This is a genomic window from Enterobacter sp. ECC-019 (assembly GCF_043974075.1).
GTDB classification, from domain to species: domain Bacteria; phylum Pseudomonadota; class Gammaproteobacteria; order Enterobacterales; family Enterobacteriaceae; genus Enterobacter; species Enterobacter asburiae_D.
This window is the reverse complement of record NZ_CP143759.1, coordinates 1434991-1492661: the sequence shown is the minus strand read 5'-3', so window position 1 is coordinate 1492661 and position 57671 is coordinate 1434991. Positions and strand designations below refer to the sequence as shown.

The 57671-nt window shown below is 56.3% G+C and carries 48 protein-coding genes (1 of these 48 running past the window's edge); 26 read left to right on the top strand and 22 right to left on the bottom strand.

The genetic code is table 11. The features are described from left to right. Nucleotides 1–35: 35 nt before the first annotated feature. Nucleotides 36–1436: a H(+)/Cl(-) exchange transporter ClcA gene (gene clcA / locus V1566_RS06900; RefSeq protein ID WP_395305431.1), complete on the bottom strand. Its 1401-nt coding sequence runs from the start codon at nucleotides 1434–1436 to the stop codon at nucleotides 36–38. Nucleotides 1437–1613: 177 nt separating this feature from the next. On the opposite strand from clcA, the gene hemL reads away from it, so the two are divergent. Next, nucleotides 1614–2894, top strand: a complete 1281-nt coding sequence (hemL, locus tag V1566_RS06895; RefSeq protein ID WP_213329168.1) for a glutamate-1-semialdehyde 2,1-aminomutase — start codon at nucleotides 1614–1616, stop codon at nucleotides 2892–2894. Between the two features lie 85 nt (nucleotides 2895–2979). Here the strand turns inward: hemL and fhuB are convergent, their stop codons facing one another. The 6 genes from fhuB to hrpB all read right to left on the bottom strand — a co-directional run bounded on the left by fhuB (nucleotide 2980) and on the right by hrpB (nucleotide 14296). Next, nucleotides 2980–4962, bottom strand: coding sequence for a Fe(3+)-hydroxamate ABC transporter permease FhuB (gene fhuB, locus V1566_RS06890; RefSeq protein ID WP_395305430.1), 1983 nt, complete (start codon nucleotides 4960–4962; stop codon nucleotides 2980–2982). Next, on the bottom strand, nucleotides 4959–5849 hold the full coding sequence (fhuD, locus tag V1566_RS06885; protein ID WP_213329171.1) for a Fe(3+)-hydroxamate ABC transporter substrate-binding protein FhuD: 891 nt from the start codon (nucleotides 5847–5849) through the stop codon (nucleotides 4959–4961). Before fhuD ends, fhuB begins: the two co-directional genes overlap by 4 nt. Continuing rightward, nucleotides 5849–6646, bottom strand: coding sequence for a Fe3+-hydroxamate ABC transporter ATP-binding protein FhuC (gene fhuC / locus V1566_RS06880; protein WP_033144663.1), 798 nt, complete (start codon nucleotides 6644–6646; stop codon nucleotides 5849–5851). The genes fhuD and fhuC overlap by 1 nt, the downstream gene beginning before the upstream one ends. Nucleotides 6647–6696: 50 nt before the next feature. Next, a complete protein-coding gene (fhuA, locus tag V1566_RS06875) occupies nucleotides 6697–8952 on the bottom strand; it encodes a ferrichrome porin FhuA (RefSeq protein WP_395305429.1) in 2256 nt (751 codons plus the stop codon). A 233-nt stretch (nucleotides 8953–9185) separates the two neighbouring features. Continuing rightward, nucleotides 9186–11711 carry a bifunctional glycosyl transferase/transpeptidase gene (mrcB, locus tag V1566_RS06870; protein ID WP_248238547.1) on the bottom strand — a complete coding sequence of 842 codons (2526 nt, stop codon included), beginning with the start codon at nucleotides 11709–11711 and terminating at the stop codon, nucleotides 9186–9188. A gap of 155 nt (nucleotides 11712–11866) precedes the next feature. Further along, nucleotides 11867–14296 carry an ATP-dependent helicase HrpB gene (gene hrpB / locus V1566_RS06865; RefSeq protein WP_395305428.1) on the bottom strand — a complete coding sequence of 810 codons (2430 nt, stop codon included), beginning with the start codon at nucleotides 14294–14296 and terminating at the stop codon, nucleotides 11867–11869. A 73-nt stretch (nucleotides 14297–14369) separates the two neighbouring features. On the opposite strand from hrpB, the gene thpR reads away from it, so the two are divergent. From thpR to panD, 9 genes are all read left to right on the top strand, one after another. Next, nucleotides 14370–14924, top strand: a complete 555-nt coding sequence (gene thpR, locus V1566_RS06860) for an RNA 2',3'-cyclic phosphodiesterase (RefSeq protein ID WP_395305427.1) — start codon at nucleotides 14370–14372, stop codon at nucleotides 14922–14924. Further along, entirely contained in the window at nucleotides 14914–15618 is a 705-nt protein-coding gene (gene sfsA / locus V1566_RS06855; protein WP_395305426.1) for a DNA/RNA nuclease SfsA, read from the top strand. Before thpR ends, sfsA begins: the two co-directional genes overlap by 11 nt. 176 nt (nucleotides 15619–15794) lie before the next feature. Next, on the top strand, nucleotides 15795–16250 hold the full coding sequence (gene dksA / locus V1566_RS06850) for an RNA polymerase-binding protein DksA (RefSeq protein WP_001155232.1): 456 nt from the start codon (nucleotides 15795–15797) through the stop codon (nucleotides 16248–16250). Nucleotides 16251–16309: 59 nt separating this feature from the next. After that, complete coding sequence (gene gluQRS, locus V1566_RS06845; RefSeq protein ID WP_395305425.1) at nucleotides 16310–17200, top strand: tRNA glutamyl-Q(34) synthetase GluQRS; 891 nt, start codon at nucleotides 16310–16312, stop codon at nucleotides 17198–17200. 42 nt (nucleotides 17201–17242) lie between these two features. Further along, a complete protein-coding gene (gene pcnB / locus V1566_RS06840; RefSeq protein ID WP_071789389.1) occupies nucleotides 17243–18640 on the top strand; it encodes a polynucleotide adenylyltransferase PcnB in 1398 nt (465 codons plus the stop codon). Then, nucleotides 18637–19116: a 2-amino-4-hydroxy-6-hydroxymethyldihydropteridine diphosphokinase gene (folK, locus tag V1566_RS06835; protein ID WP_395305424.1), complete on the top strand. Its 480-nt coding sequence runs from the start codon at nucleotides 18637–18639 to the stop codon at nucleotides 19114–19116. The genes pcnB and folK overlap by 4 nt, the downstream gene beginning before the upstream one ends. Nucleotides 19117–19238: 122 nt before the next feature. After that, nucleotides 19239–20030, top strand: a complete 792-nt coding sequence (panB, locus tag V1566_RS06830; RefSeq protein ID WP_395305423.1) for a 3-methyl-2-oxobutanoate hydroxymethyltransferase — start codon at nucleotides 19239–19241, stop codon at nucleotides 20028–20030. Between the two features lie 11 nt (nucleotides 20031–20041). After that, nucleotides 20042–20893 (top strand): pantoate--beta-alanine ligase, encoded by an 852-nt coding sequence (panC, locus tag V1566_RS06825; protein ID WP_219324647.1) that lies wholly within the window; start codon nucleotides 20042–20044, stop codon nucleotides 20891–20893. A 31-nt stretch (nucleotides 20894–20924) separates the two neighbouring features. Then, complete coding sequence (gene panD / locus V1566_RS06820; protein ID WP_395305422.1) at nucleotides 20925–21305, top strand: aspartate 1-decarboxylase; 381 nt, start codon at nucleotides 20925–20927, stop codon at nucleotides 21303–21305. Nucleotides 21306–21308: 3 nt separating this feature from the next. Here panD and V1566_RS06815 read toward each other — a convergent pair whose 3' ends face one another. The 4 genes from V1566_RS06815 to V1566_RS06800 all read right to left on the bottom strand — a co-directional run bounded on the left by V1566_RS06815 (nucleotide 21309) and on the right by V1566_RS06800 (nucleotide 24857). Continuing rightward, nucleotides 21309–22556, bottom strand: a complete 1248-nt coding sequence (locus V1566_RS06815) for a polysaccharide deacetylase family protein (protein WP_395305421.1) — start codon at nucleotides 22554–22556, stop codon at nucleotides 21309–21311. A 62-nt stretch (nucleotides 22557–22618) separates the two neighbouring features. Next, nucleotides 22619–23059, bottom strand: coding sequence for a PTS sugar transporter subunit IIA (locus V1566_RS06810; protein ID WP_395305420.1), 441 nt, complete (start codon nucleotides 23057–23059; stop codon nucleotides 22619–22621). A gap of 104 nt (nucleotides 23060–23163) precedes the next feature. Further along, the gene (locus V1566_RS06805; RefSeq protein ID WP_023334536.1) at nucleotides 23164–23934 is read right to left on the bottom strand and encodes an ABC transporter permease; all 771 of its coding nucleotides are present in this window, start codon (nucleotides 23932–23934) and stop codon (nucleotides 23164–23166) included. Then, complete coding sequence (locus V1566_RS06800; protein WP_048974999.1) at nucleotides 23931–24857, bottom strand: ABC transporter ATP-binding protein; 927 nt, start codon at nucleotides 24855–24857, stop codon at nucleotides 23931–23933. Before V1566_RS06800 ends, V1566_RS06805 begins: the two co-directional genes overlap by 4 nt. A 107-nt stretch (nucleotides 24858–24964) precedes the next feature. Here V1566_RS06800 and can point away from each other — a divergent pair, with 107 nt between their 5' ends. Next, nucleotides 24965–25627: a carbonate dehydratase gene (gene can, locus V1566_RS06795; protein WP_395305419.1), complete on the top strand. Its 663-nt coding sequence runs from the start codon at nucleotides 24965–24967 to the stop codon at nucleotides 25625–25627. A gap of 100 nt (nucleotides 25628–25727) precedes the next feature. On the opposite strand, the gene hpt is transcribed toward can, so the two are convergent. Continuing rightward, a complete protein-coding gene (gene hpt, locus V1566_RS06790) occupies nucleotides 25728–26264 on the bottom strand; it encodes a hypoxanthine phosphoribosyltransferase (protein WP_008501948.1) in 537 nt (178 codons plus the stop codon). A gap of 208 nt (nucleotides 26265–26472) precedes the next feature. On the opposite strand from hpt, the gene V1566_RS06785 reads away from it, so the two are divergent. Next, nucleotides 26473–28863, top strand: a complete 2391-nt coding sequence (locus V1566_RS06785; RefSeq protein ID WP_395305418.1) for a glucose/quinate/shikimate family membrane-bound PQQ-dependent dehydrogenase — start codon at nucleotides 26473–26475, stop codon at nucleotides 28861–28863. Nucleotides 28864–28948: 85 nt separating this feature from the next. Here V1566_RS06785 and cueO read toward each other — a convergent pair whose 3' ends face one another. Beyond that, nucleotides 28949–30517: a multicopper oxidase CueO gene (cueO, locus tag V1566_RS06780; RefSeq protein ID WP_395305417.1), complete on the bottom strand. Its 1569-nt coding sequence runs from the start codon at nucleotides 30515–30517 to the stop codon at nucleotides 28949–28951. Between the two features lie 145 nt (nucleotides 30518–30662). On the opposite strand from cueO, the gene V1566_RS06775 reads away from it, so the two are divergent. The 3 genes from V1566_RS06775 to speD all read left to right on the top strand — a co-directional run bounded on the left by V1566_RS06775 (nucleotide 30663) and on the right by speD (nucleotide 32789). Beyond that, nucleotides 30663–31010, top strand: coding sequence for a YacC family pilotin-like protein (locus tag V1566_RS06775; protein ID WP_014882582.1), 348 nt, complete (start codon nucleotides 30663–30665; stop codon nucleotides 31008–31010). Between the two features lie 114 nt (nucleotides 31011–31124). Then, entirely contained in the window at nucleotides 31125–31994 is an 870-nt protein-coding gene (gene speE, locus V1566_RS06770) for a polyamine aminopropyltransferase (protein ID WP_395305416.1), read from the top strand. Then, nucleotides 31995–32789, top strand: a complete 795-nt coding sequence (gene speD, locus V1566_RS06765) for an adenosylmethionine decarboxylase (protein ID WP_023334531.1) — start codon at nucleotides 31995–31997, stop codon at nucleotides 32787–32789. A 31-nt stretch (nucleotides 32790–32820) separates the two neighbouring features. On the opposite strand, the gene yacL is transcribed toward speD, so the two are convergent. Then, nucleotides 32821–33183 carry a protein YacL gene (gene yacL / locus V1566_RS06760; RefSeq protein WP_023310423.1) on the bottom strand — a complete coding sequence of 121 codons (363 nt, stop codon included), beginning with the start codon at nucleotides 33181–33183 and terminating at the stop codon, nucleotides 32821–32823. A 190-nt stretch (nucleotides 33184–33373) separates the two neighbouring features. After that, nucleotides 33374–35971, bottom strand: coding sequence for a bifunctional aconitate hydratase 2/2-methylisocitrate dehydratase (gene acnB, locus V1566_RS06755; protein WP_395305415.1), 2598 nt, complete (start codon nucleotides 35969–35971; stop codon nucleotides 33374–33376). Nucleotides 35972–36369: 398 nt separating this feature from the next. Between acnB and V1566_RS06750 the strand changes: the two genes are divergently transcribed. Beyond that, nucleotides 36370–37899, top strand: a complete 1530-nt coding sequence (locus V1566_RS06750; RefSeq protein ID WP_395305414.1) for a DUF3300 domain-containing protein — start codon at nucleotides 36370–36372, stop codon at nucleotides 37897–37899. A gap of 10 nt (nucleotides 37900–37909) precedes the next feature. Further along, on the top strand, nucleotides 37910–38701 hold the full coding sequence (locus V1566_RS06745; RefSeq protein WP_395305413.1) for a DUF2950 family protein: 792 nt from the start codon (nucleotides 37910–37912) through the stop codon (nucleotides 38699–38701). A gap of 53 nt (nucleotides 38702–38754) precedes the next feature. On the opposite strand, the gene lpdA is transcribed toward V1566_RS06745, so the two are convergent. From lpdA to pdhR, 4 genes are all read right to left on the bottom strand, one after another. Continuing rightward, nucleotides 38755–40179 carry a dihydrolipoyl dehydrogenase gene (gene lpdA / locus V1566_RS06740; RefSeq protein WP_395305962.1) on the bottom strand — a complete coding sequence of 475 codons (1425 nt, stop codon included), beginning with the start codon at nucleotides 40177–40179 and terminating at the stop codon, nucleotides 38755–38757. A 175-nt stretch (nucleotides 40180–40354) separates the two neighbouring features. Beyond that, nucleotides 40355–42244: a pyruvate dehydrogenase complex dihydrolipoyllysine-residue acetyltransferase gene (gene aceF, locus V1566_RS06735; protein ID WP_395305412.1), complete on the bottom strand. Its 1890-nt coding sequence runs from the start codon at nucleotides 42242–42244 to the stop codon at nucleotides 40355–40357. A 14-nt stretch (nucleotides 42245–42258) separates the two neighbouring features. Further along, on the bottom strand, nucleotides 42259–44922 hold the full coding sequence (gene aceE / locus V1566_RS06730) for a pyruvate dehydrogenase (acetyl-transferring), homodimeric type (protein ID WP_257258722.1): 2664 nt from the start codon (nucleotides 44920–44922) through the stop codon (nucleotides 42259–42261). A gap of 123 nt (nucleotides 44923–45045) precedes the next feature. Then, entirely contained in the window at nucleotides 45046–45810 is a 765-nt protein-coding gene (gene pdhR / locus V1566_RS06725) for a pyruvate dehydrogenase complex transcriptional repressor PdhR (protein ID WP_008501960.1), read from the bottom strand. A 263-nt stretch (nucleotides 45811–46073) separates the two neighbouring features. Between pdhR and V1566_RS06720 the strand changes: the two genes are divergently transcribed. The 4 genes from V1566_RS06720 to V1566_RS06705 all read left to right on the top strand — a co-directional run bounded on the left by V1566_RS06720 (nucleotide 46074) and on the right by V1566_RS06705 (nucleotide 50241). Continuing rightward, complete coding sequence (locus V1566_RS06720) at nucleotides 46074–46301, top strand: hypothetical protein (protein ID WP_395305411.1); 228 nt, start codon at nucleotides 46074–46076, stop codon at nucleotides 46299–46301. 46 nt (nucleotides 46302–46347) lie between these two features. Then, entirely contained in the window at nucleotides 46348–47718 is a 1371-nt protein-coding gene (gene aroP / locus V1566_RS06715) for an aromatic amino acid transporter AroP (RefSeq protein WP_054829520.1), read from the top strand. 164 nt (nucleotides 47719–47882) lie between these two features. Next, the gene (locus tag V1566_RS06710; protein ID WP_320717359.1) at nucleotides 47883–49280 is read left to right on the top strand and encodes an MFS transporter; all 1398 of its coding nucleotides are present in this window, start codon (nucleotides 47883–47885) and stop codon (nucleotides 49278–49280) included. 10 nt (nucleotides 49281–49290) lie between these two features. Next, nucleotides 49291–50241 (top strand): family 43 glycosylhydrolase, encoded by a 951-nt coding sequence (locus V1566_RS06705; protein WP_395305410.1) that lies wholly within the window; start codon nucleotides 49291–49293, stop codon nucleotides 50239–50241. 18 nt (nucleotides 50242–50259) lie between these two features. Here the strand turns inward: V1566_RS06705 and ampE are convergent, their stop codons facing one another. Next, nucleotides 50260–51114 (bottom strand): beta-lactamase regulator AmpE, encoded by an 855-nt coding sequence (ampE, locus tag V1566_RS06700; RefSeq protein WP_213329226.1) that lies wholly within the window; start codon nucleotides 51112–51114, stop codon nucleotides 50260–50262. A gap of 9 nt (nucleotides 51115–51123) precedes the next feature. Continuing rightward, on the bottom strand, nucleotides 51124–51675 hold the full coding sequence (ampD, locus tag V1566_RS06695) for a 1,6-anhydro-N-acetylmuramyl-L-alanine amidase AmpD (RefSeq protein ID WP_395305409.1): 552 nt from the start codon (nucleotides 51673–51675) through the stop codon (nucleotides 51124–51126). An 87-nt stretch (nucleotides 51676–51762) separates the two neighbouring features. Between ampD and nadC the strand changes: the two genes are divergently transcribed. The 4 genes from nadC to hofC all read left to right on the top strand — a co-directional run bounded on the left by nadC (nucleotide 51763) and on the right by hofC (nucleotide 55835). Beyond that, the gene (gene nadC / locus V1566_RS06690) at nucleotides 51763–52656 is read left to right on the top strand and encodes a carboxylating nicotinate-nucleotide diphosphorylase (protein WP_032660661.1); all 894 of its coding nucleotides are present in this window, start codon (nucleotides 51763–51765) and stop codon (nucleotides 52654–52656) included. 174 nt (nucleotides 52657–52830) lie between these two features. Continuing rightward, nucleotides 52831–53268: a prepilin peptidase-dependent pilin gene (ppdD, locus tag V1566_RS06685; RefSeq protein WP_395305408.1), complete on the top strand. Its 438-nt coding sequence runs from the start codon at nucleotides 52831–52833 to the stop codon at nucleotides 53266–53268. 10 nt (nucleotides 53269–53278) lie between these two features. Further along, the gene (gene gspE / locus V1566_RS06680; RefSeq protein ID WP_395305407.1) at nucleotides 53279–54661 is read left to right on the top strand and encodes a type II secretion system protein GspE; all 1383 of its coding nucleotides are present in this window, start codon (nucleotides 53279–53281) and stop codon (nucleotides 54659–54661) included. Beyond that, complete coding sequence (hofC, locus tag V1566_RS06675) at nucleotides 54651–55835, top strand: protein transport protein HofC (RefSeq protein ID WP_395305406.1); 1185 nt, start codon at nucleotides 54651–54653, stop codon at nucleotides 55833–55835. Before gspE ends, hofC begins: the two co-directional genes overlap by 11 nt. Before the next feature lie 43 nt (nucleotides 55836–55878). Here hofC and V1566_RS06670 read toward each other — a convergent pair whose 3' ends face one another. Next, nucleotides 55879–56922 carry a GMP reductase gene (locus V1566_RS06670; RefSeq protein WP_395305405.1) on the bottom strand — a complete coding sequence of 348 codons (1044 nt, stop codon included), beginning with the start codon at nucleotides 56920–56922 and terminating at the stop codon, nucleotides 55879–55881. Between the two features lie 228 nt (nucleotides 56923–57150). Here V1566_RS06670 and coaE point away from each other — a divergent pair, with 228 nt between their 5' ends. Beyond that, nucleotides 57151–57671 carry the 5' portion of a dephospho-CoA kinase gene (gene coaE / locus V1566_RS06665; RefSeq protein WP_395305404.1) on the top strand. 100 nt of this gene lie beyond the right edge of the window, so 521 of the gene's 621 nt are visible here — the first part of the coding sequence; its start codon is at nucleotides 57151–57153; the stop codon falls past the right edge of the window.

Sequence of the window (57671 nt, the reverse complement as noted above, 5' to 3'; positions counted from 1 at the left end):
TCTTTGTGTCATTATCTAATACCCTGGTAATTCATTCAAGTATTCTGCGCTGCGGCCCGTTCAGCCTCTTGTTTTGCCAGGGTACGCGCCAGGATGGTGGAGTATAGCGGTTTTCCACCCAGGAACTGGGCTAATAGTGTCGCGCCGAGACAGGTAATGATCATTGGCAAAATGAGCTGGTAATTGTCCGTCATCTCCAGCACCAGCACGATCCCGGTCAACGGCGCACGCAGGGACGCGGCCAGCAGCGCCCCCATTCCGGCGATGGCAAAGGTCCCGGCGTCAAGATGATAGGCGGGAAACCCCGCTTCCGCCGCCATACCAAACGCGGTGCCGAGCAGCGTACCCAGCGCCAGCATCGGGGCGAAAATCCCGCCGGGCGCGCCGGAGGAGAAGCACAGCACCGTCGTGATGACTCTTGAAATAAACATAAACAGCAGCAGACCCACGCTGAAATTCCCCGCCGCCGCAATGGGAATCAGCCCGAACCCGCCGCCTGCGGCATTCGGCTCAATAAACCCGAGTACGCCACACATCCCGCCCAGCAGGCCGCCCATCAGCACCCATTTCGTGGTGTTGCCGCCGTGAATGCGCTGGAACATATCCTGAGCGCGCAGGATAAAGGCGTTAAACAGCGGTCCCACCACGCCAAAAATCATGCCGAGGATCAGATAAAGCCACAGGGTGTTGACCGGCGCGTTGGTCAGTTTACCCACCTCAATAACCGCGCCCTCGCCATTAAAGATGCGAAAGACGATGCTCGACATAATGACGCCGGTAAACACCGCTTTAATCGAGATCAGGTTGTAGCGAAACTGCGCGCGCATCTCTTCGATAATGAACAAAATGCCCGCCAGCGGCGCGTTAAACGCGGCGGAAAGCCCCGCCGCCGCGCCGGTTGCCAGCAGCGTATGGCGCGCTTCGGCGCTTCGCATCCGAAACAGATCGCCCACCATGCGGCCGACGTTTCCCCCCAGCTGTACCGTGGGCCCTTCCCGGCCAAGCACCATGCCCGCGCCCAGGGTCCCCATGCCGCCGATGAATTTAACCGGAATCACCCGCCACCAGCGCACCGGACGCAGCTCCTCCAGCGCACCTTCAATTTCCGGGATGCCCGACCCGCCCGCCTCCGGCGCGAATTTACGCACCAGAAAATATCCCACCATGGCAAACAGCGCAGACAGCCCGAATGCCCAAACCCAGACCAGCCATTCGCTATCGGCGAAACCGGCCACGGTGCCCACGCGCCAGTTGAGTACGGCATTAACCGCTTTTTCAAACGCCACGCCAATCAGCCCCGCGAGAGTCCCCACCACGGCAGCGGCCAGCAGGATCGCCAGCGGCGTTTTATCGCGATTGAGCAGCCGCCGAATACTGATTCGGTGCTGGGCGCGCGTAAACTGTTGTTCTTCAAAAGACGGAGAATCTGATTTCATGTCCTGTTCTTATTCGTCATACAAAAAGCCGCGAGGATTTTACCAGAGACTGCCCTACCGTCTCCTGAAAATTACTTAACAATTGTTTATGCATTAATGGGGCAAAAATTTCATAACCTTCCCCGAATCACTTAGAATAGTGGGCTTAATCATTTTATACGAACCAGGAACGACGCCATGAGCAAGTCTGAAAACCTCTACAGTGCAGCCCGCGAGCTTATTCCGGGTGGCGTGAACTCACCTGTGCGCGCCTTCACCGGCGTGGGCGGTACGCCGCTGTTTATCGAACGTGCTGACGGCGCGTATCTGTATGATGTCGATGGCAAAGCCTATATCGATTATGTAGGTTCCTGGGGTCCGATGGTGCTGGGCCACAACCACCCGGCGATTCGTAACGCGGTAATCGAAGCCGCCCAGCGCGGCCTGAGCTTCGGCGCGCCAACCGAAATGGAAGTGAAAATGGCGGAGCTGGTGACCGAACTGGTGCCCACCATGGACATGGTGCGTATGGTGAACTCCGGTACCGAAGCCACCATGAGCGCCATCCGCCTGGCGCGCGGTTTTACGGGTCGCGATAAAATCATCAAATTCGAAGGCTGTTACCACGGCCACGCCGACTGTCTGCTGGTAAAAGCCGGTTCCGGCGCGCTGACGCTCGGCCAGCCAAACTCACCTGGCGTACCGGCAGATTTCGCGAAGCACACCCTGACCTGCACCTACAACGACCTGGCTACCGTTCGCGCGGCGTTCGAGCAGTATCCGCAGGAGATCGCCTGCATCATCGTTGAGCCGGTTGCGGGCAACATGAACTGCATCCCACCGCAGCCTGAATTCCTGCCGGGCCTGCGCGCCCTGTGCGACGAGTTCGGCGCGCTGCTGATCATTGATGAAGTCATGACCGGCTTCCGCGTAGCGCTGGCGGGTGCCCAGTCTTACTACGGCGTTGAGCCGGACCTGACCTGCCTCGGTAAAATCATCGGCGGCGGCATGCCGGTCGGTGCATTCGGTGGGCGTAAGGACGTGATGGAAGCCCTGGCACCAACCGGTCCGGTTTACCAGGCGGGCACGCTCTCCGGTAACCCTATTGCCATGGCTGCGGGCTTTGCCTGCCTGACCGAAGTGGCTCAGCCCGGCATTCACGAAACCCTGACCGACCTGACCACGCAGCTGGCAAACGGTCTGCTGGAAGCCGCGGAAGAGACCGGTATCCCTCTGGTGGTTAACCACGTGGGCGGCATGTTCGGGATTTTCTTCACCGATGCGAAAACCGTGACCAGCTATCAGGACGTGGTGAAGTGCGACGTTGAACGCTTCAAGCGCTTCTTCCACCTGATGCTGGAAGAAGGCGTGTACCTGGCGCCGTCCGCGTTCGAAGCGGGCTTTATGTCCGTGGCGCACAGCGAAGAAGATATCAATAATACCATCGACGCGGCGCGTAAGGTCTTTGCGAAGCTCTAAGGGTATTGCCGGGTGGCGCTAACGCTTACCCGGCCTACGATGTTCTCCCTCTCCCCCATGGGAGAGGGCATCAGGCCGCACCTGACTACCGGCTCTGCTTTCTCAACAGATAAATAAAATACGGCGCACCGATAAAGGTCGACAGCAGCCCCGCCGGGATCTGATAAGGGAACAGCACCATTCTTCCGCACCAGTCCGCGAACACCAGCATCACCCCGCCCGTCAGAGCCGACATCACAATATGCGGCATCGTCCGGCGAAATCCCATCATTCTGGCAATGTGCGGGGCCATTAATCCGACAAAACTCAGCGGTCCAATCGTCAGGGTTGCCACAGCCGTCAGGCACGCCGCCAGCAGCAGCAAGGCCACGCGCGCTGGCGTCAGCGCCATTCCTACCGCACGCGCGGTTTCGCCACCGAGCGGCAGAATAGTCATCCAGCGGCGGCACAGCGGCACAAACGCCAGCAGCACGAGCATCACCAGTCCGGACCAGACTACCTGGCTGCCGGTGGCGTTGTACGTCGAGCCAGAAATCCAGGTCAGGATCTTCGCCATACGCGGATCGCCGCTGGCCTGCAGCATCATCAGCAGCATCGTAAATGCGGTGCTGAGCGCCATCCCGGCCAGCAGCATGCGATGCGGCGAAAACCCGCCGCGACCGGCGGCTATAAGGATAATCATCAGCGTGACTGCCGCGCCGATACTGCCGGCAGGCATCAGCCAGCCAAACGCATTGCCTGGCACAAAGAACAGCATCAGCACCACGCCAAAGGCGGCGCCAGAGCTGATCCCAAGCACTTCAGGGCTCGCCATCGGGTTGCCGGTCAGACGCTGAATTATGCACCCCGCCACCGCCAGCATTACCCCTGCGATCAGCGCAGCGAAGATACGTGGCCAGCGCCACTGCAGCAGTTCATTGAGTAAATCACCCGTTGCCCAGTGCCAGCCCGAGGCATCGCGTCCGAATGAGAGTGCCGCGAACGAGGCGATAATCAGCACCGCCAGACCGGCAAGGCTAAACCACAGCACCGACCGACGTTCAGCGTAGACTTTATCGCCCGCGTCCATCGCCGGTGCGCTCATGCTGCGCAGGCGCGGGAGCAGCCACAGCAGCAGCGGTGCCCCGATAAGCGCGGTCACAGAGCCGGTGGATACTTCCCTCCAGACCTGCGCCAGCCAGAGAATAAGCTGATCGGAAAGCCAGAGGATCAGCGCCCCAATCAGCGGCGCCAGCATCAGACGCGTCAGTAAACGACGCGCTCCGAGCATTTTCGCCAGCAGGGGCGCAAACAGGCCGATAAACCCGATGATGCCAACCGCGTTCACCAGCAGGGCACTTAATACAATCGCCAGCGTCAGCGCCGCCAGGCGAGCCAGCGACAGCGCCAGCCCCAGGTTACGCGCCACGCCATCATCCAGCCCCATGAGCGTCAGAGGACGCAGGAGCAGCAGCGTCAGCACAACACCGCCAGCCAGCTGCGGCCACAGGCGCTGCACAATGCTCCAGTCGGTCTGGGTGAGCGTGCCGGTACTCCACAGGAACATGCTTTGCAGCTGATCGTGGTGGAACAGCACCAGCAGCTGGTTAATCGCGCCACAGTAGAGGCTCACCACCAGCCCGGCCAGAATAAGCGTTACCGGAGAAAGGCGCTTGCCCCAGGCCACGCCAAAGACCAGCGCGCCCACCACGCACGCCCCCGCAAGTGCCGCAAACTGCGAGGTTAACGCTCCCGGCAGCGCCCACAGCGTGGTGACGGTGATCCCAAGCTGTGCGCCGGTCGCGACGCCGAGCGTGGTTGGCTCTGCCAGCGGATTACGCAAAACCTGCTGGAACAGCACACCCACCAGCCCTAAACCGGCGCCGACTAAAAGGGAGATCGCCAGACGCGGCAGCAGGCTGTAGTGGAACAGCATCTGCTGAATATTGTCGATATCCGGCGAGGCCAGAGCGGCCCCCCACTGCGCGCGGGGTAACGCCGTCGAGAGGTTGAACCCGGTTAATACCAGCGCAACCAGAAAAAGCAGGGATAGCAGCAGCGCCGGGAAGCGGGCAATACGCGTACTCATGCTTTACCTCCCAGGGCGTTATCCAGCACGCGGGCAAAATGCATGGCCGACAGCGTCGCGCCGTAGAACCAGACCGCCGGGGCGCGCTGGAAGCGCTGCTCACGCACAAACGGCATCGCCTGCCAGAGCGGAGTCGCCATCAGGGTTTGCATGGCGCGTTCGTTGCCGTGGTCGAAACACAGCACATCGACATCGCGAAACGCCGCCAGACGATCGATACCCACCGCGGTACTGCCCCAGAACGTCATCTCCCCTTCCCAGGCATTGCGAATGCCGAAGCTATCGAGCACCTCCTGGAACAGGCAGTTTTTACCGAAGACCAGCATATGGCGGGCATCCAGCAGCGTCACCATCAGCAGCGGACGATCGCCCCGGTTGGCAAAGCGCGGCTTCAGGGAGTCGATCAGGGCATCAAATTCATCGAGATGCTTTTTGGCCTCGACCTCGCGGTTGAGGAAACGCGCCATCTCGTTAATCGAGTTTTTCGCCATGGCCAGCGGTTTTTTACCGTCGCTGAAGGCGAATCCACGTCCTGGCGCAATGCGCGCCATGATCTCCTCTGACGGACCGTAGCCCGCTGACCAGAACATGAACGAGGGTTTCATCTGGGTGAGCAGTTCAAGGTTTGGCTCCGTACGCAGGCCGATGTCGATCACCGAGTCCGGCAGCTTCGGCTCGTTCACCCAGAGGTTATAGTTAGGAATGTCCGCCACGCCATAGGGCGTGACGCCAAGCGCCATCATCAGCTCGACCGGCAGCCACTCCAGGGCCACAATACGGTGCGGATCGACGGCAGCCGCACGCGCCGTATTCATTTTTAACAGCAGCGGTGAGAGCGCCATCGCCGTCAGCAGGCGACGGCGGCTAATGCGTGCGTTATCCAGCATCAGTAGACAAAGCTCACCGGTGCAGCCCCGGCAGGGTGAGGCAGAATACCCATCGGAATACCGTAAATATGTTCCAGCGTCTCGCTGCGCATCAGCTCTGCCGGTGTGCCCTGGGCAATCATCTCGCCCCCGCGCAGCGCGACGAGGTAGTCACAATAACGCGCGGCCATGTTGATATCGTGCAGGACCGCAATGACCGTCAGACCACGCTGCTGGCTCAAGCGATGCACCAGCGCCAGGACGTCGACCTGATGCGCGATATCCAGCGCAGAGGTCGGTTCATCCAGCAGCAGACAGCGGCTGTCCTGCGCCACCAGCATCGCAATCCACGCGCGCTGACGTTCGCCGCCGGACAGGCTATCCACCAGACGGTGCGCCAGCGGTTTTAGCCCGACCAGCGCAATCGCTTCTTCCACCTTCTCTCTGTCGGCGACGCCGAAGCGCCCAAGCGCCCCGTGCCACGGATAACGCCCAATCGCCACCAGCTCACGCACCGTCATTCCTTCCGCCTGTGGCAGCTGCTGCGGCAGATAGGCCACTTTCCGGGCAAAGGCTTTACTGCTCCAGCTCTCCAGCGGTTGGTCATCCAGCAGAATATCGCCTTCTGAAGGCGGCTGATGGCGCCCCAGCATCTTGAGCAGCGTGGATTTACCGGAGCCGTTGTGACCAATCAGGCCCGTCACTTTACCGGCAGGGAACGTCAGAGAGAGCGGATGCAGCAGCGTGCGCCCGGGTACGCGAAAGGAGAGATGGTTGAGCGTAAAGGTGGTGTCGGGTTGCGTTTGAATATCCTGCATATCAGCCAACTTAAATAAAAAGGGCACGGCGAACCGTGCCCGAAGAGAGATTAGAAGCGGAAGGTCGCGGTGGCAACAACCTGACGTTCAGCACCCCAGAAGCAGCCGTAGGTATTGAAGCAGCTGGCAACGTACTCACGATCGAACAGGTTGTTCACGTGCAGCGCCACGTTTGAGCCCGCCATGCCAACGCGTGCCAGATCGTATCTGACCAGCGCATCGACAACGGTGTAGCTGCCCACCTTGAAGGAGTTCGCCGGATCGCCATAGCTTGAGCCCGTGTAACGTACGCCGGTACCCAGCGTCAGGCCAGACAGTGGGCCATCAAACATCGTGTAATCACCCCATACGGATGCCATGTGTTTAGGCACCTGCGCAGGCGTGTTGCCTTTGTAGTTCGTATCGGTGGTGTATTCCGCATCAGTGTAGGTGTAGGAACCGACGACGTTCACGCTCGCAGACAGGGCCGCTTTCGCTTCCAGTTCTACGCCACGCGCGCGGATTTCACCGCCTTCAACGGAGAAGAACGAGCCCGCCGGATCCGCCATCAGGTTGTTGGTTTTGGTTAGCTGGTATACCGCGCCTGTAACAACGATCGGACGATCGCTCGGCACGTATTTCACGCCCGCTTCGTACTGCTTGCCTTTAGACGGTGCAAAGACGTTGCCGTTCGCTCCGGTCTGAGAAGCCGGCTCAAACGACTCGCTATAGCTAAAGTACGGGGTGACGCCGTTATCGAACAGGTAGTTAACGCCACCGCGCCAGGTGAACTGCGTGTCATTACGCTCCGAGGTGGTATTTGACACGCGGTTGTAGGATTCCTGATTGGCCCAGTCGTATCGGCCACCCAGCGTGACCAGCACTTTGTCCCACTCGATCTGATCCTGAGCGTAAACGCCGGTCTGCTTTTGCTTGTTCAACACCTGATAGGCACCTGACGGGCCAGGATGTGAGCCGAAATCGAAATCGCTACGATCGAGGTTATAGATATCAGATGGCGCAACGGAACCGGCATAGCCGAACCATGAGTCGATGTCATTACGCATGCGCATGAAATCCACACCCGTCAGCAGAGTATGATCGAGTGAACCCGTCGCGAACTTGCTCTGCAACTGCGTATCAACAGTGAAGTTTTCCAGCTTCTCGTTATCGATCACATACTGGCGAGTCAGCGTATGGCCCCACTGCGACTGAGGAACGCTCGCGCAAGGGCTGGATGCCGGATTGCTCGAATAGAGCGGATCGGAACACATACCGTAGCCGTAAACGCTGTTTTGCGAGGTCTTATTCTGCGCATAGCGCAGATTCTGACGCACGGTAAAGGTATCGTTAAACTCGTGGTCGAAGCTGTATCCCACCATTTTCTGGTTACGGGAATAGGTATTGTTCTTCGCACCTTCGTTGAAGTTCGTCGGCAGACGATCGCCGTTCGGCAGCGGATCAACCGTCCCCTCTTTTGGCAGCCAGCCGTAATAGCCCGTTTCCGGCTCGTTCTGGAAGTAGGAGAGGAACGTGAAGGTGGTTTTATCATCCGGACGCCAGGAGAAAGATGGCGCGATGGCGTAACGCTGCTCGCCCTTACCTTCCTGCTGGGAATTATTCGAACGCGCAACGCCCGTTAAGCGGTAAGAGTAAACGCCGTCATCGTCAATTGCATCGCTAAAGTCGAACCCGGTCTGGAACAGGCTATCCGTGCCGACTTTGAACTGGATCTCTTTCAGCGGCTCGGTGGTTGGGCGCTTGCTGACCATGTTCAGCAAGCCGCCAGGGCTGCTTTTGCCGTACAGAACGGAAACCGGACCGCGCATGATCTCGGCGCGCTCCAGCATATAAGGATCAATCACCGCGTCGTTATAGAAGTTCCCCTGCATTTTCATGCCGTCGAGGTAGTTATTCTGCGTCTGACCATCGGCCGCAAAGCCGCGAATAATCAAATAGTCATAGGTGTTAGACGCGCCGCGCGTGCCTACCGCAACGCCCGGCGTGTAGCTCAGGGCTTCTTTTACCGAGCGCGGCTGATGCAGCGCCATCTCTTCGGCCGTGACCACAGAAATAGACTGAGGAACCTTTTGAATCGGGGTATCCGTTTTGGTCCCGGTCGCGGATTGTCTTGCGGCGATGGTCGCAGCAGGCCCCCAGGCACTTTCCTGTGCCGCAGGGGCTGCGGTTACCGTAATGGTTTCTTCTTTTTTCGGGGCTTCGGCAGCATGTGCATAAGCCGACATGCCGGCAACCGCCGTGGCTACGACGACCGCGATTTTACGCAGCGACGTGTTAATTGGCTGAGCAGTATTGGAAAGCGCCATGTTGAATCTCTGATGTGAAAGTGAATGATAACGTAAACGAGAATTATTATTATGAGCGCCAGAATAATATGCGAAACGCTGGTTGCATAGCAAGCAGTAAGCACCCCTATGAGAATTAAGGGTTTAAGAAATAGACAAGAGAAAACGAAGGGTTAATCAGAGTTAAAGCGAGGGTTAACGAAATGAGTTTTACGGGTAAAAAGCCCCCTTCCGGGGAAGAGGGCTTTAAAAGGTTAGTTACCGCCAAACATGTCCTTAATCCAGCCCGCGACACCGTCGCTGTCTTTCTTCTCATTCTGCTGCTGCGGCTGTTGCTGCTGTTGCTGCTGCGGCTGAGAAGACTGATCGAACGGATTGCCCGTCGGCTGTTCAGGCTGGCTTTGCTGGCACAGCGAGTCCGGATTGGCCGTCCAGACTGGCAGGGTACGCATTCCGCCGCCGCAGACGAAGTTACCGGAACTGTCCACGCCCATATCGACAATGTCTTCCGGCGCAACCAGATTCAGCGGAACCGGGGACTGATTGGCCAGATAGCGCTGGTAAATCGACATCGCCCCGCTCGCCCCGTACAGTTTGGTCGGCTGGTTGTTGTCGCGGCCTACCCAGGTGATCACCACTTCACGACCATCAATACCTGCAAACCAGGTATCGACGTTGTTGTTGGTGGTCCCGGTTTTACCCGCCAGATGCAGACCCGGATACTTCGCACCCAGCTGACGCCCGGTACCGCGCTGCACAACCTGCTGCATCGTCCACAGCGTCATATAGGCGGCCTGAGCAGGAACGGCACGCTCCGCCTGCGGGAAGCTCTGATACAGCACGGAGCCATCTTCGGCAATCACCGAACGCAGAGCTGACAGCGGTGCGCGGTTGCCCCCGCTGGCAATGGTCTGGAATGCCTGGGCGACTTCGATCGGCGTCAGGTTAAGCGCGCCGAGGATCATCGCCGGCACCGGATGCAGCTGATCTTTCGACACGCCCAGTTTTTGCCAGGTATCGACAATCGCTGGCAGTCCCAGCGACATGCCCAGGTTCACCGTCGGTACGTTCATGGAGCGCGTTAACGCATCCACCAGCATCACCTGACCGCTGAACTGTTTATCATCGTTCTGCGGTGACCAGACCTGACCGTTAGGCTGGCGCAGGGAGATAGGCGCATCCGCAATCCAGGTATTCAGGCGATACTGATTTGGCTGACTCAGGGCAGTGAGGTAAGTTGCCGGTTTTGCCAGCGAGCCGATTGAGCGACGCGCCTGCATGGCGCGGTTGTAGCCCGCATACTGTGGCTCGGCACCACCCACCATTGCACGAACTTCGCCGGAATTACGGTCAACCACCACCATCGCGGTTTCAAGATCGGAGAGCTTACGCTGTTTCTTCAGCGCCGGAATGCCTTCCACCGCCGCTTTTTCTGCTGCATCCTGCGCCACGGAGTCAAAGGTGGTGAAGATCTTCACGCCGGAGAGATCTTTGACCTTATCGCCAAGCTTGCTTTGCAGCTCCTGACGCACCAGCTGCATAAACGCAGGCTGAGGCGAAATCACGCCGCCGCGCGGCTGCACGCCGAGAGGACGCGCGCTCAGCATGTCGTACAGCTCCTGGTCAATCACCTGCTGTTGTTGCAGCAGACGCAGCACCAGGTTACGACGTTCCAGGGCCAGTTTCGGGTTACGCCACGGGTTATAAATGGATGCCCCTTTCACCATACCCACCAGCAGCGCCTGCTGGTCCAGACTCAGCTCTTCCACCGGACGACCAAAGTAGTACAGACTCGCCAGCGGGAAGCCGCGGATTTCGTTATCCCCGCTCTGACCGAGGTAGACCTCGTTCATATACAGCTCAAGGATACGATCCTTGCTGTAGCGCGCATCCATCAGCACGGCCATGTAGGCTTCGTTCGCTTTACGCCAGTAAGAGCGTTCGCTGGAGAGGAACAGGTTCTTCACCAGCTGCTGAGTCAGCGTACTCGCCCCCTGCACGGTTCGACCGGCAGTCAGGTTAGCCAGCACCGCACGACCAATCGAGTAGAGGCTGATGCCATCGTGCTCGTAGAAGTGACGGTCTTCGGTTGCCAGCAGAGTATCGACCAGCAGATCCGGGAAGCCGTTACGCGCCACGAACAGGCGTTGCTCGCCGTTTGCCGACGAAAGCATGGTGATCAGACGCGGATCGAGGCGGAAGAAACCGAACTGACGGTTGTTATCCATGTTCTCGATGGTGTCGAGACGATCGCCGTCAAAGGTCAGACGCGCGCGCACCTGCCCCTCTTTGCTGTCCGGGAAATCAAACGGACGACGGATCATCTCAATGCTGTTGGACTGCACGGTAAATTCGCCAGGCCGCGTCATTTTTGACACCTGACGATACTGGGTGGCTTCCAGCAGTTTCACCATCTCGTTCTTCGTGATGGACATATCTGGCTCAAGGTTCACCATACGGCCATATACTGCCGCAGGTAGCTGCCAGACTTTACCGTCGATACGGCTGCGGATCTTCTGATCCAGATACACGCCGTAAATCGCCATCAGCACAACAAAAACAATAAACAGCTTCAGCAGCAGCCAGAACCAGCCGCGCTTGCCCCGAGGCTTACGCCCTTTGCCTTTTCCATTACGCGGCATCGGTTCTTCATCCTCATAATCGTCTTCATAGTCATCGTCATAGTCCTCATCTCTGAGGCGACGACGGCTTACCTTTTCTTTCGCCGGACGCGTGGGTTTTCCCTTACGTCCTATTGGCTCGCGGTCATTCCCCGCCATGCTTTTTCTCCGCAACTTTCAGGCGCAAAGGCCAGATTTTCTTTTCTTTCACAGGCCTGTGAAAGAAGAAATCTCTCAAAATTTGTTTTCTCCCTCTCCCCGTGGGAGAGGGCTGGGGTGAGGGCATCAGGCCGCACTCCCCCCTTTCATCTAACTTACGAATATTTCTTCGTTCGCCGCGTCGGCGCCGTATTCGCCGGATCGTCCGGCCAGACATGTTTGGGATATCGCCCCTTCATCTCTTTCTGCACTTCACGGTAGCTTCCCGCCCAGAACGCCCCCAGATCTCGGGTGATTTGTAATGGACGATGCGCAGGCGACAGCAGCTCAAGCACTAACGGCATACGCCCTTCCGCAATGGACGGCGTGGTGGCTTCACCAAACATCTCCTGTATCCGAACCGCCAGCGCCGGCGGATTATCCTCATGATAACGGATGGCAATCCGGCTTCCGGTCGGCACAGTGTAATGCCCTGGCAGTTCACTATCCAGACGTTGACGTAATGACCAGTCCAGTAAATTCTGTAACGCGGTCTTAACATCAAGCGCCTTAAGGGCTCGCAGAGAGTGTACGCCGCTCATTTGCGGCAGTAGCCAGCGCTCAAGCGTAGCGAGCAGCGTCTCGTCATCCATCGCAGGCCAACTATATTCCGGTAGCCACTTCGCGGCACAGTGCAGACGAATGCGGTACTGCTCCGCTTCCGGCGTCCAGTTCAGGGCGCTCAGCCCTTTTTCCCGAATGCCGTTCAGCATCGCCTGATGAAGCTCGTCTTCCGACGGCTTCGCCAGCGGCTTCGTTCCTAACGTCAACTTACCAATCTGGCTGCGACGAAAGGCCTTCAGCGTGCCCTGGGCGTCATCCCATTCCACGGTATCAGATTGCTGAAGCAGCTGCGGACAGGCACGCGTCAGGGCGTCAATCTCTACGGCAATCGCCTGCAGGATACGCGCATCCGGAGAATGGCTGCCCTGCAGCAACAGCGGGGCGATCAGCCATTCGTGACGCGTCAGCGCATCATCGCTGTCCAGCATCGCCCCCATGCCGTTTGCCAGCTGGTAGCGACCGTCCAGCCCGCGCCGACGCGCGATCCTGTCCGGGAAGGCCTGTGCCAGCAGGAAGGCAATCTTATCGCTGTCAGGCGATCCTCCCCGGCTATTCAGGCGTTTGCACAACTGCTGCGCCCGCTGCTGCCAGTTCCCCTGATTGCGCGAAAATGCCTGCCCCAGATCGCTGCTGCCACCGCGAGGCGGCTCCTCAAGAATAGCCGCCAGTTTTGCCGCCGTGGCAATTTCATCATCCCCTTGCGCGGCCACCAGCATCGCGGCCAGCCGCGGATCGTTGCCCAGCGCCGCCATTTTCTGGCCGCGCGCCGTCAGACGCTCGCCTTCCAGCGCGCCGAGCTGGGTCAGCAGGGTGCGCGCAGCGGTGAGGTTCACAACAGGCGGAGGATTAAGCCAGGTGAGCTGTTCAGGGTTCGGGCAGCCCCACTGGAGCAGATCCATCACCAGGCCAGACAAATCACTTTGTAAAATTTCCGGGGTGCTTTGCTGTGCAGCGCGTTCAGCCTGTTCCGCGCTGGTCAAATGCAGGCAGATACCCGGTTCAAGACGCCCCGCACGGCCCGCGCGCTGCACCATCGACGCCTGACTAATGCGCTGCGTCAGGAGTTTAGTCAGCCCGCTACGCGGGTCAAAGCTTGCCACTCTCTCCTGCGCGCTATCCACCACCAGACGAATGCCTTCAATGGTCAAACTGGTTTCAGCAATGTTGGTTGCCAGCACCACCTTGCGTTGCCCAACCGGGGCCGGAAGGATAGCTTTACGCTGATCCTGCAGCGACAACGCGCCGTAGAGCGGACAAAGCAACACATCGCCGGCTACACGGGTAGAAAGCTGCTCCTGCACGCGCTGGATTTCACCGACGCCCGGCAAAAACAGCAGCAGGGAACCGGGTTCCTGACGCAGCAGCTCAGCGGTGGCAATGGCGACGGCCTCGTCAAAACGCTGATGGGAAGGAAGCGGCTGATAGCGGCGATCAACCGGAAATGCCCGCCCCTCTGAGCTGATGACCGGCGCATCGGGTAATGCCTGTCGTAGCCGCTCGTTATCCAGCGTGGCCGACATAATAAGCAGCCGGAGATCGTCGCGCAGCCCCTGCTGCACATCCAGCAACAGGGCGAGAGCCAGATCCGCCTGCAGGCTGCGCTCGTGGAACTCATCCAGGATCACCAACCCGACGCCGTTCAGCTCCGGATCGTTTTGCAGCATGCGGGTGAGAATACCCTCAGTGACCACTTCAAGACGCGTGGTCGGGCCAACGCAGGTCTCGGCACGCATCCTGTAACCTACCGTTTCGCCCGGTTTTTCATTCAGCAGTTCCGCCAGACGCTGCGCCACGTTGCGCGCGGCCAGCCTGCGCGGCTCCAGCAGAATAATTTTCCCGCTGATGTTTCCGTCTTTCAGAATCTGCAGCGGCAGCCAGGTAGACTTGCCCGCGCCTGTAGGGGCATTCAGCAAAACCTGCGGGGCATGGTGTAAGGCAGCGAGAAGCTCAGGAAGAATGACGGCGACCGGCAATGAGGACACTAACAGCTCCAGAGGGTTAACATTAGTCGGCGTACATTGTAGCATCGGCGCATATCATTACCGAGTCCTCCGTATGTCTGAGTCGAAACGGCTGTTTTTTGCCATTGAATTGCCCACCACGATACAGCGTCAAATTGTTCGCTGGCGCGCCGATCGCTTCCCGCCGGAGGCAGGCCGCCCTGTCGCGGCCGCTAACCTGCACATGACGCTGGCCTTTTTGGGCGACGTGAGTGCCGAAAAGCAACGAGCGTTAGCCGCAATGGCCGGGCGTATTGCCCAGCCTGAATTTACGCTGCACCTCGACGACGCGGGTCAGTGGCTGCGTTCGCGCGTGGTCTGGCTCGGCACGCGCCAGCCACCGCGCGGATTATTGCAGCTGGCGAATATGCTGCGCGCGCAGGCCGCGCGCAGCGGGTGTTATCAGAGCCCGCAGCCGTTTCATCCACACATCACGCTGCTGCGCGATGCCGGTCAGGCCGTTGCCATCCCGCCGCCGGGTTTTCACTGGGCCTTTCCGGTCAACGGATTCGCGCTTTACGAATCCGTCTTTGCACAGGGACGCACCCGCTATACGCCGCTACAGCGCTGGACGCTGGGCAACACCGAAAGGAATTCTGATGAAGTTTAGTCCTCCTCTGCAGCACGCTACGCTTATCCAACGCTACAAACGCTTCCTCGCCGACGTGATCACCCCCGAAGGGGTACAGCTCACCCTGCACTGCCCCAATACCGGCGCCATGACGGGCTGTGCGACACCGGGTGACAGGGTCTGGTATTCCACTTCTGAAAATACTAAACGCAAATATGCCCATACGTGGGAAATGACCGAGACGCAAGACGGGGCATTTATTTGTGTGAATACCCTACGTGCCAATCAACTGGTTAAGGAAGCGCTGACCCATGGCACAATTCCTGAACTGGTAGGATATGGCACGCATAAAAGTGAAGTGAAATATGGCGATGAAGGCAGCAGAATTGACTTCATGTTACAGGCGGAAGACAGGCCGGAGTGCTATATTGAAGTGAAATCAGTGACGTTAGCGGAACAGGAAAATGGCTACTTCCCGGATGCGGTAACGCTACGTGGCCAGAAGCATCTGCGAGAGCTAATGAGTGTTGCGGCGGCGGGCAAACGCGCCGTATTGCTGTTTGCGGTGTTGCATTCAGCCATTGAACGTTTCTCCCCTGCCCGCCATATTGATCCTAAATACGCGCAATTGTTGAATGAGGCACAAAAGCAGGGGGTAGAGGTTTTCGCTTATAAAGCGGAACTTTCTGCCGATAATATGACTCTGATATCCTCTCTTCCCATTGTCTTATAAGGGATTAGACGATTGACGATTAAGTGTTCTGGCCGCGTGCGCAAATACGCTTTTCCTCACAGGCTTGTCAAGTGTTACGTTTAGATAATTGCCATCCGGAAAAGCATCTGCTATTTATAGCGACCTGATTTTTCCCCCAACACGGGGATCGATAGTGCGTGTTAAGGAGAAGCAACATGCAAGAAGGGCAAAACCGTAAAACATCGTCCCTGAGTATTCTCGCCATCGCTGGGGTGGAGCCGTATCAAGAGAAGCCGGGCGAAGAGTATATGAACGAAGCCCAGCTGTCGCACTTCAAGCGTATTCTTGAAGCATGGCGTAATCAACTCAGGGATGAAGTCGATCGCACCGTTACTCATATGCAGGATGAAGCTGCTAACTTCCCGGACCCGGTAGACCGTGCCGCTCAGGAAGAAGAGTTCAGCCTCGAACTGCGTAACCGTGACCGCGAACGCAAACTGATCAAAAAGATCGAGAAAACGCTGAAAAAAGTCGAAGACGAAGATTTTGGCTACTGCGAATCCTGCGGTGTTGAAATTGGCATTCGTCGCCTGGAAGCGCGTCCAACCGCCGATCTCTGCATCGACTGTAAAACGCTGGCCGAAATCCGCGAAAAACAGATGGCCGGTTAACACCAGCGCTGTTTACACACTTCAAAGGCGGGAGTCTCTCCCGCCTTGTTACTGTTGATATGTCTGAATCACACTATATTGGGCGCTTCGCGCCATCTCCTTCCGGTGAATTACACTTCGGCTCATTAATTGCCGCGCTCGGCAGCTACCTGCAGGCTCGCGCCCGCCAGGGAAAATGGCTCGTTCGCATTGAAGATATTGACCCTCCGCGTGAGGTTCCCGGTGCTGCAGAGACGATTCTGCGTCAGCTGGAACATTACGGTCTTCACTGGGATGACGAGGTGCTCTGGCAGTCAAAACGTCACGAGGCTTATCGGGAACGTCTGGCCTGGCTTCGCGCTCAGGGACTTTCCTATAACTGCACCTGTACCCGCGCGCGCATCCAGAGTGCAGGCGGCGTTTATGACGGCCACTGCCGTACGCTCAACCATCCTCCGGAAAATGCAGCCGTGCGCATCAAGCAGTGCTCCCCGGTGACGCGCTTTACCGATTTACTCTCCGGTGAAATTCATGCCGATGAACGTCTGGCGCGTGAGGATTTTATTATTCACCGTCGCGATGGTCTGTTTGCCTATAACCTGGCGGTGGTGGTGGACGATCATTTTCAGGGCGTGACGGAAATTGTGCGCGGAGCAGACCTGGTCGAACCGACCGTGCGACAAATATCGCTCTATCACCAGTTTGGCTGGGCGGCACCGGACTACATTCATCTGCCGCTGGCGGTCAATGCGCAGGGCTTTAAATTGTCAAAGCAGAACCACGCCCCGGCCCTGCCAGACGGCGATCCGCGTCCTGTTTTGATCGACGCGCTGCGATTTCTCAACCAGAATATAACCAACGAATGGCAGGATCTGCGTATTGACGAACTGCTGAATATGGCCATTGCCAACTGGACGCTCGCGGCAGTGCCAAAAATCCAGCATTCTCAAATGCGTTGCGCTGAGCTATGATTAGCCGCTTTTTTCATAACAAAACACACTACGAGGTGTACCATTTTTACCCGAGTCGCTAATTTTTGCCGTAAAGTGCTAAGCCGCGAAGAGAGCATGGCGAACGACGCTATTGCACAGCCACACATGTCGGTTATTCCGCGTGAGCAGCACACGATTTCCCGCAAAGATATCAGTGAAAATGCCCTCAAGGTGCTCTATCGTCTGAATAAAGCGGGCTACGAGGCCTACCTCGTGGGCGGTGGAGTGCGTGATTTACTGCTGGGCAAAAAACCGAAAGATTTCGACGTGACGACCAGCGCCACGCCTGAGCAGGTACGCAAATTATTCCGTAACTGTCGTCTCGTTGGCCGCCGTTTCCGTCTGGCTCACGTGATGTTTGGGCCGGAAATTATCGAAGTGGCGACCTTCCGCGGCCACCACGAAGCGGGCGTATCGGATCGCACGACGTCACAGCAGGGCCAGAACGGCATGCTGCTGCGTGATAACATCTTCGGTTCCATCGAAGAAGATGCCCAGCGCCGCGATTTCACCATCAACAGCCTTTATTACAGCGTGGCGGATTTCACCGTGCGCGATTACGTCGGCGGCATGCAGGACCTGAAAGAAGGTCTGATCCGTCTGATCGGCACGCCGGAAACGCGCTATCGTGAAGATCCCGTGCGTATGCTGCGCGCCGTGCGTTTTGCCGCCAAGCTGGATATGCGCATCAGCCCGGAAACGGCAGAGCCGATTCCGCGTCTGGCAACGCTGATTAACGACGTGCCGCCTGCTCGTCTGTTTGAAGAGGCGCTGAAGCTGCTGCAGGCCGGCCACGGCTTTGAAACCTATAACCTGCTGCGCGAATACAACCTGTTCCAGCCGCTGTTCCCGACCATTACCCGCTACTTCACTGAAAGCGGTGATAGCCCAATGGAGCGGATGATTGCGCAGGTGCTGAAAAATACCGATACCCGTATTCGCAACGACATGCGCGTCAATCCGGCGTTCCTGTTTGCGGCGATGTTCTGGTATCCGCTGCTGGAAACGGCCCAGCGCATCACTCAGGAGAGCGGGCTCGCCTACTATGATGCCTTCGCGCTGGCCGCAAACGACGTGCTGGACGAAGGCTGCCGTACGCTCGCTATTCCGAAACGTATTACCACGCTGGTGCGCGATATCTGGCAGCTTCAGTTGCGTATGTCTCGTCGTCAGGGCAAACGCGCCTGGAAGCTGATGGAGCATCCAAAATTCCGCGCCGCCTTCGATCTGCTGTCGCTGCGTGCTGAAATTGAACGCAATCAGGAGCTGCAACGCCTGTCCCAGTGGTGGGCCGAATTCCAGGTTTCCGCCCCGCCGGAGCAGAAAGATATGCTCACCGGGCTGGATGAAGAGCCGGAACCGCGTCGCCGCCATCGTCGTCCGCGCAAACGCGCGCCGCGTCGTGAAGGGACAGCATGACCCTCGCGTACATCGCCATCGGCAGTAATTTAGCCTCTCCGCTGGAGCAGGTTAACGCTGCCGTACAGGCGCTGGGCGAGATCCCACAGAGTCGGATCGTAGCGGTCTCCTCGTATTACCGCACTCCGCCGCTGGGTCCGCAGGATCAGCCTGATTATCTCAACGCCGCTGTAATGCTGGAAACAGCCCTTAATGCCGAAACGCTGCTGGACAATACTCAGCGCATCGAACTACAGCAGGGCCGCGTACGCAAAGAAGAACGCTGGGGACCGCGCACGCTGGACCTCGACATTATGCTGTTTGGTCACGAGACCATTAACACTGAACGTCTCACCGTTCCGCATTACGACATGAAAAATCGCGGGTTTATGCTCTGGCCGCTCTTTGAAGTCGCCCCCGCTCTCATCTTCCCGGACGGCACCCCACTTAAGTCCATTCTGGACGGCCTCAACGCGGAAAGACCCGCCCACTGGTGATCCGGTCCCCTGCCGATTAGCCTCAAAGTAATTGTGGCTAATCGGTTACCTAAAATCATTGTTCCCTCGAATGTTACTGTTAGAATGCGCAAAGATTCGCTTTTGGGCTATCAGGAAACAGTATGAAACCAACCACCATCTCCTTACTGCAGAAATGCAAACAGGACAAAAAACGCTTCGCCACCATCACCGCGTATGACTACAGCTTCGCCAAACTCTTTGCCGAAGAGGGTATCAACGTCATGCTGGTCGGAGATTCGTTAGGGATGACGGTACAAGGACATGATTCCACCCTGCCGGTCACGGTTGAGGATATCGCTTACCATACCCGCGCCGTGCGCCGCGGTGCCCCAGCCTGCCTGCTGCTCTCCGATCTGCCGTTTATGGCCTACGCCACGCCGGAGCAGGCATTCGAAAACGCGGCAGCGGTGATGCGCGCCGGGGCCAATATGGTCAAAATTGAAGGCGGCGCGTGGCTGGTGGAGACGGTGAAGATGCTCACCGAACGCGCCGTGCCGGTGTGCGGCCATTTGGGCCTGACGCCGCAGTCCGTCAACATCTTCGGTGGCTATAAGGTGCAGGGCCGCGGTGACGCCGCCCAGACGCTGTTTGATGATGCCCTGGCGCTGGAAGCCGCAGGCGCGCAGCTGCTGGTGCTGGAGTGCGTGCCGGTTGAGCTGGCGAAGCGTATTACTGAAGCCTTGTCGATTCCGGTGATCGGTATTGGCGCGGGCAACGTGACCGACGGTCAGATTCTGGTGATGCACGACGCCTTCGGCATTACCGGCGGGCATATTCCGAAGTTTGCCAAAAATTTCCTCACCGAAGCGGGCGACATGCGCGCCGCGGTCAGGCAGTATATTGCCGACGTTGAATCCGGTGTTTACCCGGGTGAAGAACACAGTTTCCATTAAGGAGTCTCGTTGTGCTAATCATTGAAACCCTGCCGCTGCTGCGCCAGCATATCCGTCGCGCGCGTCAGGAAGGTAAACGTATCGCACTGGTCCCGACCATGGGCAACCTGCATGACGGCCATATGAAGCTGGTCGATGAAGCAAGAGCCCGTGCAGATATCGTGGTGGTCAGTATCTTCGTTAACCCAATGCAGTTTGACCGCGCCGACGATCTGGCACGCTATCCGCGCACCCTGCAGGAAGATTGCGAGAAGCTGAAAAAACGCCATGCGGATATTGTCTTCTCTCCGGCACCGTCGGACGTGTATCCGCAGGGTACGGAAGAGGCCACTTACGTTGACGTACCGGGCATTTCCACCATGCTGGAAGGCGCAAGCCGCCCGGGTCATTTCCGCGGCGTGTCGACCATCGTCAGCAAGCTCTTTAACCTGGTGCAGCCGGACGTTGCCTGCTTCGGTGAGAAAGATTTCCAGCAGCTGGCGCTGATCCGCAAAATGGTCGCGGATATGGGTTACGATATTGAGATTGTCGGCGTGCCGATTGTACGCGCCAAAGACGGTCTGGCGCTCAGCTCGCGAAATGGCTATCTGACCGCCGAACAGCGTAAAATCGCGCCGGGCTTAAGCAAGGTCATGAACACCATGGCGGAGCAGGTTCTGGCAAAAGAGTTGACCGTGGAAGAGATCGTCGCCCTCGCCGAACAGGCGCTGAACGATAAAGGTCTTCGCGCTGACGACGTACAAATTCGTGATGCTGATACGCTGCTGGAATTTACTGAAACCAGCAAACGTGCGGTGATCCTGGTAGCGGCATGGCTTGGCCAGGCTCGTCTGATTGATAATAAAGTGGTTGAGCTGGCGTAGTTCTGGCCCTTGATAATGAAAGGTAAACGTAATGATTCGCAAAATGCTGCAAGGTAAGCTTCACCGTGTGAAAGTCACCCAGGCCGACCTGCACTATGAAGGCTCCTGCGCCATTGACCAGGATTTCCTTGATGCTGTGGGGATCCTTGAAAACGAAGCGATTGATATCTGGAACGTCAACAACGGCAAACGTTTCTCAACCTACGCCATTGCCGCCGAGCGCGGGTCTAAAATCATCTCCGTTAACGGCGCGGCAGCGCACTGCGCGGACGTGGGTGATATTGTGATTATCGCCAGCTTCGTGATGATGTCTGACGAAGAAGCGCGTCGCTGGCAGCCGAAAGTGGCCTACTTCGAAGGCGACAACGACATGAAACGCACGGCGAAGGCGATCCCGGTTCAGGTTGCATAAGCACTACCCCTGCGGCTGATTGCTAATCAGCCGCGACATGGTCTCCAGCGAATCCGTTCTTAATATGTACAACCGCTTCAGTAAGAACGGATTATCCCCAGGCTTCACCTTCCCTTTCACCGTTGTCACCGCAAGATGGAAACCGGCGTCATTCGCCGCCTTTATCGCTTTATTGTCGTAGCCGCCAAACGGATAGGAAAGATAAAGCACGCGTGGATTAAACTGCGCCAGCGCGCGACGCGAGCGTTCAAAATCAAACAAAATTACGTGATAGCTGCGGCTCAGTAAGATCGGGTGTTTGTATCCATCAACGCGATGCAGAAAATGGGTGTGAGACTGAATGTCGAACACATCCTGAATGCCCTTAATCTCCTGCACGCTCATAAACTGCAGTGATTTAGGGTCCCACTTCTGCGCATGGCCTTTGATGCGGGAAGAGATAATAAACGCGGTGGCCTTGAAGCCGTACTCTTTCAGCACCGGATAGGCATAGCGGCTGACCGATTTCAGGCCGTCGTCAAAGGTAATCACCACCGATTTTGCTGGCAGGTTCATTTTGTTACGCACGTACCCTTCCAGCTGATACATCGTCAGGGTGGTATAGCCCTGATCGCGTAACCAGGCCATCTGGTTGTTGAACGCGCGTACGCTGGTGGTCGTAGACGTATGTCGAAAACGGGTGTTTTCTTCATCACGCAGAATATGATGGTAGGTCAGAATCGGAAGTCCGTTATCTTCCTGCGCATCCAGGCTGCTGATCCACGCCAGTCGGTTGCCGATGCGGATCTGGAACCAGGTCTGATTCAGACGGTCTTTCAGTTTGTTCAGTATCGGATAGCGCAGATTGGCGCTTAATGTACCGAACGGTGCGCTACCGCCGGAAGGCGCGTTATACACCGGCGTATCTTTCCAGGTAATCAGGTTCTGGTTGCTCAGGGGTTTATTGAGATCCCCGAGGCTGTCCTCAACGCGCTGTTTCCCCTGAACCGGCTCAAGGTGCCCCTTGTCGATAAACCCCGTACCAAAACCGAAGCGAAATTCGTAGTAGTCCGCCGCCGCGGGCACAACGGCCAGGATCTGTCCGGCGCGCACGTTACCCACGTTGATGACGCTGTTCCCCACCTGCGCCCAGATCGCCGCGTCTTCGGTGGTTTGCATATACTGGGCAGGCAGCGTTTGCTGGCTGAGTAAACTGGCTGAGCTGACGCCGGAAATGAGCGTCAATAGCAAGAAAAGAATACGCGGTAGCATGGTGTCTTAATCGGTGCGGGAAACTGCCGCTATTGTAACAAATGAGACATCAATACCAACGTTTAATTCTTATACAGGTCATGGAGCAGGACGAAGGGTGGATTTTTTTGCTGCTGATGCCACAAGCTGCTGACGCCCGGAACGCCCTGCGCCACGATGGCATGGCGAAACTCAGCGCTGCTTAATAATTCACGCTGTGGATACATTAACGCCAGCAGGGCGAAGTTGATCCCCGAGATGACTTCACAGCACGCATGCTTATGGCTCAGCAACGCGGCTGTGCGGTAAGGCGCCGCGCCCGATTTATCGGTCAAAAAAATCACGCCATCACCGGTGTCCGTTTCATGCAGGGCATCGCACATCATGCGGCTGAGCATGTTGGTGCTCAGCCCGCGCCAGTAGTTTACCGCCCGGCACTGCGCCAGCGGGCCAAATTTGGCTTCAAGCTTATCCAGCATTTCCTGCGCCTGTTCATCGTGGCAGGTGATAACCCATCCCAGCATAACTCTCTCCTTAGCAGGCAAGTAGTTTAGCGGAGTGAAGGTTAGCTTTCGGTGATAACTGTCAAAGAAAGTGCCCGGCAAACAGAACGTCGCCGGGCAGAAGATTAGCTGCGCAGACCGCGTCCGCGCTGGATCAGATACCAGCACAGCAGGTAGAAGGCGATGATGAATACCACAAGCACCGCCACCGTGGTAAACAGCGGCACGTCAGTGATGCCGAGGAAACCAAAGCGGAAGCCGCTGATCATGTAGACAATCGGGTTCAGGTGCGACAGCGCCTGCCAGAACGGTGGCAGCAGCGTCAGGGAGTAGAACACCCCGCCGAGATAGGTCAGCGGCGTCAGCACGAAGGTCGGGATCAGGCTGATATCGTCAAACGTTTTGGCGAACACGGCATTCAGCAGACCGGCCAGTGAGAACAGGATCGCCGTCAGGAGCAGCGTCAGCGCGACAAAGAGCCACGAGTGGACCTGGAACGGCACGAAGAACAACGAAATCGCCGTGACCAGGATCCCCACGCACAGCCCGCGCGCCACGCCGCCGCCGACATAGCCCGCGATAATGACGTGCGTCGGCACCGGGGCCACCAGCAGCTCTTCAATATTGCGCTGAAACTTGGCGCTGAAGAATGACGACGCCACGTTGGCATAAGCGTTGGTGATCACCGCCATCATAATCAGGCCCGGCACGATAAACTGCATATAGGTAAAACCGTGCATCTCACCAATCCGGGAACCAATCAGGTTACCGAAGATGATGAAGTAGAGCGTCATCGTGATGACCGGCGGCACCAGGGTTTGCACCCAGATACGCATAAAGCGGTTAATCTCTTTCGCCCATATACTTTTCAGCGCGACCCAGTAAAGATGCGTCATGCCTTGTCTCCTTGTTTGTCATGTACCAGAGAGACAAACAGCTCTTCCAGTCGGTTCGCTTTGTTACGCATACTTAAAACCTGAATCCCCTGCGCGCTCAGCTGCGAGAACACGCTGTTAATCCCCTGCTCGCGCAGCACTTCCACTTCCAGCGTCGAGGTATCCACCAGACGATAGTTGTAACCTTCAAGTTTTGGCAGCGCGCTTTTAGCCGCCAGATCGAGAATGAAGGTTTCGGATTTCAGCTTGGAGAGCAGATTCTTCATCGAGGTGTTCTCCACCAACTCACCGTGCTGAATGATGCCGATGTTGCGGCACAGCATTTCAGCCTCTTCCAGGTAGTGGGTGGTCAGAATAATAGTGGTGCCTTTATCGTTGAGATCTTTCAGGAAGCCCCACATGGAACGGCGAAGTTCGATATCCACGCCCGCCGTCGGTTCATCGAGGATCAGCAGTTTTGGCTCGTGCATCAGCGCACGGGCAATCATCAGGCGGCGCTTCATCCCACCGGACAACATGCGCGCACGTTCGTTACGCTTTTCCCACAGGTCGAGCTGCTTGAGGTATTTTTCGCTACGCTCCAGGGCCTCTTTGCGCTCAACGCCGTAATACCCCGCCTGGTTAACAACAATCTGCTGCACCGTCTCGAACGGGTTAAAATTGAACTCCTGCGGTACCAGCCCCAGCTGGCGCTTGGCGTTCACCACATCTTTTTGCAGGTCGTACCCAAAGACGCTCACCCGGCCGGACGTTTTATTGACCAGCGAGCTGATAATCCCAATGGTGGTCGATTTCCCCGCCCCGTTCGGCCCCAGAAGCGCGTAAAAATCGCCGGCCTCTACTTTCAGATCTATTCCGCGTAGCGCCTGAACGCCACCCGAATAGGTTTTTTTAAGCTGCTCAAGCTCCAGTGCAATTGCCATGAAATTAACTTACCTTCAGTTCTTACACACGTTGTGTGGTTTCATAAAAAGTCGGGTTACCCTATAGTAGCGCAACGCAATAACTCGGTTACAGGTCGCTAACCTCCATGAACAACATAGATACACTCATCAGCAACAATGCACTATGGTCAAAAATGCTGGTGGAGGAAGACCCCGGATTTTTTGGAAAACTCGCGCAGGCTCAGAACCCACGCTTTCTCTGGATTGGATGTTCCGACAGCCGCGTACCGGCGGAGCGGCTGACCGGCCTTGAACCCGGCGAACTGTTTGTTCACCGCAATGTCGCCAATCTCGTGATTCACACCGATCTCAACTGTCTTTCTGTTGTTCAGTATGCCGTGGACGTTCTGCAAGTCGAGCACATCATCATTTGCGGCCATTATGGCTGCGGCGGCGTGCAGGCGGCGGTTGAAAACACGGAACTGGGGCTCATCGATAACTGGCTACTGCACATCCGCGATATATGGTTCAAACATAGCTCACTGCTGGGTGAAATGCCGCAGGAGCGTCGACTTGATACCCTTTGCGAGCTGAACGTGATGGAGCAGGTGTATAACCTGGGCCACTCAACAATCATGCAATCAGCGTGGAAACGCGGGCAGAAGGTTTCTGTCCACGGCTGGGCGTACGGTATTCACGATGGTCTGCTGCGCAATCTGGAAGTGACCGCCACCAACCGCGAAACGCTGGAGCAGCGTTACCGTTCGGGCATTGCCAACCTCAAGCTTAAGCATGTGAACCATAAATAAGTGCATGTTAAAAAGCCGGGTGGCGGCTGCGCCTTACCCGGCCTACATGTGCCCATTCGTAGGCCCGGTAAGCGTAGCGCCACCGGGCAACAAACCGCAACTACTCGTCCAGCAATACCACTTTCCCGACATACGGCAGATGACGATAACGCTGCGCGTAGTCAATGCCGTAACCGACGACGAATTCGTCCGGAATCGAGAAGCCCACGAACTCTACCGGCACCTGCACTTCACGACGGTCAGGTTTATCCAGCAGTGTACAAATCGCCAGAGATTTTGGCTCACGCAGGCTCAGGATCTCGCGCACTTTTGACAGCGTGTTGCCGGAGTCAATAATGTCTTCAACGATCAACACATCTTTGCCACGAATATCTTCATCCAGATCTTTCAGGATTTTCACATCACGGGTGGTGGACATGCCGCTGCCGTAGCTGGAGGCGGTCATAAAATCGACCTCATGGGGCACATGCACTTCACGGCACAGGTCTGCCATGAACATGAAAGAGCCGCGCAACAGACCGACCAGCACCATTTCGCTGCCGCTGTCCTTGTAATGTTCGGTGATTTGACGACCCAGTTCGGCGATACGCGCTTTGATCTCGGCTTCCGGGATCATCACTTCAACAGTATGTTTCATATTACTAACCAAATGATTTTAATGAAAATCTCTCAATACGGATGAGTTAATATCCAGCACTGATACGCAAGCCAGCCATTATATCAGCAAATGGATAACCCTGGCGTATGAGTTATAAAAAGCAAATATTGTGATTCCGATCACACTTGTTAATACCTATAATTAGTTGCTAGCAAATTATTAACAAAAACTGACGAGTACACTTTCTATGGCTGAAACAAACTCTAAACAGCCGCGTCTACTGGTGACATTAACAGCCGCATTCGCAGCCTTCTGCGCGCTGTATCTGTTAATCGGTGGCGTCTGGCTGGTCGCTTTAGGCGGCTCCTGGTACTACCCGATTGCGGGTCTGGTTATGGTTGCCGTAACCGTCCTGCTGTTGCGTAGAAAACAATCTGCACTGTGGCTGTATGCCGCCCTCCTTCTTGCCACCATGATCTGGGGCGTCTGGGAAGTCGGGTTCGACTTCTGGGCACTGACGCCGCGCAGCGACATCCTGGTCTTCTTTGGCATCTGGCTGATCCTGCCGTTCGTGTGGCGTCGCCTGATTGTGCCTTCCAGCGGTGCGGTTGCGGGCCTGGTTGTTGCCCTGCTGATTACCGGCGGCATCCTGACCTGGGCAGGTTTTAACGACCCACAGGAGATCAACGGTACGCTGAACGCGGAATCCACGCCTGCTGCGGCTATCTCTCAGGTGGCGGACGGCGACTGGCCTGCGTATGGTCGTAACCAGGAAGGTCAACGCTACTCTCCGCTGAAGCAGATCAACGCGGATAACGTTAAGAACCTGAAAGAAGCCTGGGTATTCCGTACCGGCGATGTGAAGATGCCGAACGATCCGGGCGAGCTGACCAACGAAGTGACGCCAATTAAGGTTGGCAACATGCTCTACCTGTGTACAGCGCACCAGCGTCTGTTCGCGCTCGACGCGGCCACCGGTAAAGAGAAATGGCACTTCGATCCACAGCTGAACTCCAACCCGTCCTTCCAGCACGTTACCTGCCGTGGCGTCTCTTACCACGAAGCGCGCGCCGAGAATGCGAGCCCGGAAGTCATTGCCGACTGTCCTCGCCGCATTATGCTGCCGGTGAACGATGGCCGTCTGTTCGCCATCAATGCCGAAACGGGCAAGCTGTGCGAAACCTTTGCCAACAAAGGTATCCTGAACCTGCAGACCAACATGCCGGACACCACGCCGGGTCTGTATGAGCCCACCTCACCGCCAATCATTACCGATAAGACCATCGTGATTGCCGGTTCGGTAACGGACAACTTCTCCACGCGTGAAACCTCCGGCGTCATCCGTGGTTTCGACGTGAACACCGGTAAACTGCTGTGGGCCTTCGACCCGGGCGCGAAAGATCCAAACGCGATCCCGTCGGACGAGCACACCTTTACCTTTAACTCGCCAAACTCCTGGGCACCAGCGGCGTATGACGCGAAGCTGGACCTGGTCTACCTGCCAATGGGTGTAACCACGCCAGATATCTGGGGCGGTAACCGCACGCCGGAGCAGGAGCGTTATGCGAGCGCTATCGTGGCGCTGAACGCGACCACCGGCAAGCTGGCGTGGAGCTACCAGACCGTTCACCACGATCTGTGGGATATGGATATGCCGTCCCAGCCGACGCTGGCGGACATTACCGTTGAAGGCAAAACCGTTCCGGTGATTTACGCTCCGGCAAAAACCGGCAACATCTTCGTCCTGGATCGCAGTAACGGTAAGCTGGTTGTGCCTGCCCCGGAAAAACCGGTTCCGCAGGGCGCAGCGAAAGGCGATTACGTCAGCAAAACCCAGCCGTTCTCTGACCTGAGCTTCCGTCCGAAGAAAGACCTTAGCGGGGCAGACATGTGGGGTGCCACCATGTTTGACCAGCTTGTGTGCCGCGTGATGTTCCACCAGCTGCGCTATGAGGGCATCTTCACGCCGCCGTCTGAGAAGGGCACGCTGGTCTTCCCGGGTAACCTGGGGATGTTCGAGTGGGGCGGTATCTCCGTTGACCCGAACCGTCAGGTGGCGATTGCCAACCCAATGGCGCTGCCGTTCGTTTCCCGCCTGATCCCACGCGGTCCGGGCAACCCAATGGAGCAGCCGAAAGACGCGAAAGGCAGCGGTACCGAAGCCGGCATTCAGCCACAGTATGGCGTACCGTTTGGCGTAACGCTGAACCCGTTCCTGTCTCCGTTTGGTCTGCCGTGTAAACAGCCTGCCTGGGGTTATATCTCCGGTCTGGATCTGAAAACCAACCAGATCGTGTGGAAAAAACGTATTGGTACGCCACAGGACAGCATGCCGTTCCCGATGCCGGTTCCGGTGCCGTTCAATATGGGTATGCCGATGCTGGGTGGCCCAATTTCCACAGCCGGTAACGTGCTGTTCATCGCGGCAACCGCAGATAACTACCTGCGCGCGTACAACATGACCAACGGTGAAAAACTGTGGCAAGGCCGTCTGCCAGCCGGTGGACAGGCCACGCCGATGACCTATGAAGTGAATGGCAAGCAGTACGTTGTCATCTCTGCCGGGGGTCACGGTTCGTTTGGCACGAAGATGGGCGACTATATTGTCGCGTATGCGCTGCCTGACGAAAACAAGTAACTGAAAAGCCCGGTGGCGCTACGCTTACCGGGCCTACGGGTGCCCTATGTAGGCCGGGTAAGGCGAAGTCGCCACCCGGCTTTTTTTATACGGTAAAGCCGAGCATCATCCCCGTATCCTCATGCTCCAGCAGGTGGCAGTGCGCCATATAGGCAAACTCCTTCGGCGCATCGTGGTCAAACTTCACCATCACCTCGCTGACGCTGCCTTCCACTCTCACCGTATCTTTCCAGCCTGCGCGATGCACATCCGGCGCTTTGCCGTTTTCTGAGAGAATGCGGAACTGGGTGCCGTGAATATGGAACGGGTGCAGCATCATGTCCCCTTCGCCTGAAATTACCCAGCGCTCAAACTGACCCTTTGTCGCAGCAAACATCGGCGTGTTCATGTCGAACGCTTTGCCGTTGATCATATTGGCGTTGTGGAAATCAAAGCCATGGTCGCCGTGATTCATGTTCCCCATGCCGCCCATTTTGCCGTGGTCCATATTCATATGGCCCATCATCTGCCCGTGGTGCATCCCCGCCATCGCCTTATCGCCATATTTCGCCATCAGCGCCTGCATGCCCATCATATCGAGCATCGGGTTCATGGAGAGCTGCAGCTTGCGCTGCGTAAGCCCGCCAAGCGACGGGAGTGCTGACAGCGCGGTTAACGTATCAGGCAGCGTGCCGGAAGCGGACACCAGTAATGGCTGAATACGCAGCACCGGATGCGGCTTATCAAATGGCGCGACCGCCATCCCCATCTGGCTAACCGGCAGGGTTACGAGGTCAAACGGCTTGCCGTCGCTGATATCCACCAGCACCTCAAAACGCTCGCCCATCAGCATCGGCAGCTCGCTCACTTTCACCGGTTCCGGCAGCAGGCCGCCGTCGCTCGCCACCACGTACAGCGGGCGTTTATCGCTGGTGGCGAAATTGAGCGAGCGAGCGTTACAGCCGTTGAGCAGGCGCAGGCGCAGCCAGCCTTTCGGCGCGGCATGCTGGGGATAAATGGCGCCGTTGGTCAGCAGCGTGTCGCCAAACCAGCCTACCGCAGCACTCATCACGTCCAGTTGATAGTCAATTTGCCCGTCAGCGTTGAATTTCTTGTCCTGCACAATCACCGGCACATCGTCGATGCCCCACTGTTTCGGCAGGCGCAGCAGGCGGCTTTCGTCGTCTTCAATCAGCACCAGCCCCGCCAGCCCCATCGCCACCTGATGGCCCGTTTTGCCATGCTGATGCGGATGGAACCAGCAGGTCGCCGCGCGCTGCTCGGGCGTAAAGGTGATGCTGCGCGTGCCGCCTGCTTTGATGACGCCCTGCGGCCCGCCGTCCACCTCGCCCGGCACTTCCAGCCCGTGCCAGTGCAGCGTCGTCTCTTCGGCGAGCGTGTTGTGGATATCCACCGTCACCGCTTTCCCTTTACGTAGCTGAAGCGCCGGACCGAGCAAATTGCCGTTATAGCCCCACGTCGTGGCGTTATGCTCGCCGAACGTCGTTTTACCGGCCTGAACCACAAGCTGGATACGGCTTCGCGCGTCAGCGGTCACTAAGTCTGGGATGGGTAAGGCAGGCCTGTCAGCCGCGAAAACCGCGCGACTCCAGAGTGGTAATGCGCTGGCAGCCCCCAGCACAGCGGAATATTTTAAAAAATCACGACGTTGCATGTTCATTTCCTTATTTCCAGCAGGCGATCTTTTGAGCATAAACCCTCCCCTTACCGGAAGGTCAAGTCAAGCGGCAATAATAAAGATCGTCGCACCGGCATCAAGTATGCTAACGTTAATTTTCCGTGAAGAAGTGGTAGAAGCAATGAAGACGTTTTTCAGGACAATTTTGTTCGGAAGCCTGATGGCAATGTGTGCGAACAGCTATGCGCTAAGTGAAAATGAAGCGGAAGATATGGCCGATTTAACGGCGGTTTTTGTATTCCTGAAAAATGATTGTGGCTACCAGAATTTACCCAACGGGCAAATTCGCCGCGCGCTGGTCTTTTTTGCCCAGCAAAACCAGTGGGATCTCAGCAACTACGACAGCTTCGACATGAAGGCGCTCGGCGAAGACAGCTACCGTGACCTAAGCGGTATTGGTATTCCCACTGCCAAAAAATGCAAAGCGCTGGCTCGTGATTCACTCAGCCTGCTCGCCTACGTGAAATAACCTTCCCGACGCCCCCTGTTGAACCTCTGGCCGTGCAACCACGGTTAGAGTTAGCTATCATGTTTCGCTCATTTTTTATGAGCGTAATGGATGTTTACACAGGAGGAGTTCGCTATGGCCGACCACACGTTGTGGCATGAAACACTGCATGACCAGTTTGGTCAGTACTTTGCCGTTGATAACGTGCTCTATCATGAGAAAACCGATCACCAGGATCTGATCATCTTCGAGAATGCCGCCTTTGGCCGCGTCATGGCGCTGGACGGCGTCGTGCAAACGACCGAGCGAGATGAGTTTATCTATCATGAGATGATGACCCACGTCCCGCTGCTGGCGCACGGTCACGCGAAGCATGTCCTGATTATCGGCGGTGGCGACGGCGCAATGCTGCGTGAAGTTTCCCGCCACCGTGCCATTGAAACCATCACCATGGTGGAAATCGATGCGGGCGTCGTCTCTTTCTGCCGCCAGTACCTGCCCAACCACAATGCCGGTAGCTATGACGATCCGCGCTTTAGCCTGGTGATTGACGACGGCGTTAACTTTGTTAACCAGACCTCGCAGACCTTTGACGTTATTATCTCCGACTGCACCGACCCTATCGGCCCTGGCGCGTCGCTGTTTACCTCCTCTTTCTACGAAGGCTGCAAGCGCTGCCTGAACCCGGGCGGGATCTTCGTCGCACAAAATGGCGTCTGCTTCCTGCAGCAGGATGAAGCGCTCGACAGCCATCGTAAGCTAAGCACCTATTTCGATGATGTCAGCTTCTATCAGGCGGCCATTCCGACGTACTACGGCGGGATCATGACCTTTGCCTGGGCGACGGATAACGACGTATTACGCCATCTCTCCACCGAAATTATTCAGGCCCGCTTCCATCAGGCCGGTCTTCAGTGCCGATACTACAATCCGGCAATTCACACCGCAGCGTTTGCTCTGCCGCAGTACCTGCAAGACGCATTATCCACTAAGGGGGTGAGCTAATTGAAAAAGCTTAAACTGCATGGCTTTAACAACCTGACGAAAAGCCTGAGTTTTTGTATTTACGATATCTGCTATGCCAAAACAGCGGAAGAACGCGATGGTTACATCGCCTATATCGACGAACTCTACAACGCCAACCGTCTGACCGAGATCCTGTCAGAAACCTGTTCCATTATCGGCGCAAACATCCTGAATATCGCCCGACAGGATTATGAACCTCAGGGCGCCAGCGTGACCATACTGGTCAGCGAAGAGCCGGTCGATCCTAAGCTTATCGACAAAACGGAACATCCGGGCCCGCTGCCGGAAGTGGTTGTAGCCCACCTTGATAAAAGCCATATCTGCGTACATACCTACCCGGAGAGTCACCCGGAAGGTGGGCTGTGTACGTTCCGCGCCGATATCGAAGTGTCGACCTGCGGCGTGATTTCCCCGCTGAACGCGCTGAACTATTTAATTCACCAGCTGGAATCGGACATCGTCACCATTGATTATCGCGTGCGTGGTTTTACCCGTGATATCAACGGTATGAAGCACTTTATCGACCACGAGATCAACTCCATCCAGAACTTTATGTCCGACGACATGAAATCGCTGTACGACATGATGGACGTGAACGTGTACCAGGAAAACATCTTCCATACCAAAATGTTACTGAAGGAATTCGACCTTAAGCACTATATGTTCCACACGAAGCCGGAAGATTTGAGCGAAGAAGAGCGTAAGGCGATTACTGACCTGCTCTGGAAAGAGATGCGCGAGATCTACTACGGCCGCAATATTCCGGCCGTGTAAAAGTAAACCGGAGCAGGGATGCTCCGGTTTGTTATTTCTGTTTCATGAAGTCGCGGTATGCGTTCACTACCTGAAGGAAGTCTTCCACGCCGCACATCGACAGGCTCTCTTCGTCGTAGTAGCTCATCCCCTCCTCCATCTCATCGCCTGAAAACTCGAGCTGGTTGGCACGCACCATCACCTCTTCACCGTCCATCCACAGCGTGTATTCATGCCCGGCGCGCTGCCAGGAGCGCTCGCTGCCTTTCACCGTATTTGCCGCCTGTTCAACCTCATCAAGAAGCGCGAGATTTTCCTTCACCTCTTCGTTAAACCAGTGTCCAACGGCTTCGTGGCCCATCGACATACGCACTTTCACCACTCCGGTGATGTCGCGCAGAAATTCGTAATCCATAGTATTTTCCTCTGCAAAGCCATTAGGGTAATTATCGCAGCAGCGAGGAAGAAAAAAAGCGTGAGAGGTGGGAGGAATGAAAATAAAAAGGTGAGAGCAAGACCCTGCGGCCTGATGCCCTCACCCCGTCCCTCTCCCACGGGAGAGGGTGCAAACACTAAAAACCGTCTCGTAGAGACGGTTTTGCTGTTTATACCGCCGTCTGGAAGATAACCCCGTCGGCCTTCTCGGTGTACTGAGAGAGCTGGTCGAAGTTCAGATAGCGATAGGTATCCACCGCGGTCTTATCCACCTGAGCCACAAAGGTCTGGTACTCTTCCGGCGTTGGCAGTTTGCCAATCAGCGCCGCAACCGCCGCCAGTTCCGCAGAGGCCAGGAAGACGTTCGCACCGGTACCTAAACGGTTCGGGAAGTTACGGGTAGAGGTGGAAACCACCGTCGCACCGTCGGCTACGCGCGCCTGGTTGCCCATACACAGGGAACATCCAGGGATTTCGATACGCGCACCGCTCTTACCAAACACGCTGTAGTAGCCCTCTTCGGTCAGCTGAGCCGCGTCCATACGGGTTGGCGGCGCCACCCACAGACGGGTTGGCAGCTGGCCTTTGTGGGTATCCAGAAGCTTACCGGCTGCACGGAAGTGACCGATGTTAGTCATGCAGGAACCGATAAACACTTCGTCGATCTTCTCGCCCTGAACCTCAGACAGCGGACGCGCGTCGTCCGGATCGTTCGGTGCACACAGGATTGGCTCTTTGATATCCGCCAGATCGATATCGATCACCGCCGCGTAGTCTGCGTCAGCATCGGCTTCCAGCAGCTGCGGGTCGGCCAGCCATTTTTCCATGCCCTGGATACGACGCTCCAGCGTACGACGGTCGCCGTAGCCTTCTGCAATCATCCACTTCAGCAGCACGATGTTAGAGTTCAGATACTCAATAATCGGCTCTTTGTTCAACTTGATGGTACAGCCCGCCGCAGAACGCTCGGCGGAGGCATCGGTCAGTTCGAACGCCTGCTCCACTTTCAGATCCGGCAGACCTTCAATTTCCAGGATGCGGCCAGAGAAGATGTTTTTCTTCCCTTTCTTCTCAACGGTCAGCAGGCCCTGTTTAATCGCATACAGCGGGATCGCGTGAACCAGGTCGCGCAGGGTGATACCCGGCTGCATTTTACCTTTGAAGCGCACCAGCACCGATTCCGGCATATCCAGCGGCATCACGCCGGTCGCAGCAGCAAACGCCACCAGACCGGAGCCCGCAGGGAAAGAGATACCGATTGGGAAACGGGTATGGGAGTCACCGCCGGTACCCACGGTATCCGGCAGCAGCATGCGGTTCAGCCAGGAGTGGATGACGCCGTCACCCGGACGCAGAGAAACGCCGCCGCGGTTCATGATGAAGTCTGGCAGCGTGTGGTGCGTGGTCACGTCAACCGGCTTCGGATAGGCCGCCGTGTGGCAGAAGGACTGCATTACCAGGTCAGAAGAGAAGCCCAGGCACGCCAGGTCTTTCAGTTCGTCACGGGTCATTGGGCCGGTGGTGTCCTGAGAGCCCACTGAGGTCATTTTCGGTTCGCAGTACGCGCCCGGACGAACGCCGGCGACGCCACATGCGCGGCCGACCATTTTCTGCGCCAGAGAGTAACCGCGGCTGCTTTCAGCCACATCTTTCGCCTGACGGAACACGTCAGAGTGCGGCAGACCGAGCGCTTCACGCGCTTTGGTGGTCAGGCCACGACCGATGATCAGCGGGATACGACCACCAGCGCGCACTTCGTCGATCAGCACGTCAGTTTTCAGCTCGAAGCTTGCCAGCAGTTCGTTGGTCTCGTGGTTGCGCACCTCGCCTTTGAACGGATAGACGTCAATCACGTCGCCCATGTTCAGGTTATTCACGTCAACTTCGATTGGCAGTGCGCCCGCATCTTCCATAGTGTTGAAGAAGATTGGTGCAATTTTGCCGCCCAGGACCAGACCGCCGCCGCGTTTGTTCGGCACATGCGGGATGTCGTCCCCCATGAACCACAGCACGGAGTTGGTGGCGGACTTACGGGAAGAACCGGTACCTACAACATCACCCACGTAGGCCAGCGGGAAACCTTTTTTCTGCAGGGCTTCGATCTGTTTGATCGGGCCTACAGCGCCTGGCTGATCCGGCTCAATACCTTCACGGGCGTTTTTCAGCATTGCCAGGGCGTGCAGAGGGATATCCGGGCGAGACCACGCGTCCGGTGCCGGAGAGAGGTCATCGGTGTTGGTTTCACCGGTCACTTTAAAGACGGTCACGGTGATTTTTTCAGCCAGAGCAGGACGGTTCAGGAACCATTCGGCATCAGCCCAGGACTGCATCACCTGCTTCGCATAGACGTTGCCCGCTTTGGCTTTTTCTTCTACGTCGTAGAAGTTATCGAACATCAGCAGCGTGGAAGAGAGCGCTTTAGCGGCAATCGGTGCCAGCTTGTCGTTATCCAGCGCGTCAATCAGCGGATGAATGTTGTAACCACCCTGCATGGTGCCGAGCAGTTCAATGGCTTTTTCAGGAGTAACCAGTGGGGAGGTGGCTTCGCCTTTGGCGATAGCAGCAAGGAATCCGGCTTTTACGTAGGCAGCTTCATCTACGCCAGGCGGTACGCGGTTGATCAGCAGATCTAACAGGAATTCTTCTTCGCCCTTGGGCGGGTTCTTCAGCAGCTCGACGAGCGCGGCCATTTGGGTTGCATCTAAAGGTTTGGGTACAATTCCCTCGGCGGCACGTTCTGCTACGTGCTTACGGTATTCTTCTAGCACGACGGTTCTCCTCGCTCTCATTGTCATATGCGGCGGGCGTTCTCTTCACGCTCCTGTGAGACAGCAGTTTGTAGGGTAAATGCCCGATACCGCGTCGGGCAGCATAGCAGGATTTCTGCACAGTGTTAATCCGTTTACAAAAAAGCAACATTAAAAAATTTGCTGAATCGTTAAGCATGGTGTAGCGACGATTTTGGGCATCGTTATACGGTTTCTTATGCACCGTGACGCATCAGTTTTTTTCCATCAGATATAATTGTGTAATAAATACTCACAATCTTTATCCGGACGTACCGGACGCTTCCCAATAAAAGTCAAAACAGTAAAAGACGGGTGAATAATACTCACGCCAACCGTAACGCCTCACGGCACAGCGCTTGTCTCGTTGGAGTCATTTTATGAAGTTGCCCTTTAAGCCACATCTGCTCGTCCTTCTGTGCAGTGCCGGGCTGTTTGCCGCCTCAGGCGTCATGTTTGTCAAAAGTCGTGTAACGGAACCCGCTGCGCCGGCCCCCGTCGCACAACAACCGGCCGCACCGGCGACGCCTGCCGCAGCCCAGCCAGCTCCTGTTGTCGCGCCAACCTACACTGCCGCGCAAATCGATCAATGGGTTGCTCCCATCGCGCTCTACCCGGATGCCCTGCTGTCGCAAATTTTAATGGCGTCGACCTATCCGGCCAACGTGATCCAGGCCGCGCAGTGGTCCAAAGACAACCCTAAAATGGAAGGGGACGCCGCGATTCAGGCCGTTGCCAGCCAGCCCTGGGATCCCAGCGTAAAATCGCTGGTCGCGTTTCCTCAGCTTATGTCCCTGATGGGTGAAAACCCGCCGTGGGTACAAAATCTGGGTGATGCGTTTCTCGCGCAGCCGAAGGACGTGATGGACTCCGTGCAACGCCTGCGCGCGCTGGCACAAAAGACCGGCGCTTTACAATCCACGCCTCAGCAGACGGTCACCACCGTGACAAAACCGGCGCCAGCGAAAACCAGCACCACTGAGACAATGACAACCACGACGTCCACGCCCGCCCCAACGGTAATCAAAATTGAATCTGCCGATCCGCAGGTTGTTTACGTCCCCACCTATAACCCCAATACGGTTTACGGGACCTGGCCAAACACCGCCTATCCGCCCACCTATCTCCCGCCTACACCCGGGGAGCAGTTTGGCAACAGCTTCGTAAACGGTTTAGGCTTCAGCCTGGGCGTCGCCACAACCTATGCCATCTTCAGCAACATCGACTGGGATGATGACGATGACTGGGATCATCACCATGACGACTGGGATAATCACGGCGGCTATAACCGCAACGGTGATAACAACATCAATATCAACGTTGAGAACTTCAATAAAATCAGTGGACAGCGTCTGACGGATGCCAACCGCACCTGGCAGCACAACCCGGCCTATCGGGAAGGTGTGCCCTATCCGACTAACCAGCTCAACACTCGCTTCCACTCTACCAACGCGGTGACAGGGCTCAGCTCAGCGCAGCAAAAACCGGTTAACCGCGATAGCCAGCGTCAGGCCGCTCTGAGCCAAATGGAGAAATCCACGGGCAAAACCTTCCCCCAAACGGCGCGCACCGGAACGAAAGATGTGCAGCGTCAGGCCTCAAGTGAACAACTGAAGCAGATTTCACAGCGCAATAACTACCGTGGCTACGACACCAAACCGCAGACGGCGAAGCGGAGCACCGCGCAGAGACAAGAGAAACGGGCTTCGCAGCTCCCGCAGCAACGCCCTCTCCAGCAGCGAAACAGCCAGCCGCGGGCCAATGCGCTGAGCGGTAACGACAGCCGCTCCGCGAACTGGCAGGCGCAGCAGCAGCGCGGCGCGCAAAGCAGACAGCTCGCTACTCGCCAGCAGCAGCCGCGTCAGGCGTCTGTTGGACGTGCTGAACGCCGTGAAATTCGACATCGCTAAGGGAACCGACATGAAAAGTAAACTACTCAGTGGAATGGTGTTGTTCATGCTTTCGGCCTCGGTGATGGCGCAGCAGTCCTTTAGCACCCCCGCTCAGGCAACCGATGCGCTAACCAAAGCCATCAGTGAGCATAATGAGAGCGCGATGACCAACCTGCTCGGAGAGAACTGGCGCGATTTTCTGCCCCCTGAAGGCGTTGATCCGGATGCTGTAGATCGCTTCCTTCGCGACTGGAACGTCCGTCACAACACGGTTGTCGAAGGGAATACGGCGCATCTGGTTGTCGGAGACAGCGGCTGGCAGCTTCCCATCCCAGTGGTCAAAACCTCTGCCGGCTGGCAGTTCGATATCAAAGAAGGGGCTGATGAGATCCTGACCCGTGAAATCGGGCGTAACGAGCTCGCCGCCATTGAAGCCTTACATGCTTATGTTGATGCACAGCAAAGCTATTTTGCGATGAACCAGAAATACGCGCAGAAGATTGTCAGCTCGAAAGGCAAAAAAGACGGTTTGTACTGGCCCGCCTCTCCCGGCGAAGCGCCCAGTCCGCTCGGACCGGCATTTAGCCCAAAAGAGCCGGGTACCGGTTATCACGGCTATCGTTTCCGCATCCTGCCGGATAATAACGGTTTCGCGATGGTTGCCTGGCCGGTCAGCTATGGTCAGACGGGCGTAATGAGCTTTGTGATTAACCAGGACGACAAGGTGTACCAGTCCGATCTCGGCAGCGATTCAGAGCAGAAAGCCCGGGCGCTAGCCGCCTATAGCCCTGATAAAACCTGGCAACCGGTGGCGCCCTAAACGCAGCGCATAAAAAAAGCGGCCATTGGCCGCTTTTTTTCATCTGAAGAAACTTATTTCTTCTTCGCTTTCGCGTTTGGCAGGTCGGTGATGCTGCCTTCAAACACTTCTGCCGCCAGACCCACGGACTCGTGCAGAGTCGGGTGAGCGTGGATGGTCAGCGCGATGTCTTCAGCGTCACAGCCCATTTCGATAGCCAGACCGATTTCACCCAGCAGCTCGCCGCCGTTGGTACCGACAATCGCACCACCGATCACGCGGTGGGTCTCTTTGTCGAAGATCAGTTTGGTCATACCGTCTGCGCAGTCGGACGCGATAGCACGGCCAGAAGCAGCCCACGGGAAGGTGGCGGTTTCGTAGCTGATGCCTTTCTCTTTCGCTTCTTTCTCAGTCAGACCCACCCATGCCACTTCTGGCTCGGTGTACGCGATAGATGGAATGACTTTCGGATCGAAGTAGTGCTTCATGCCGGCGATAACTTCAGCGGCAACGTGACCTTCGTGAACACCTTTGTGCGCCAGCATTGGCTGACCGACGATATCGCCGATAGCAAAGATGTGCGGCACGTTAGTGCGCAGCTGTTTGTCAACGCGGATAAAGCCACGGTCGTCCACTTCTACGCCAGCTTTGCCCGCGTCGAGGTTTTTACCGTTCGGTACACGGCCGATAGCCACCAGCACGGCGTCGTAACGCTGTGGTTCGGATGGGGCTTTTTTGCCTTCCATGGAAACGTAAATACCGTCTTCTTTCGCTTCAACGGCAGTCACTTTGGTTTCCAGCATCAGGTTGAATTTCTTGCTGATGCGTTTGGTGAAGACTTTAACGATGTCTTTGTCGGCAGCCGGGATAACCTGGTCGAACATTTCAACCACGTCAATCTCTGAACCCAGCGCATGGTACACGGTACCCATTTCCAGACCGATGATACCGCCGCCCATGACCAGCAGACGCTTAGGAACGGATTTCAGCTCCAGAGCATCAGTGGAATCCCACACGCGTGGATCTTCATGCGGAATGAATGGCAGTTCGATTGGGCGAGAGCCTGCCGCGATGATCGCATTGTCGAAGTTGATCACGGTTTTGCCGTTTTCGCCTTCAACTTCCAGGGTGTTCGCACCGGTGAATTTACCCAGACCGTTTACCACTTTCACTTTACGGCCTTTGGCCATACCCGCCAGACCGCCGGTCAGCTGAGTGATAACTTTCTCTTTCCAGGTACGAATTTTGTCGATATCGGTTTTCGGCTCGCCGAAGACGATACCGTGTTCAGCCAGCGCTTTGGCTTCTTCGATAACTTTCGCTACGTGCAGCAGCGCTTTAGAAGGGATACAGCCGACGTTCAGACAAACACCGCCGAGGGTGCTGTAACGTTCTACGATGACGGTTTCCAGACCTAAATCCGCGGCGCGGAATGCTGCGGAGTAACCTGCCGGGCCTGCCCCAAGTACTACGACCTGAGTTTTGATTTCTGTGCTCATCATGACCTCTTAATTTATACCCGTCGTCCACCGGGTCGTTCTATCCGCCCGCAGTTTACAAAATTGTTAACAATTTTGAAACAACAAACGGCTCACGAATTGTCGCTTTCGCCAATAACCTCACAAACACCATGAGATTATCAGAAAAAAGCCGGCCGACTGGCCGGCTTTTCGATTACATCACCAGGCGGCGAATGTCGCTCAGGGTGTTGTTGATGATGGTGATGAAGCGCGCACCATCAGCACCGTCGATCACGCGGTGGTCGAAGGACAGAGAGATTGGCATCATCAGACGCGGTACGAACTCTTTGCCATTCCATACCGGCTCCATCGCGGACTTGGACACACCGAGGATAGCCACTTCCGGCGCGTTCACGATCGGCGCGAAGTGGGTGGTACCCAGGCCGCCGATGCTGGAGATAGTGAAGCAGCCGCCCTGCATTTCGCCGGCAGTCAGCTTACCATCACGCGCTTTTTTGGAGATCACGGTCAGTTCACGGGACAGCTCAGTGATGCTCTTCTTGTTCACGTCTTTGAAGACCGGAACAACCAGACCATTTGGCGTATCAACCGCAACACCGATGTTGATGTATTTCTTCAGCGTCAGCTTCTGACCGTCTTCGGACAGAGAGCTGTTGAAGCGCGGCATCTGCTCAAGGGCAGCGGCAACGGCTTTCATGATGAAGACCACTGGGGTGAATTTCACGTCCAGTTTACGCTTCTCAGCTTCGGCGTTCTGCTGTTTACGGAACGCTTCCAGATCGGTGATATCGGTCTTATCGAAGTGCGTAACGTGCGGGATCATCACCCAGTTACGGCTCAGGTTCGCACCAGAGATTTTCTGGATACGGCCCAGTTCCACTTCTTCGATTTCGCCGAACTTGCTGAAGTCCACTTTCGGCCATGGCAGCATGCCCGGGATACCGCCACCGGCGGCTGCAGCTGGTGCAGCTTCGGCGCGTTTCACCGCGTCTTTCACGTAGGTCTGAACGTCTTCGCGCAGGATACGACCCTTACGGCCGGTTCCTTTCACTTTCGCCAGGTTCACACCGAATTCGCGCGCCAGGCGACGAATCAGCGGGGTCGCGTGGACGTAAGCGTCGTTTTCAGCGAACTCAGATTTTTCTGCTTTAGCAGCAGGGGCAGCGGCTGGTTTAGCAGCCTGAGCCGGTGCAGCAGCAGGTGCTGGAGCAGCCGCGGCAGCCGGAGCTGCGGCAGGCGCAGCGCCTTCCACTTCGAAGACCATGATCAGAGAGCCGGTAGAGACTTTGTCACCGGTGCTGATTTTGATCTCTTTAACGGTACCCGCGAACGGCGCAGGGACTTCCATAGAAGCCTTGTCGCCTTCAACGGTGATCAGTGACTGTTCAGCGGCAACTTTATCGCCCACTTTCACCATCACTTCGGTGACTTCAACTTCGTCACCGCCGATGTCCGGTACGTTGACGTCTTTCGCGCCGCCAGCAGCTGCTGGTGCAGCAGCCGGAGCAGCGGCCTGCGCAGGCGCTACAGCAGGTGCAGCACCCGCCACTTCGAAGACCATGATCAGCGACCCGGTAGACACTTTGTCACCGGTGTTGATCTTGATCTCTTTAACGGTACCGGCAAACGGAGCTGGCACTTCCATAGAGGCTTTGTCGCCTTCTACGGTGATCAGTGACTGCTCAGCCGCAACGGTGTCGCCCACTTTCACCAGGATTTCAGTGACTTCAACTTCGTCACCGCCGATGTCAGGCACGTTCACTTCTTTCGCGCTCGCGGCAGCTGCTGGAGCAGCGGCGGCCGGAGCGGCTTTCTTCTCTTCCTGCGCAGGTGCAGCAGCGGCTGCACCGTCGGCGGAATCGAAAATCATGATCAGTTTGCCAGTCTCGGTTTTATCGCCAACAGAGACTTTGATCTCTTTTACGATGCCAGCCTGAGGAGACGGGACTTCCATAGAGGCTTTGTCGCCTTCTACGGTGATCAGCGACTGTTCAGCTTCAACTTTGTCGCCAACTTTGACCAGGATCTCGGTGATTTCAACTTCATCAGCCCCGATGTCCGGTACATTGATTTCGATAGCCATTATTCTTTTACCTCTTACGCCAGACGCGGGTTAACTTTTTCTGCATCGATGTTGAATTTGGTGATTGCGTCCGCAACCACTTTCTTATCGATTTCGCCACGTTTAGCCAGTTCGCCCAGTGCTGCTACAACCACGTAAGAAGCATCAACTTCGAAGTGGTGACGCAGGTTTTCGCGGCTGTCAGAACGACCGAAGCCGTCAGTACCCAGAACGCGATAATCATCAGCTGGAACGTAAGTACGAACCTGCTCTGCGAACAGTTTCATATAGTCAGTAGACGCCACCGCTGGTGCATCGTTCATCACCTGAGCGATGTACGGAACGCGTGGGGTTTCCATTGGGTGCAGCATGTTCCAGCGCTCACAATCCTGGCCATCACGCGCCAGCTCAGTGAAGGAGGTCACAGAGTACACGTCGGAACCCACACCGTAGTCTTTCGCCAGGATCTGTGCTGCTTCACGTACGTGACGCAGGATAGAACCGGAGCCCAGCAGCTGAACTTTACCTTTGCTACCTTCGAGGGTTTCGAGTTTGTAGATACCTTTACGGATACCTTCCTCGGCACCTGCTGGCATTGCCGGCATGTGGTAGTTTTCGTTCAGGGTGGTGATGTAGTAGTAAATGTTCTCTTGCGCTTCACCGTACATGCGCTGCAGACCGTCATGCATGATGACTGCCACTTCGTACGCGTAAGACGGGTCGTAAGAGATACAGTTAGGGATAGTCAGAGACTGAATGTGGCTGTGGCCATCTTCGTGCTGCAGACCTTCACCGTTCAGGGTCGTACGACCGGACGTACCGCCTACCAGGAAGCCGCGAGCCTGCTGGTCGCCAGCCTGCCAGCACAGGTCACCGATACGCTGGAACCCGAACATGGAGTAGTAAATGTAGAACGGGATCATCGGCAGGTTGTTGGTGCTGTAAGAGGTCGCAGCAGCCAGCCAGGATGCGCCTGCGCCCAGCTCGTTGATACCTTCCTGCAGGATCTGACCTTTCTCGTCTTCTTTGTAGTATGCAACCTGCTCACGGTCCTGCGGGGTGTACTGCTGGCCGTTCGGGCTGTAGATACCGATCTGACGGAACAGACCTTCCATACCGAAAGTACGCGCTTCGTCGGCAATGATTGGAACCAGACGATCTTTGATCGACTTGTTCTTCAGCATCACGTTCAGGGCACGAACGAAAGCGATAGTGGTAGAGATCTCTTTATTCTGTTCTTCCAGCAGCTGAGAGAAGTCTTCCAGCGCTGGCAGTTCCAGCTTCTCGGTGAAGTTTGGCTGACGAGCTGGCAGGTAGCCTTTCAGCGCCTGACGACGTTCGTGCAGGTACTTGTGCTCTTCAGAACCTTCCGGGAAGGTGATGTAAGACAGGTTTTCTACCTGCTCATCGGTCACTGGAACGTTGAAACGGTCGCGGATATAACGCACGCCGTCCATGTTCATTTTCTTAACCTGGTGAGCGATGTTTTTACCTTCTGCGGTATCACCCATGCCGTAACCTTTGATGGTATGGGCCAGGATCACAGTCGCTTTACCTTTGGTTTCGCGCGCTTTTTTCAGTGCAGCGTAGACTTTCTTCGGATCGTGACCACCGCGGTTCAAGGCCCAGATCTGCTCATCAGTCCAGTCTGCAACCAGCGCTGCGGTTTCAGGGTATTTGCCGAAGAAGTGTTCGCGAACGTAGGCACCGTCTTTGGATTTGAAGGTCTGGTAGTCACCGTCAACGGTTTCGTTCATCAGTTGGATCAGTTTACCGCTGGTATCTTTACGCAGCAGCTCATCCCAACGACCGCCCCACATGACTTTGATCACGTTCCAGCCAGCACCTGCGAAGATGCCTTCCAGTTCGTTGATGATCTTGCCGTTACCGGTTACCGGACCATCCAGACGCTGCAGGTTACAGTTGATGATGAAGCACAGGTTGTCCAGCTTCTCACGAGTTGCGATGGTGATCGCACCTTTGGATTCTGGCTCATCCATTTCGCCGTCGCCCAGGAAGGCGTAAACGGTCTGCTCGGAGGTGTCTTTCAGACCACGGTGTTCCAGGTATTTCAGGAATTTAGCCTGGTAGATCGCACCGATTGGGCCCAGACCCATAGATACGGTCGGGAACTGCCAGAATTCAGGCATCAGTTTAGGGTGCGGGTAAGAAGACAGACCTTTACCGTGAACTTCCTGACGGAAGTTGTTCATCTGCTCTTCAGTCAGACGACCTTCCAGGAATGCACGTGCATAGATGCCCGGAGAGATGTGGCCCTGGAAGTACACCAGATCGCCGCCATCTTTCTCGTTCGCTGCACGGAAGAAGTGGTTGAAGCACACTTCGTAAACGGTCGCAGAAGACTGGAAGGACGCCATGTGGCCACCCAGTTCCAGGTCTTTCTTGGATGCGCGCAGAACGGTCATGATGGCGTTCCAGCGGATTGCAGAACGGATACGACGTTCCAGATCCAGATTGCCCGGGTATTCCGGTTCGTCTTCGACGGCAATCGTGTTTACGTAGTTGCTAGCCCCTGCACCTGAAGCAACCTTCACACCGCCTTTGCGGGCTTCAGAAAGCAGCTGATCAATCAGATACTGAGCGCGCTCAACACCTTCTTCACGGATGACCGATTCGATCGCCTGTAGCCAGTCGCGAGTTTCGATCGGATCCACGTCATTTTGGAGACGTTCTGACATGGGGGTATTCCTTATCTATCTAATACGTTGATTTGTCTGGAACCTGTCCCATTGTATTTTCGCCAGAAAACACAATAAGACAGGTTCTGCGTTTAGTTGCCGCGCTCTAAAAGTACCTGGCGCTTAATCCTTTCGTTGCTGTATGCGGCGTAATGAACGTTCGCGACGCGATTGTTCACGGCTGCGGTCCAGCAAGATTTCCTCAATGAAAGCCAGATGGCGGTGCGACGCTTCGCGCGCCTGCTCCGGTTCCCCGGCCATTATCGCCTCGAATACTCGGGTGCGATGGTTGCTTACCAGTGGGAGCATGTCCCGACGGGCATACAACAATTCAAAATTCTGACGAACGTTCTGGGCCAGCATGGGCTCCATGCAGCGTAGCAGATGGAGGAGCACCACGTTGTGGGCCGCTTCGGTGACGGCGATTTGATACTGGACGACGGCGCTGGACTCGGCGTCTAAATCGCCGGACTGCTGTGCCCGTTCAATGGCCTGATGCAGTTCGCGGATACGCACGCGATCTTCATCAGTGCTGCGAAGGGCGGCGTAATAGGCCGCAATACCTTCAAGCGCGTGACGGGTCTCAAGCAGGTCAAACTGGGATTCTGGGTGGTCAGAGAGAAGTTCTACCAGCGGATCGCTGAAGCTCTGCCACAGGCTGTTTTGCACAAAGGTTCCGCCGCCCTGGCGACGAAGCAGCAAGCCCTTTGCTTCGAGACGTTGAATCGCCTCACGCAGAGAGGGACGTGAAACGTCGAACTGTTTTGCCAGCTCGCGTTCTGGCGGAAGTTTCTCACCCGGGCGCAGAGTCCCTTCGAGGATTAAAAACTCCAGCTGCTGCTCAATCACATCAGATAGTTTTGGTTGGCGAATTTTGCTGTAGGCCATATTCCCTGTCTTACGCCTTTTTGCCCGGAGTCAATTGGTCTTACCAATTTCTATTTCGTATCGCTAAAGTAACAAAGTATTCACCTTCTGTCCATATTGGTTTTGATTGAAATCAGTAAACCCTGCACATTTTAACAACCTTACAGAAATAACGTTTCAGAAATGTAACTTTGCACAAATGAGTTGATTACTCCTTAAGAGGGAGTTTTAACCATAATGAAACGAGGGTTTTTGCAATCTGAAGCGATTCAACAGGGCAAATAATGAAAATTCGCCCACTTACGGAGCATTTCTATTCTATAGGTTGGGTTAGGAAGAATAAGCGGGACGATTTACAAATGCTTTCTTTTTATTCAAGTCGTCATCACCCCTTTATAAAGCAGGTGCATTCGCAGGCACTTACCACTATTCTTGCGCTTACGGAAGTCATCTCCGATTTTTTCGGTCTCGTTAACCGTAAAGAAATAAATACAGAATATGGATTTTCATAATTACACACGCACAGCGTGAACATAACAACCACACACGAGGTTTCAAATGGAAGCTCAACAGCACGGCGATCAGCTAAAGCGCGGGCTTAAAAACCGCCATATACAGCTCATCGCACTGGGCGGTGCGATCGGTACCGGCCTGTTTCTGGGCAGCGCATCCGTTATCCAGTCAGCCGGTCCCGGCATTATTTTGGGTTACGCGATAGCCGGTTTTATTGCCTTTCTGATTATGCGCCAGCTGGGTGAAATGGTCGTTGAAGAGCCAGTCGCAGGCTCCTTCAGCCACTTTGCCTATAAATACTGGGGCAGCTTTGCCGGTTTCGCCTCGGGCTGGAACTACTGGGTGCTGTACGTTCTGGTTGCCATGGCTGAGCTTACCGCCGTCGGGAAATACATTCAATTCTGGTATCCCGAGATCCCAACCTGGGCCTCTGCAGCGGCTTTCTTCGTGATTATCAACGCCATTAACCTGACCAACGTAAAAGTGTTCGGTGAAATGGAGTTCTGGTTTGCCATCATCAAGGTCATTGCGGTGGTGGCGATGATTATCTTTGGCGGCTGGCTGCTGTTCAGCGGCAACGGCGGCCCGCAGGCCACCGTGCGCAACCTCTGGGAACAGGGTGGCTTCCTGCCTCACGGCATGACCGGCCTGGTGATGATGATGGCCATTATCATGTTCTCCTTCGGCGGCCTCGAGTTGGTGGGCATCACCGCCGCGGAAGCCGACAACCCGGAGCAGAGCATTCCAAAAGCGACTAACCAGGTTATCTACCGCATTCTGATCTTCTATGTGGGCTCGCTGGCCGTGCTGCTCTCCCTGCTGCCGTGGACGCGCGTGACCGCTGACACCAGCCCGTTTGTGCTGATCTTCCACGAGCTGGGCGATACCTTTGTAGCAAACGCACTCAACGTGGTTGTTCTGACCGCAGCGCTCTCCGTTTACAACAGCTGCGTATACTGCAACAGCCGCATGCTGTTCGGCCTGGCCCAGCAGGGTAACGCGCCAAAAGCGCTGCTCAACGTCGATAAGCGCGGCGTGCCGGTAAACACGATTCTTGTTTCGGCGGTCGTGACCGCGCTGTGCGTGCTCATTAACTACCTGGCACCAGAATCGGCGTTTGGCCTGCTGATGGCGCTGGTGGTCTCTGCCCTGGTCATCAACTGGGCGATGATCAGCCTGGCGCACATGAAGTTCCGCCGCGCCAAGCAGCAGCAGGGCGTCACCACCCGCTTCCCTGCCCTGCTTTACCCGCTGGGCAACTGGGTGTGCCTGGTATTCATGGCGGCCGTGCTGGTGATCATGCTGATCACGCCGGGCATGGCGATTTCCGTCTACCTGATCCCGGTCTGGATTGCGATCCTTGGCGTGGGCTATCTGTTCAGCCAGAAAAGCCGTAATGCCATGAAGGCCCACTAAGCCTCTCTCCGCGGCGCCTGCTTTTGCGGGTGCCGCGCGCTGTTACCTCCCTCACACTTTCACGCCCATAGCGTATTTATCCATATCACCGCCCTGATACTGCAACGCATATATTCCTTTGCCAGCGAATAATTCTCTCCATACCGTAAACCGGAGAGCTGTCGATGGATAACAACACACTGTCAGTAAAAGAAAAGATCGGCTATGGGATGGGCGACGCGGGATGCAACATCATCTTCGGCGCCATCATGCTGTTTGTTAACTATTTTTATACGGATATTTTTGGCCTTGCGCCTGCGCTGGTCGGCGTGCTGCTGCTGTCCGTTCGCGTGATTGACGCCGTAACGGATCCGATCATGGGCGCGATTGCTGACCGTACCCGCAGTAAATATGGCCGTTTTCGTCCATGGCTGCTGTGGATCGCCTTCCCCTACGCGCTATTCAGCATCCTGATGTTCACCACGCCGGAATGGAGCTATAACAGCAAAGTTATCTATGCGTTTGTCACCTACTTCCTGCTCTCTTTGACCTATACGGCAATCAACATCCCTTACTGCTCGTTAGGAGGGGTGATCACCAACGATCCAAAAGAACGTGTGGCCTGCCAGTCGTATCGCTTCGTGCTGGTCGGTATCGCCACGCTGCTGCTCTCATTAACGCTGCTGCCGATGGCCGACTGGTTTGGCGGGGATAACAAAGCCAAAGGCTATCAGATGGCGATGACCGTGCTGGCGCTGATTGGAACCTGCATGTTCCTGTTCTGCTTCGCCACCGTGCGCGAGCGCGTGCGCCCGGCGGTACAGACCAACGACGAGTTGAAAAACGATCTGAAAGACGTGTGGAAGAACGACCAGTGGGTACGCATTCTGCTCCTGACCCTGTGCAACGTCTGCCCGGGCTTTATCCGCATGGCGGCCACCATGTATTACGTCACCTGGGTGATGGGCCAGAGCACCCACTTCGCCACGCTGTTTATCAGCCTGGGCGTGGTCGGCATGATGCTCGGCAGCGTGCTGGCAAAAGTGCTGACCGATCGCTGGTGTAAGCTGAAGGTCTTCTTCTGGACCAATATCGTGCTGGCGATTTTCTCAACCGCCTTCTATTTCTTCGACCCGAAAGCCACCGTCACCATCGTGGTGCTCTACTTCCTGCTGAACATCCTGCACCAAATCCCGTCTCCGCTGCACTGGTCGCTCATGGCCGACGTGGACGACTACGGCGAGTGGAAGACCGGGAAGCGCATTACCGGGATCAGCTTCTCCGGCAACATCTTCTTCCTCAAGCTGGGGCTGGCGATTGCCGGGGCGATGGTCGGCTTCCTGCTCTCCTGGTACGGTTATGACGCGGGCGCCAAAGCGCAAAGCGCGGACGCCATTAACGGGATCGTGCTGCTCTTTACCGTCATTCCCGGCATTGGATACTTAATTACCGCTGGCGTGGTACGTCTGCTGAAAGTGGACCGCGAAACCATGAAGCAGATCCAGTCCGATCTGGAAAAGCGCCGCAGCAACTATCGCGAGCTGAACGACTATCAGGAACTTAAAGCCGCTGAGACTAAATAAGGAAAGCCGTATGCATAACTGGCCTAACCCGTTTATAGAACAACGCGCCGACCCGTACATTCTGCGTCATGAAGGGCAATATTATTTTATCGCCTCTGTGCCGCAGTACGACAGGCTAGCGATCCGCCGCGCCGACACGCTGGAAGGGCTACGCGACGCTGAAGAGATCGTTGTCTGGCGTAAACCCGAGAGCGGCCCGATGAGTCAGCTAATCTGGGCGCCGGAACTGCACCACATCGACGGCAAGTGGTACATCTATTTTGCCGCGACGCACACCCAGGCGCTCGACGCGCTCGGGATGTTCCAGCACCGTATGTTCGCCATTGAATGCGCGGACGGCGATCCGCTCACTGGCGCCTGGGTGGGAAAAGGGCAGATCAAAACGCCTTCCGACACCTTCGCCCTGGACGCCACCACCTTTGTTCATCAGGGGAAACGCTGGTATCTGTGGGCGCAAAAAGCACCGGATATCACCGGCAACTCCAATCTTTATCTGTGCGAAATGGAGAATCCCTGGACGCTGAAAGGCGAGCCGGTGATGCTCAGCAAGCCGGAGTATGACTGGGAGTGTCGTGGGTTCTGGGTCAACGAAGGCCCGGCGGTGTTGGTTCACGGCGATAAGCTGTTTATCAGCTATTCCGCCAGCGCCACCGATGAGAACTACTGCATGGGGCTACTGTGGATAGACCTGAATGCCGATCCGCAAAACCCGGCAAACTGGCACAAATCCCCGCGTCCGGTGTTCGTTACCAGCTATGAGAACCGCCAGTTCGGCCCGGGACACAACAGCTTTACGCAAACGCCAGAAGGGGAAGATGTGCTGGTGTATCACGCGCGTAATTACACCGAAATTGAGGGCGACCCGCTGTACGATCCGAACCGCCATACCCGCCTGAAGCGCGTCCGCTGGAATGAAAACGGGATGCCTGATTTTGGCATCCCGCCTGCGGATACGCTTTAGTCTTTGCGGCGCGCTGGCCTAAACCAGCGTGCCGTAAATAGTCAGCAGTGCCACGATCACCACCACCACAAACGACGTTTTCTTCGCCATCGAGACAGCGGCTTTCGGTGTTACAATTTTGTCGGTATGCGGTTCACGCGCCAGCGAGAACTGCGCCAGACGCGTTAGCACCTGATACTGCGACGTATGGCGATCGGCAAGAGACGCGAACCAAGCGGGCAGCGCTTTTTCACCGTGACCAATTAACGCGTACACCACGCCCACCAGACGCACCGGAAGCCAGTCGAGCACGTGCAGGATGGCATCAATGCCTGACTGCAGGCGTTCATGCGGCGTCAGGTAACGAGCAAGCCAGGTCTGCCAGGCGCGCAGGAACGCATACCCCATCAGCAGTACCGGCCCCCACGGGCCGCCCACCACGAACCAGAACAGCGGCGCAAGATAGTAGCGGAAATTAATCCACAGCAGCGCGTTTTGCAGCTCGCGCAGAAATTCGCGCTCGTCACAGTCCGGCGGCACGCCGTGGATCATGGTCAGTTCGCTCGCCATGGCACCGCGCGCATGGGCATCGTCACGGGAGGCGGCTTTCAGGTAGGCGTGATAGTGCAAACGCACCTTGCCCGCACCAATGCACAGCACCCCGAGCAGGATCCACACCACCAGCAGCGGCACGTTGAAAAAGAGTCCGTACAGCGAGCGCAGGAGCAGGAACGTAATGACCATCACCCCTGCCATCATCAGCAGCGTGCGCAGCATAGAAAAGTGCTTAATCCGGCGGAATAACACCTCCAGCCGGTGATCCAGATGCCAGTGCTCACCGAGCTTGAACAGGCGTTCAGCGATGATAACCAGCAGCATGGTAAACAACGTCATGGTATCTCCTTATTCTGACGACGCGGCGAGCATGGCGCGAAACCGGGGCCAGTCAAAGGCCGGACCGGGATCGGTTTTTCTCTCCGGGGCTATATCACTGTGTCCCGTGATATTGTCGGCGATAGCCGGGTAGAGTCCAATAAGCGTGCGGGTTACAGCCGCTAGCTGTTGATACTGTGAATCGGTGTAGGGCGTCGTATCCGTGCCTTCCAGTTCAATCCCGATAGAAAAATCGTTGCACCGTTCGCGCCCGTGATACATCGACACGCCGGCATGCCAGGCGCGCTTATCAAAGGGAACATACTGAACCACTTCACCATCGCGACGAATCAGGCAGTGAGCCGATACGCGCAGATGTGCAATTTCAGCAAAAAAGGGATGAGCATCGGGATCAATCGTTCCCGTGAATAACGCATCGATCCACGGGCCGCCAAATTCACCCGGAGGGAGACTAATATTATGAACCACCAGCAGTGTGGGCTTTTCATCCTCCGGGCGGCAATCGTGGTGCGGCGAGGGCATGTGTCGCGCATCCACCAGCCATCCGTTTTCTAACAACATGCTGGAACTCCTTCTGTATGGTGCAATGACTCGGTTCAGAGTAGCATGTTTCAATATTATGATTCGTTACCAATTTGGAGTTTTATCATGCCGCCTCGCCGCTACAACCCCGACCACCGACGTGAAGCGCTTCTGGAACGTATTAATATGGATATTCCGGCAAGCGTCTCCCATGCTTTGAAAGAAGATCTGGGCGGTGACGTTAACGCTGATAAGGATATTACCGCACAATTATTGCCAAAAGAGACACGCTCCCACGCGGTCATTATCACCCGTGAAGATGGCGTCTTTTGCGGCAAGCGTTGGGTTGAAGAGGTCTTTACTCAGCTGGCAGGCGATGATGTGCAGGTGACCTGGCACGTTGAAGACGGCGATGCAGTCACGGCCAACCAGCCGCTGTTCGAACTGGATGGTCCTTCCCGCGTCTTGCTGACCGGCGAACGTACCGCGCTCAATTTTGTACAAACGCTCTCAGGCGTGGCCAGTGAAGTGCGTCGCTACGTTGACCTGCTGGCCGGTACCCGAACCCAGCTGCTGGATACCCGCAAAACGCTGCCGGGCCTGCGCACCGCGCTGAAGTATGCCGTACTCTGCGGCGGCGGCGCAAACCATCGGCTGGGCTTATCCGACGCCTTCCTGATTAAAGAGAACCACATTATTGCCTCTGGCTCCGTGCGTCAGGCGGTTGAGAAAGCCTTCTGGCTGCACCCGGATGTGCCTGTTGAGGTGGAAGTCGAAAGCCTGGAAGAGCTGGAGCAGGCGATTAAGGCCGGGGCCGATATCATCATGCTCGATAACTTCGAAACAGAGCAGATGCGCGAGGCGGTAAAACTGACAAATGGCCGGGCCCAGCTTGAAGTGTCCGGGAACGTCACTTTCGAAACGATCCGTGAATTCGCCGAAACCGGCGTGGATTACATCTCCGTCGGCGCGCTGACCAAACACGTTCGCGCTCTCGACCTCTCAATGCGCTTCAAATAACGCATTCTCCCCTCTCCACCCGGAGAGGGGAATTTCAGCCCCGCTCGCAGAACCACTGTTCTTCCCTGCAACACTGAATAAATTCTCTGAAGACCCCTTCCCGTTTCCTTTCTTGCCCCTCGTTTCTGCCCTTTCCCGCTGACAAAGTAGCGCCACTTTGCATAAGGAGCAGATATGGACAGACAACAAGGCTTCACACTTATTGAGCTGATGGTGGTCATTGGCATCATTGCGATTCTGAGCGCCATCGGCGTTCCCGCCTATCAGAACTACCTGCGTAAGGCGGCGCTGACCGATATGCTGCAAACCTTCGTTCCCTACCGCACGGCCATTGAGCTTTGCGCGCTGGATCATGGAGGCGTGGAGAGCTGCGATGCCGGCAGTAACGGTATCCCTTCCCCCACCACGACACGCTACGTTTCAGGAATGAGCGCGGCGAAAGGGATCGTGACCTTAACAGGACAGGAGAGTCTTAACGGGCTGACGGTAACCATGACGCCACGGTGGAGCGACGGCAACGGTATGACGGGCTGGACGCGCGACTGCAACATCAGTGCTGACAGCGCCCTGAAACAGGCCTGCGAAGACGTTTTCCGCTTCGACAATAACTGAGGAGCGGATAATGAATACCGATCAACTCGTGGCGCTTTGTCTTCGCCATCACGCACTGCTGCTTACCAGCGATAGCGACATGGTCAGCATTGCCGTCGTGGGCAACCCCGCGGCCGAACTCATGGAGGCGCTGCGTTTCGCAACTCAGAAACGGATTGATATTGAGTGCTGGAGCGCTGAGCGCATGGAAAAACATCGGCAGCTAACGTCACAATCGCATCTGCCCGTTGTTTCGCAAACACAGTCGACGGTGGATATTCTCAACCACACGCTGCAGCAGGCAATCGACCAGCGCGCCTCCGACATTCATATCGAACCGATGGAGCACGCATGCCAAATCCGTTTACGCATCGACGGGGTTCTTTGCCCCCAGCCTCCGCTTTCCGCCTCGCTGGCAAGCCTGTTCAGCGCACGTTTAAAAGTGCTGGGTAACCTGGATATTGCAGAACGTCGTTTGCCTCAGGACGGCCAGTTTACGATTGAGCTGGCAAACGCGCCGGTCTCGTTTCGAATCGCGACGCTTCCCTGCAGCGGTGGCGAGAAAATTGTGCTGCGTCTGCTGCATCAGGTTCAGCGGGCCCTTGAGCCAAACGCGCTTGGCATGAGTGCTGAACAGCTGGCCTGTTTTACTGAGGTCCTCCACCAGCCGCAGGGGCTAATTCTGGTCACCGGCCCTACCGGCAGCGGCAAAACCGTGACGCTGTATAGCGCGCTGCAGGCGCGTAACACCCCTGACGTCAACATCTGTAGCGTGGAGGATCCCATTGAGATCCCCCTTGCGGGATTAAACCAGACGCAGATTAATCCCCGGGCGGGCTTAACATTCCAGAGCGTGCTGCGGGCGCTACTGCGTCAGGATCCAGACATCATTATGGTCGGCGAAATCCGTGACGGCGAAACGGCAGACATTGCTATTAATGCCGCCCAGACCGGGCATCTGGTGCTGTCAACGCTGCACACCAACTCGACGACGGAAACCCTGGTTCGCCTGGAGCAGATGGGCGTCGCGCGCTGGATGATATCTTCCGCGCTGTCGATGGTGATTGCCCAGAGGCTGGTCCGGCGTCTGTGCCCACATTGTCGTCGGGAAGCCAGCGAACATGCTGAACTACCGCGCGCCGTATGGTCCAGACCGCTTCCACGCTGGCAACCCATCGGCTGCGATCGTTGCTATCACGGTTTTTATGGCCGCGTAGCCATTTTTGAAGTACTCGCGATCGACAATGCCCTGCGGCAGGCCATTGCCAGCGGGACGGGAACAGAAGTGATAGAGGCGAGCGCCCGGCAGGCGGGAATGATTTCTCTTTTCGAGCACGGTTGCATGGCCATCGAACAAGGCCTGACCACGCTCGAAGAGCTGGTGCGCGTCCTGGGCATGCCCGATGGCTGCTAATCAGCTCTGGCGCTGGCGAGCGCTCACCCAGGAAGGAGAACCCCGAAGCGGGACACTCTGGGCCACAGACCGCACTGCCGCCTTCACCAGGCTGATGCGTAGCGATCTCCATCCTCTGACGCTGACCCGATGCGCTCAGCGACACCGCTGGCGGCCACATCACTGCTACGAGATGTTTCGCCAGCTCGCAACGCTTCTGCAGGCCGGGCTGACATTGTCCCACAGCCTGCAGATGCTGGCAGAACAACATCCGTTAAAACCGTGGCAGGCGCTGCTGCAAAGCATTGCCGATGAGCTCAGTGAGGGGGCCCCCTTTTCTGAGTCGCTAAAAGAGTGGCCAGCCGTTTTTAGCCCACTGCATGTCTCGATGGTGAAAACCGGTGAGCTCACAGGAAAGCTGGAGGAGTGCTGTCGTCAGCTCGCGCAGCAGCAAAAAGCGCAGCAGCAGCTCAGTGCGAAAGTGAGAAAGGCGCTGCGCTACCCGGCGATCGTCCTGACGCTGGCCGTGCTCGTGGTGCTGGCGATGGTCACCCTGGTCTTGCCCGAGTTTGCCGCGATCTACAAAACGTTTAACACGCCGCTTCCGCTGCTGACGCAAATGGTCATGGGGATGGCCGCATTTATGCAGTCATATGCCCTTGTGTTGTTCGCCGCGTTATTAGCGCTCTTTGCCACCGCCTGGGCTCTGCGGCAGAACCCTCGCTGGCAGCGAATGCTGATGCACGCGCCCGTGTTGGGCGCACTGGCAAAAGGTCAAAAACTGGGGCACATCTTTACCGTGCTGTCACTCACGCAGCGGGCCGGCATCCCCTTTTTACAGGGCCTTGAAAGTGCGGAGGAGACCGTTGAAAGTCGTTACTGGCGGGGAATACTGCGCAGCGTTCGGGAGGACATTGAAAAAGGTCTCCCCGTCTGGTCATCCTTTCAGAAAGCGGCCATCTTTACCCCGCTGTGTATTCAGCTTTTACGAACCGGCGAAATGTCAGGTGCGCTGGACATCATGCTGGCAAACCTCGCCCGACACCACACGGAACAGACCTTTCAACGGGCAGATAATCTGGCGGCACTTCTCGAGCCGGTGCTTCTGATTGTGACAGGGGTCATCATCGGCACGCTGGTGGTGGCAATGTACTTGCCGATTTTCCATCTGGGGGATGCGATGAGTGCGGGCTAGTGCAGAACAGTGCTGGCGCATGGGCATGCGCCAGCCGAAGCCATTACAGGCTATTGAATACGCGGTTTTCCTGTTCCTGAACGCGAATAAACGTTGTACGTTTCGTCAGCTCTTTCAGGCGGGATGCCCCAACGTAGGTGCAGGCCGAGCGCAGGCCGCCGAGGATATCGCGCGCGGTGAATTCAACCGGGCCGCGCAGAGGCAGCTTAACGGTTTTACCTTCTGCCGCACGGTATTTTGCCACGCCACCGACGTGACGGGTCATCGCGGATTCAGAGCTCATGCCGTAGAACAGCATAAATTTCTCGCCGTTCTCTTCAACAACGGTACCACCACTCTCTTCGTGGCCTGCCAGCATACCGCCGAGCATCACGAAGTCCGCGCCGCCGCCGAAGGCTTTCGCAACATCGCCCGGCGTGGTACAACCGCCATCGCTGATGATCTGGCCGCCGAGACCGTGCGCCGCATCGGCACATTCAATGACTGCGGAGAGCTGCGGATAACCGACGCCGGTTTTGACGCGTGTCGTGCACACGGAGCCAGGGCCAATACCCACTTTCACGATATCTGCGCCGGAAAGGATCAGCTCTTCACACATTTCACCGGTCACCACGTTGCCCGCGATGATGGTTTTCGTCGGCCAGGCCTCGCGCGCCTTGCTGACGAACTGCACAAAGTGCTCGGAGTAACCGTTCGCCACGTCAATACAGACGAAGTTGAGCGCCGGGTTAGCGTTCAGGATCTGTTTGGTCTTCTCGAAATCCGCATCGGAGGTACCGGTGGAGACCATCACATGCTTCACCACGTCAGCAGACGCGGACGCAACAAACGCATTCCACTCTTCAGGGCTGTAATGTTTGTGAACGGCGGTGAGAATGTCGAACTGTGCCAGGGCGGTTGCCATCTCAAAGGTTCCCACAGTATCCATGTTGGCAGCGATGATCGGCACGCCAGACCAGGTCTGACCGGAATGCTTAAAGGTGAATTGACGTTCGAGTTCAACGTCTGAGCGACTTTTCAGTGTAGAGCGTTTAGGGCGGATAAGAACGTCTTTGAAACCTAACTTCAGATCTTCTTCGATACGCATGTGCAGATTCCTGGGGTTAGAGGCAAATATGTTAAAAGCACAACTCCAGTGACGTTATCATACGCACTAATACCTGCTCCGCAAGACTGCGAAATTCTCTTTTTTTACGCTACAATCCTATAAATTTACCTGGTAAAAAGCCGGTAAACGGGGCTAAACAGTTGCTGGCGCACGTAAGAGTTTTAATCAACTGATTTTAATAATGAATAATTCCCAGGATTTGATTTAATGGGGTATATCGTCGCATTAACCGGCGGCATCGGTAGTGGCAAAAGTACCGTTGCGGACGCGTTCTCTCGTTTGGGTATCACGATTATTGATGCCGATATCATTGCCCGCCAGGTGGTAGAGCCCAATACACCCGCGCTAAAGGCCATCGCAGAACATTTTGGTCAGGCCATCATCAATGCCGATGGCACACTGAATCGCCGTCAGCTTCGTGAATGCATTTTTTCCGATTCTGCGGAAAAAGTCTGGCTTAATGCCCTGCTCCACCCCATCATCCACCAGGAAACTCAGCGTCAGATAGCCGCAGCCCGCTCGCCCTATGTCTTGTGGGTGGTTCCGCTACTGGTTGAAAATCAGCTGCATATGAAAGCGGATCGGGTGCTGGTGATTGATGTCTCTCCCGAAACGCAAATTCAGCGAACTATGACGCGCGATCGCGTCTCGCGGGAGCATGCTGAACAAATTCTTGCCGCTCAGGCTACGCGCGCTCAGCGCCTTGCCGTGGCGGATGATGTTATTGA

Bases quoted from the DNA above. Each gene is read 5' to 3' on its own strand.
- clcA (WP_395305431.1), bottom strand. From the start codon at position 1,436: ATGAAATCAGATTCTCCGTCTTTTGAAGAACAACAGTTTACGCGCGCC.
- hemL (WP_213329168.1), top strand. From the start codon at position 1,614: ATGAGCAAGTCTGAAAACCTCTACAGTGCAGCCCGCGAGCTTATTCCG.
- fhuB (WP_395305430.1), bottom strand. From the start codon at position 4,962: ATGAGTACGCGTATTGCCCGCTTCCCGGCGCTGCTGCTATCCCTGCTT.
- fhuD (WP_213329171.1), bottom strand. From the start codon at position 5,849: ATGCTGGATAACGCACGCATTAGCCGCCGTCGCCTGCTGACGGCGATG.
- fhuC (WP_033144663.1), bottom strand. From the start codon at position 6,646: ATGCAGGATATTCAAACGCAACCCGACACCACCTTTACGCTCAACCAT.
- fhuA (WP_395305429.1), bottom strand. From the start codon at position 8,952: ATGGCGCTTTCCAATACTGCTCAGCCAATTAACACGTCGCTGCGTAAA.
- mrcB (WP_248238547.1), bottom strand. From the start codon at position 11,711: ATGGCGGGGAATGACCGCGAGCCAATAGGACGTAAGGGAAAACCCACG.
- thpR (WP_395305427.1), top strand. From the start codon at position 14,370: ATGTCTGAGTCGAAACGGCTGTTTTTTGCCATTGAATTGCCCACCACG.
- sfsA (WP_395305426.1), top strand. From the start codon at position 14,914: ATGAAGTTTAGTCCTCCTCTGCAGCACGCTACGCTTATCCAACGCTAC.
- dksA (WP_001155232.1), top strand. From the start codon at position 15,795: ATGCAAGAAGGGCAAAACCGTAAAACATCGTCCCTGAGTATTCTCGCC.
- gluQRS (WP_395305425.1), top strand. From the start codon at position 16,310: ATGTCTGAATCACACTATATTGGGCGCTTCGCGCCATCTCCTTCCGGT.
- folK (WP_395305424.1), top strand. From the start codon at position 18,637: ATGACCCTCGCGTACATCGCCATCGGCAGTAATTTAGCCTCTCCGCTG.
- panB (WP_395305423.1), top strand. From the start codon at position 19,239: ATGAAACCAACCACCATCTCCTTACTGCAGAAATGCAAACAGGACAAA.
- panD (WP_395305422.1), top strand. From the start codon at position 20,925: ATGATTCGCAAAATGCTGCAAGGTAAGCTTCACCGTGTGAAAGTCACC.
- V1566_RS06815 (WP_395305421.1), bottom strand. From the start codon at position 22,556: ATGCTACCGCGTATTCTTTTCTTGCTATTGACGCTCATTTCCGGCGTC.
- V1566_RS06810 (WP_395305420.1), bottom strand. From the start codon at position 23,059: ATGCTGGGATGGGTTATCACCTGCCACGATGAACAGGCGCAGGAAATG.
- V1566_RS06805 (WP_023334536.1), bottom strand. From the start codon at position 23,934: ATGACGCATCTTTACTGGGTCGCGCTGAAAAGTATATGGGCGAAAGAG.
- V1566_RS06800 (WP_048974999.1), bottom strand. From the start codon at position 24,857: ATGGCAATTGCACTGGAGCTTGAGCAGCTTAAAAAAACCTATTCGGGT.
- can (WP_395305419.1), top strand. From the start codon at position 24,965: ATGAACAACATAGATACACTCATCAGCAACAATGCACTATGGTCAAAA.
- hpt (WP_008501948.1), bottom strand. From the start codon at position 26,264: ATGAAACATACTGTTGAAGTGATGATCCCGGAAGCCGAGATCAAAGCG.
- V1566_RS06785 (WP_395305418.1), top strand. From the start codon at position 26,473: ATGGCTGAAACAAACTCTAAACAGCCGCGTCTACTGGTGACATTAACA.
- cueO (WP_395305417.1), bottom strand. From the start codon at position 30,517: ATGCAACGTCGTGATTTTTTAAAATATTCCGCTGTGCTGGGGGCTGCC.
- V1566_RS06775 (WP_014882582.1), top strand. From the start codon at position 30,663: ATGAAGACGTTTTTCAGGACAATTTTGTTCGGAAGCCTGATGGCAATG.
- speE (WP_395305416.1), top strand. From the start codon at position 31,125: ATGGCCGACCACACGTTGTGGCATGAAACACTGCATGACCAGTTTGGT.
- yacL (WP_023310423.1), bottom strand. From the start codon at position 33,183: ATGGATTACGAATTTCTGCGCGACATCACCGGAGTGGTGAAAGTGCGT.
- V1566_RS06750 (WP_395305414.1), top strand. From the start codon at position 36,370: ATGAAGTTGCCCTTTAAGCCACATCTGCTCGTCCTTCTGTGCAGTGCC.
- V1566_RS06745 (WP_395305413.1), top strand. From the start codon at position 37,910: ATGAAAAGTAAACTACTCAGTGGAATGGTGTTGTTCATGCTTTCGGCC.
- lpdA (WP_395305962.1), bottom strand. From the start codon at position 40,179: ATGAGCACAGAAATCAAAACTCAGGTCGTAGTACTTGGGGCAGGCCCG.
- aceF (WP_395305412.1), bottom strand. From the start codon at position 42,244: ATGGCTATCGAAATCAATGTACCGGACATCGGGGCTGATGAAGTTGAA.
- aceE (WP_257258722.1), bottom strand. From the start codon at position 44,922: ATGTCAGAACGTCTCCAAAATGACGTGGATCCGATCGAAACTCGCGAC.
- pdhR (WP_008501960.1), bottom strand. From the start codon at position 45,810: ATGGCCTACAGCAAAATTCGCCAACCAAAACTATCTGATGTGATTGAG.
- V1566_RS06720 (WP_395305411.1), top strand. From the start codon at position 46,074: ATGAAAATTCGCCCACTTACGGAGCATTTCTATTCTATAGGTTGGGTT.
- aroP (WP_054829520.1), top strand. From the start codon at position 46,348: ATGGAAGCTCAACAGCACGGCGATCAGCTAAAGCGCGGGCTTAAAAAC.
- V1566_RS06710 (WP_320717359.1), top strand. From the start codon at position 47,883: ATGGATAACAACACACTGTCAGTAAAAGAAAAGATCGGCTATGGGATG.
- V1566_RS06705 (WP_395305410.1), top strand. From the start codon at position 49,291: ATGCATAACTGGCCTAACCCGTTTATAGAACAACGCGCCGACCCGTAC.
- ampE (WP_213329226.1), bottom strand. From the start codon at position 51,114: ATGACGTTGTTTACCATGCTGCTGGTTATCATCGCTGAACGCCTGTTC.
- ampD (WP_395305409.1), bottom strand. From the start codon at position 51,675: ATGTTGTTAGAAAACGGATGGCTGGTGGATGCGCGACACATGCCCTCG.
- nadC (WP_032660661.1), top strand. From the start codon at position 51,763: ATGCCGCCTCGCCGCTACAACCCCGACCACCGACGTGAAGCGCTTCTG.
- ppdD (WP_395305408.1), top strand. From the start codon at position 52,831: ATGGACAGACAACAAGGCTTCACACTTATTGAGCTGATGGTGGTCATT.
- gspE (WP_395305407.1), top strand. From the start codon at position 53,279: ATGAATACCGATCAACTCGTGGCGCTTTGTCTTCGCCATCACGCACTG.
- hofC (WP_395305406.1), top strand. From the start codon at position 54,651: ATGGCTGCTAATCAGCTCTGGCGCTGGCGAGCGCTCACCCAGGAAGGA.
- V1566_RS06670 (WP_395305405.1), bottom strand. From the start codon at position 56,922: ATGCGTATCGAAGAAGATCTGAAGTTAGGTTTCAAAGACGTTCTTATC.